Annotated in this window: 42 protein-coding genes, 1 pseudogene, 1 riboswitch and 1 other annotated feature (1 of these 45 running past the window's edge); of the genes and pseudogenes, 38 read left to right on the plus strand and 5 right to left on the minus strand. The window is 42.3% G+C overall.

The genetic code is table 11. The annotated features are described in order from the left end of the window. Nucleotides 1–160 precede the first annotated feature (160 nt). Nucleotides 161–754 (minus strand): restriction endonuclease subunit S, encoded by a 594-nt coding sequence (locus tag DXB73_RS02530; RefSeq protein WP_118690048.1) that lies wholly within the window; start codon nucleotides 752–754, stop codon nucleotides 161–163. 32 nt (nucleotides 755–786) lie between these two features. Between DXB73_RS02530 and DXB73_RS02535 the strand changes: the two genes are divergently transcribed. The 8 genes and pseudogenes from DXB73_RS02535 (at nucleotide 787) to DXB73_RS02565 (ending at nucleotide 13530) form a co-directional block, all read left to right on the plus strand. Next, complete coding sequence (locus DXB73_RS02535) at nucleotides 787–3945, plus strand: type I restriction endonuclease subunit R (protein ID WP_118690049.1); 3159 nt, start codon at nucleotides 787–789, stop codon at nucleotides 3943–3945. Nucleotides 3946–3960: 15 nt separating this feature from the next. Then, nucleotides 3961–6063, plus strand: a complete 2103-nt coding sequence (locus tag DXB73_RS02540; protein WP_118690050.1) for a DUF262 and DUF1524 domain-containing protein — start codon at nucleotides 3961–3963, stop codon at nucleotides 6061–6063. Between the two features lie 240 nt (nucleotides 6064–6303). Continuing rightward, nucleotides 6304–7026 carry a 30S ribosomal protein S2 gene (gene rpsB / locus DXB73_RS02545; protein ID WP_022026253.1) on the plus strand — a complete coding sequence of 241 codons (723 nt, stop codon included), beginning with the start codon at nucleotides 6304–6306 and terminating at the stop codon, nucleotides 7024–7026. 30 nt (nucleotides 7027–7056) lie between these two features. Beyond that, on the plus strand, nucleotides 7057–7986 hold the full coding sequence (gene tsf, locus DXB73_RS02550) for a translation elongation factor Ts (protein WP_118690051.1): 930 nt from the start codon (nucleotides 7057–7059) through the stop codon (nucleotides 7984–7986). A 253-nt stretch (nucleotides 7987–8239) separates the two neighbouring features. Then, a riboswitch (cyclic di-GMP riboswitch) is annotated at nucleotides 8240–8315 on the plus strand. A 219-nt stretch (nucleotides 8316–8534) separates the two neighbouring features. Next, on the plus strand, nucleotides 8535–9593 hold the full coding sequence (locus DXB73_RS02555) for a GGDEF domain-containing protein (protein WP_118690052.1): 1059 nt from the start codon (nucleotides 8535–8537) through the stop codon (nucleotides 9591–9593). Nucleotides 9594–9836: 243 nt separating this feature from the next. After that, nucleotides 9837–10043, plus strand: a pseudogene (locus tag DXB73_RS15130) (aspartate aminotransferase); the annotation flags it as partial. 168 nt (nucleotides 10044–10211) lie between these two features. Further along, complete coding sequence (locus DXB73_RS02560; protein WP_182434067.1) at nucleotides 10212–11426, plus strand: aminotransferase class I/II-fold pyridoxal phosphate-dependent enzyme; 1215 nt, start codon at nucleotides 10212–10214, stop codon at nucleotides 11424–11426. 193 nt (nucleotides 11427–11619) lie between these two features. After that, a complete protein-coding gene (locus DXB73_RS02565) occupies nucleotides 11620–13530 on the plus strand; it encodes a GGDEF domain-containing protein (protein WP_182448177.1) in 1911 nt (636 codons plus the stop codon). Between the two features lie 162 nt (nucleotides 13531–13692). On the opposite strand, the gene dtd is transcribed toward DXB73_RS02565, so the two are convergent. After that, nucleotides 13693–14148 carry a D-aminoacyl-tRNA deacylase gene (gene dtd, locus DXB73_RS02570; RefSeq protein WP_118690054.1) on the minus strand — a complete coding sequence of 152 codons (456 nt, stop codon included), beginning with the start codon at nucleotides 14146–14148 and terminating at the stop codon, nucleotides 13693–13695. Between the two features lie 455 nt (nucleotides 14149–14603). Between dtd and DXB73_RS02575 the strand changes: the two genes are divergently transcribed. The 12 genes from DXB73_RS02575 to DXB73_RS02630 all read left to right on the plus strand — a co-directional run bounded on the left by DXB73_RS02575 (nucleotide 14604) and on the right by DXB73_RS02630 (nucleotide 28685). Next, nucleotides 14604–15434 (plus strand): DUF5685 family protein, encoded by an 831-nt coding sequence (locus tag DXB73_RS02575; protein WP_118690055.1) that lies wholly within the window; start codon nucleotides 14604–14606, stop codon nucleotides 15432–15434. Then, nucleotides 15434–15889 (plus strand): J domain-containing protein, encoded by a 456-nt coding sequence (locus DXB73_RS02580; RefSeq protein ID WP_118506462.1) that lies wholly within the window; start codon nucleotides 15434–15436, stop codon nucleotides 15887–15889. The genes DXB73_RS02575 and DXB73_RS02580 overlap by 1 nt, the downstream gene beginning before the upstream one ends. Further along, entirely contained in the window at nucleotides 15880–16449 is a 570-nt protein-coding gene (locus tag DXB73_RS02585) for a hypothetical protein (protein WP_118690056.1), read from the plus strand. The genes DXB73_RS02580 and DXB73_RS02585 overlap by 10 nt, the downstream gene beginning before the upstream one ends. A gap of 122 nt (nucleotides 16450–16571) precedes the next feature. Beyond that, the gene (locus tag DXB73_RS02590) at nucleotides 16572–17420 is read left to right on the plus strand and encodes a polymer-forming cytoskeletal protein (protein ID WP_182448178.1); all 849 of its coding nucleotides are present in this window, start codon (nucleotides 16572–16574) and stop codon (nucleotides 17418–17420) included. Nucleotides 17421–17434: 14 nt separating this feature from the next. Further along, nucleotides 17435–18139 carry a UMP kinase gene (pyrH, locus tag DXB73_RS02595; RefSeq protein ID WP_022026263.1) on the plus strand — a complete coding sequence of 235 codons (705 nt, stop codon included), beginning with the start codon at nucleotides 17435–17437 and terminating at the stop codon, nucleotides 18137–18139. A gap of 25 nt (nucleotides 18140–18164) precedes the next feature. Beyond that, nucleotides 18165–18719 (plus strand): ribosome recycling factor, encoded by a 555-nt coding sequence (gene frr / locus DXB73_RS02600; RefSeq protein ID WP_118690058.1) that lies wholly within the window; start codon nucleotides 18165–18167, stop codon nucleotides 18717–18719. 138 nt (nucleotides 18720–18857) lie between these two features. Next, entirely contained in the window at nucleotides 18858–19574 is a 717-nt protein-coding gene (locus DXB73_RS02605; RefSeq protein WP_118690059.1) for an isoprenyl transferase, read from the plus strand. Nucleotides 19575–19587: 13 nt separating this feature from the next. Continuing rightward, on the plus strand, nucleotides 19588–20385 hold the full coding sequence (locus tag DXB73_RS02610) for a phosphatidate cytidylyltransferase (protein WP_118690222.1): 798 nt from the start codon (nucleotides 19588–19590) through the stop codon (nucleotides 20383–20385). Between the two features lie 103 nt (nucleotides 20386–20488). Beyond that, nucleotides 20489–21652 (plus strand): 1-deoxy-D-xylulose-5-phosphate reductoisomerase, encoded by a 1164-nt coding sequence (gene dxr, locus DXB73_RS02615; protein ID WP_118506467.1) that lies wholly within the window; start codon nucleotides 20489–20491, stop codon nucleotides 21650–21652. Between the two features lie 46 nt (nucleotides 21653–21698). Next, a complete protein-coding gene (gene rseP / locus DXB73_RS02620) occupies nucleotides 21699–23054 on the plus strand; it encodes an RIP metalloprotease RseP (protein ID WP_118690060.1) in 1356 nt (451 codons plus the stop codon). A gap of 26 nt (nucleotides 23055–23080) precedes the next feature. Continuing rightward, a complete protein-coding gene (gene ispG / locus DXB73_RS02625) occupies nucleotides 23081–24127 on the plus strand; it encodes a flavodoxin-dependent (E)-4-hydroxy-3-methylbut-2-enyl-diphosphate synthase (protein WP_022026269.1) in 1047 nt (348 codons plus the stop codon). 4 nt (nucleotides 24128–24131) lie between these two features. Beyond that, nucleotides 24132–28685 carry a PolC-type DNA polymerase III gene (locus DXB73_RS02630; protein WP_118690061.1) on the plus strand — a complete coding sequence of 1518 codons (4554 nt, stop codon included), beginning with the start codon at nucleotides 24132–24134 and terminating at the stop codon, nucleotides 28683–28685. Between the two features lie 154 nt (nucleotides 28686–28839). On the opposite strand, the gene DXB73_RS02635 is transcribed toward DXB73_RS02630, so the two are convergent. The 3 genes from DXB73_RS02635 to DXB73_RS02645 form a co-directional block, all read right to left on the minus strand. Next, entirely contained in the window at nucleotides 28840–31044 is a 2205-nt protein-coding gene (locus DXB73_RS02635; protein ID WP_118690062.1) for an RNA degradosome polyphosphate kinase, read from the minus strand. A gap of 15 nt (nucleotides 31045–31059) precedes the next feature. Next, complete coding sequence (locus DXB73_RS02640; protein ID WP_022026273.1) at nucleotides 31060–32631, minus strand: HD domain-containing protein; 1572 nt, start codon at nucleotides 32629–32631, stop codon at nucleotides 31060–31062. Between the two features lie 258 nt (nucleotides 32632–32889). Next, nucleotides 32890–33306, minus strand: coding sequence for a helix-turn-helix transcriptional regulator (locus DXB73_RS02645; RefSeq protein ID WP_118690063.1), 417 nt, complete (start codon nucleotides 33304–33306; stop codon nucleotides 32890–32892). 300 nt (nucleotides 33307–33606) lie between these two features. Here DXB73_RS02645 and glmM point away from each other — a divergent pair, with 300 nt between their 5' ends. From glmM to miaB, 18 genes are all read left to right on the plus strand, one after another. Next, nucleotides 33607–34950 (plus strand): phosphoglucosamine mutase, encoded by a 1344-nt coding sequence (gene glmM / locus DXB73_RS02650; protein ID WP_118690064.1) that lies wholly within the window; start codon nucleotides 33607–33609, stop codon nucleotides 34948–34950. Between the two features lie 86 nt (nucleotides 34951–35036). Then, complete coding sequence (gene tig, locus DXB73_RS02655; protein WP_118690065.1) at nucleotides 35037–36323, plus strand: trigger factor; 1287 nt, start codon at nucleotides 35037–35039, stop codon at nucleotides 36321–36323. 135 nt (nucleotides 36324–36458) lie between these two features. Continuing rightward, the gene (clpP, locus tag DXB73_RS02660) at nucleotides 36459–37046 is read left to right on the plus strand and encodes an ATP-dependent Clp endopeptidase proteolytic subunit ClpP (protein WP_118506512.1); all 588 of its coding nucleotides are present in this window, start codon (nucleotides 36459–36461) and stop codon (nucleotides 37044–37046) included. An 87-nt stretch (nucleotides 37047–37133) separates the two neighbouring features. Then, nucleotides 37134–38411 carry an ATP-dependent Clp protease ATP-binding subunit ClpX gene (gene clpX, locus DXB73_RS02665; protein WP_118690066.1) on the plus strand — a complete coding sequence of 426 codons (1278 nt, stop codon included), beginning with the start codon at nucleotides 37134–37136 and terminating at the stop codon, nucleotides 38409–38411. 86 nt (nucleotides 38412–38497) lie between these two features. Beyond that, nucleotides 38498–40819: an endopeptidase La gene (lon, locus tag DXB73_RS02670; protein ID WP_118690067.1), complete on the plus strand. Its 2322-nt coding sequence runs from the start codon at nucleotides 38498–38500 to the stop codon at nucleotides 40817–40819. Between the two features lie 27 nt (nucleotides 40820–40846). Continuing rightward, entirely contained in the window at nucleotides 40847–41455 is a 609-nt protein-coding gene (gene yihA / locus DXB73_RS02675) for a ribosome biogenesis GTP-binding protein YihA/YsxC (protein ID WP_118506475.1), read from the plus strand. Between the two features lie 78 nt (nucleotides 41456–41533). Further along, nucleotides 41534–43219 (plus strand): NlpC/P60 family protein, encoded by a 1686-nt coding sequence (locus DXB73_RS02680; RefSeq protein ID WP_118690068.1) that lies wholly within the window; start codon nucleotides 41534–41536, stop codon nucleotides 43217–43219. Between the two features lie 117 nt (nucleotides 43220–43336). Continuing rightward, nucleotides 43337–44374 carry a D-alanine--D-alanine ligase gene (locus DXB73_RS02685; protein WP_118690069.1) on the plus strand — a complete coding sequence of 346 codons (1038 nt, stop codon included), beginning with the start codon at nucleotides 43337–43339 and terminating at the stop codon, nucleotides 44372–44374. Nucleotides 44375–44382: 8 nt separating this feature from the next. After that, nucleotides 44383–45753, plus strand: a complete 1371-nt coding sequence (gene murF, locus DXB73_RS02690; RefSeq protein WP_118690223.1) for a UDP-N-acetylmuramoyl-tripeptide--D-alanyl-D-alanine ligase — start codon at nucleotides 44383–44385, stop codon at nucleotides 45751–45753. A 15-nt stretch (nucleotides 45754–45768) separates the two neighbouring features. Then, nucleotides 45769–46015, plus strand: a binding site (T-box leader). Nucleotides 46016–46201: 186 nt separating this feature from the next. Further along, on the plus strand, nucleotides 46202–47221 hold the full coding sequence (gene pheS / locus DXB73_RS02695; RefSeq protein WP_022026284.1) for a phenylalanine--tRNA ligase subunit alpha: 1020 nt from the start codon (nucleotides 46202–46204) through the stop codon (nucleotides 47219–47221). Nucleotides 47222–47326: 105 nt separating this feature from the next. Further along, nucleotides 47327–49768 (plus strand): phenylalanine--tRNA ligase subunit beta, encoded by a 2442-nt coding sequence (gene pheT, locus DXB73_RS02700; RefSeq protein WP_118690070.1) that lies wholly within the window; start codon nucleotides 47327–47329, stop codon nucleotides 49766–49768. Nucleotides 49769–49787: 19 nt separating this feature from the next. Next, complete coding sequence (locus DXB73_RS02705; RefSeq protein WP_118690071.1) at nucleotides 49788–50264, plus strand: VanZ family protein; 477 nt, start codon at nucleotides 49788–49790, stop codon at nucleotides 50262–50264. Between the two features lie 31 nt (nucleotides 50265–50295). Then, the gene (locus DXB73_RS02710) at nucleotides 50296–50631 is read left to right on the plus strand and encodes a DUF6142 family protein (RefSeq protein ID WP_118506480.1); all 336 of its coding nucleotides are present in this window, start codon (nucleotides 50296–50298) and stop codon (nucleotides 50629–50631) included. Nucleotides 50632–50679: 48 nt separating this feature from the next. Then, nucleotides 50680–51489 (plus strand): hypothetical protein, encoded by an 810-nt coding sequence (locus DXB73_RS02715; RefSeq protein ID WP_118690072.1) that lies wholly within the window; start codon nucleotides 50680–50682, stop codon nucleotides 51487–51489. A gap of 277 nt (nucleotides 51490–51766) precedes the next feature. Next, entirely contained in the window at nucleotides 51767–53560 is a 1794-nt protein-coding gene (locus DXB73_RS02720; protein ID WP_118690073.1) for an ammonium transporter, read from the plus strand. A gap of 268 nt (nucleotides 53561–53828) precedes the next feature. Continuing rightward, the gene (locus tag DXB73_RS02725; RefSeq protein WP_118690074.1) at nucleotides 53829–54536 is read left to right on the plus strand and encodes a response regulator transcription factor; all 708 of its coding nucleotides are present in this window, start codon (nucleotides 53829–53831) and stop codon (nucleotides 54534–54536) included. A gap of 90 nt (nucleotides 54537–54626) precedes the next feature. Then, nucleotides 54627–57479, plus strand: a complete 2853-nt coding sequence (locus DXB73_RS02730) for a HAMP domain-containing sensor histidine kinase (protein ID WP_182448179.1) — start codon at nucleotides 54627–54629, stop codon at nucleotides 57477–57479. A gap of 131 nt (nucleotides 57480–57610) precedes the next feature. Continuing rightward, nucleotides 57611–57671, plus strand: partial view of a tRNA (N6-isopentenyl adenosine(37)-C2)-methylthiotransferase MiaB gene (gene miaB, locus DXB73_RS02735; protein ID WP_118690076.1) — the start only. The gene runs 1406 nt beyond the window's last position; the window shows 61 of its 1467 coding nt (coding positions 1–61); its start codon is at nucleotides 57611–57613; its stop codon lies beyond the right edge, outside the window.

Below are 57671 nucleotides of genomic sequence, written 5' to 3' on the forward strand. Positions count from 1 at the left end.
TAAACAATAATTTACCGCCTCATCCGTGCAACGCACGGATAGCTGCGATAGCAGCGTAGACAGACATCTTGGCAAACGGATGCTTGCATACGGATGGCAAGGTGTCTGGCAGAGGCGGTAACGAGGAAACTGCGAAGCAGTTTTCGAGTCTATCAGCGGCTTAGAGGTCGATGTCGGATACTTCAAGCTCGCCGGACATAAGACGAGGAAGCAATGTATCTCTAATATTTGCAAGATTTGCCGATTGCTTTTCATTTTCTTGCATTTGAGAATACATAGGGGTTACCGTTTCTTCAAAAATGCTCAGGGTTTCATCATCGGGAACATATAGCGGCATTGCATTTAGAATGTTGGTTGTCATACTTGGCACAGCAGAGCCAGCATTCAACGAAGCAAGGTCTTTGCCTTTTACAAAGTGATACACAAATTTTGCAATATTAGGACGAAGCATTTCGGTGTAGAACATTGTATCCACCGACCAAAATGCACCGTTAACATACATAACATTGTTAAGTGTACCTTTACGAGGGATAAGGACCGATTCGCCAGTATATAGTGGCTTCTCTACATATCGCATTATGCCACCAGAGCCATATACAGGATAACATCCGCCATCAAGTTTCTTATGGTCTTTACCGTATTTTACTGCAACTAAATCAGAAAGCTTTCCTTCTTTCCAATTAGGATTTTGGTTTTCTATAAACATTTGCTGATAAATTGCCTGAGCTTGTTGCTCTAAATTATTGTTTACCATAAAAATATAACGCAAAATACAGGAGGTTGAACATGTCAAATTTATTTACAGAGGATACATATGAACAGGCAATTATTGAATTGTTTGAAAATATGGGCTATGACCACCTCTACGCTCCGGATTTTGATAGAGATTATACCAGTCCGCTTCTGGATTCTATTCTGAGAGATAGTTTGGTTCGTATCAACCGTGGTCTGCCTGTAGAAGCCGTTGATGAGGCATTGGCCAAATTGAAGAATTTCGATACAGGAAGCTTGTTGCAGAAGAATATGATATTTATGGATTATCTGCAAAATGGCATTACGGTTAAGTTCTTTGTGAAGGGCGAGGAGCAATCATCTATTGTACGTTTGATTGATTACGCAAATGCAAAGAATAATTCTTTTTATGTGGTAAATCAGTTTACATTCCTTGAAAACGGAAATAACCGTCGTCCGGATATTATTTTATTTATTAATGGATTGCCTCTTGTTTTGATGGAGCTGAAGAGTCCGGCGAAGGATGAAGTGGGAGCGGAGAATGCATACCATCAGATTCGTAATTATATGCAGGATATTCCATCTATCTTTTATTACAATGCAATCTGTGTAATTAGTGATTTGTCTACGAATAAGGCTGGAACGATTACTTCCGGATTGGATCGCTTTATGGAATGGAAAACAAAAGATGGTAATTACGAAGATACTGCGTATGCGTCCTTTGAAACTTTTTATGAGGGTATGTTCCCAAAGGAACGTTTACTTGATATTTTGAAGAACTTTATTCTTTTCTCAGGCGTTAGCAATAGTCGTTTCAAAGTATTAGCAGGATACCATCAATATTTTGCAGTTCGCAAAGCAATCGAGAAAGCAAAGGTAGCAACTAAGACCGATGGTAAGGGTGGTGTGTTTTGGCATACACAGGGATCTGGTAAGTCATTATCTATGGTTTTTTATGCACATTTATTGCAAGATGCATTAGATAGCCCGACCATTGTAGTTATGACAGACCGTATTGATTTGGATGATCAGCTTTATGCACAGTTCTCACAATGCGCAGATTTTTTGCGTCAGACACCGGTACAGGCAGAGAGCAAGGAACATTTGAAGTCACTTCTTGATGGCAGAAGTGCGAATGGAATCATATTTACTACGATGTTTAAGTTTGAGCGTGGAGAGAAAGCCTTATCGGAACGTAGAAATATTGTTGTTATGGCAGACGAGGCACATCGTGGGCAGTATGGTTTTGATGAGAAAATCGTTATGTCAGAGAATGAAAATGGTGAAAAGGAGGCACATACGGTAATCGGTAATGCCCGTGTTATTCATGATGCATTGCCGAATGCTACATTTATTGGCTTTACTGGTACACCGATTTCAGCTAAGGACAGAAATACTCGTGAAGTGTTTGGTGACTATATCGATGTTTATGATATGACGCAGGCCGTGGAAGATGGCGCTACTCGTCCAGTTTATTATGAAAGCCGTGTTGTTCATCTAAAGTTGGATGAGAATACGCTGGCGTTAATTGATTCCACTTATGATGTCTTGGAACAACAATCCGATGCGCAAACGATCGAGAAGAGCAAAAAGATGCTTGGCCAGATGGAAAGTGTACTTGGAGCGGATTCTACGATTGAATCTCTTTGTGATGATATTGTTGAACATTATGAAAAATATAGAGCAAATCTTTTGACAGGTAAAGCTATGATTGTGGCGTATTCTCGTCCGATTGCAATGAAAATTTACCGCCGTATTTTAAGAATCAGACCTACATGGACAGAGAAAGTAGGTGTGGTTATGACTGGCGGCAACAATGACCCGGAAGATTGGAAAGAGATTATCGGAACCAAAGCGCACAAGGAAGAGCTTGCAAGGAAATTTAAAGATAACAATGATCCAATGAAAATAGCTATTGTTGTAGATATGTGGCTTACCGGATTTGATGTGCCTTCTTTGGCTACTATGTATGTTTACAAGCCAATGCATGGATATAATTTGATGCAGGCCATTGCCCGTGTTAACCGTGTATTCAAGGATAAAGAAGGTGGATTGATTGTCGACTATGTTGGAATTGCATCAGCTCTAAAGACGGCAATGAAAGAATATACGAAGCGCGATCAGTCTAAATACGGTGACATGAACATTGCAAAGATGGCCTATCCGAAGTTTCAGGAAAAGCTACAAGTCTGCAAAGATTTGTTGCATGGCTTTGATTTTAGCGGGTTTGTAGGTGGTTCTCCGCTTACGATGGCTAAGCTCATTACAGGTGGTGTAAACTTTATTCTCGATGCAAGTGTACCAGAAAGAAAAGATTTGTTCTTGAAGGAAGCTATGCTTTTGAAACAGTCGCATTCACTTTGTTCCAGTATGACAACAGAGCAGGAACGGCATGAAGCGGCTTACATGGAGGCTTTGCGATCTACGGTTATTAAGATCACTTATGGTGGTAACGGTGGAAAGAGCCTGTCGCTCACCGAGATTAACGATCAAATCAATGAACTTTTGAAAGCGGCAGTACAGAGTGAAGGCGTCATCAGCTTATTTGACAGCAGCAAGAGTGGTGGTGAAAATTTTAGCTTGTTTGATCCGGCTGTCTTGGATGAAATCTCTAGAATGAAAGAAAAGAATATAGCTGTTGAGATTTTGAAAAAACTTATGGCTGAGCAGGTAGCTCTTTACAAGAGAACTAATGTGGTGCAATCACAAAAATTCTCAGAAAAGATAGCGCAACTGATGAACTCTTATTATAATGGATTAATCACCAATGAAGAAGTTATTAAAGAACTGTTGAAAACTGCGGAGGAAATTGCAAATCTCTACAAGAATGGCCAGAAGCTGGGTCTTTCACAAGAAGAACTTGCATTCTATGATGCTCTTACAAAACCAGAGTATATCAAAGATTTTTACAAGAATGATGAATTGATTGCTCTGACAAGAGAACTTACAGAAATGCTTCGTAAGAATCGTACCATCGATTGGCAGAAAAAAGAAACAGCTAGAGCGCAGATGCGTAAGATGGTTAAAAGACTCCTTAAGAAATATAAGTATCCTCCGGAAGATTATGCTTTTGCAATAAGTACAGTAATTAGTCAGTGTGAGCTTTGGACAGATAATGCGGAACCACGAAAAGAGGAAAAGCTCTATAAATATGTGTCTGAAATAGAACTAAGCAAGGTGGCAGAAGATACAGTTTCTTACGGAGAAAAGTAGTAATGGAGGTGCGACATGGATGCACGTAAAGGCAATATCTATGAGATATTAAATGGAAATAAACAGTTTTTGATTCCAGTTTATCAGAGATTTTACAGCTGGGATATTGATCAGTGTAAACGACTTTGGAACGATATTGTAGAGATGCAGAGAAAAGGTAAAGCGGGTCATTTTGTTGGATCTATTGTTAATATTGCTGAGCAAGCGATGCCAACAGGTGTTCAGAAGTATATGATTATCGATGGGCAGCAGCGAATGACTACGTTAACTCTTCTTCTCCTAGCTTTGCGCGATTATGCAATAAAGAATCCTAATGACACAACAATTAATGCTCGTCGTATAGATAATATGCTTCTAAAAAATGAGTATGAAAATGGTGATGAACGGTATAAGTTACTGCTAACCGAAACAGATAGGGATATTCTTATAAGCCTTGTTGAGAAAAAGCCAATTGCAGAAGGTACTCGATCAAGGTTGATTGAAAATTATAACTTTTTCGATAAGAAGCTAGCCGATAAAGAAATTCAGCCAGCAGAGGTATACGAATCAATTGGAAAATTACAGATTGTTAATATTACGTTAGACCGTACCGTAGATGATGCACAGGCAATTTTTGAAAGCTTGAACTCTACGGGTAAAGAACTTTTAGAATCTGATTTGATTCGTAACTATGTTTTGATGGGACTTGAGCCATCTGAACAAACTTATGTATATGAGCATCTTTGGCGGCCTATGGAACAACTGTTTATTTACGAAACGCAAGGATCTGTAATGGATGCTTTCTTCCGCCATTACTTGACCATGAAGTTTTCTCGTATTCCAAAGCAGGGACGTGTATATGAAGAGTTCAAGTTGTATCACTTGAACTGCGAATTTGGAAGTATTAGAGAACTTTGTCAAGATTTGCTGGAGTATGCAAAATATTATACTAATATTGTATTTAAGCGGAATTCTGACACGGATTTAAGGAGGTTATATGAAGATATTATTGATTTGAGAATGGAAGTATCTTATCCGTTCTTACTGAAGATTCATCATGACTGTACCGAAGGACTAATAACATCAGATGAGTTGAAGGAAATTCTGGAACTTTGTATTAGCTATGTTCTGAGACGTGCAGTTTGCGAAATTCCGACTAATTCGATGAATAAAACATTTGCAACGTTGAAGAATTATATTAAACCAGACGATTACCTGAATTCTGTTAAGGCATTCTTTGTAATGCAGGATACTTATAAAGAATTTCCAGATAACGATAAGTTTGAAGGTGCATTCGTAAACCGTGATATTTATAATATGCGTGCGAGAAATTATATTCTCAGTCGATTGGAAAACTTTGAAAACAAGGCTCCAATTACTATAGAAAATTACACCATTGAACATATTATGCCGCAAAACAAAAACCTTTCTTTGGAGTGGCAAACTAATCTTGGCCCTGAGTGGCAGGAGGTTCAGAAAAAATATTTACATACAATTGGCAATCTTACTTTGACTGCATATAATTCCGAGATGAGTGACAGGCCTTTTTTGGATAAGATGGATATGCTAGGTGGATTTAAAGAAAGCGCACTTAGGATTAATAAATATGTGGTTTTGCAGAATGAATGGAATGAGACACACATCCAAGAGAGAGCAAATGAATTAGCAAAGAAAGCAGAAGTTATTTGGCCATATCCTGCTTTAACAGCTACAGAACTAGCACCATATCAAGCAGAAGAAAAAACAGTGCAGAAGTATTCCTTAGAATCATATGATGTTAATGCCTTTACAAGGATGCTGTTTGAATCTTTGGATAAACGTATTATGAAATTATCTCCAAGGGTGAAGAAGGAATATAAAAAGTTGTATGTTGCTTATAAGCTAGATACCAATTTTGTTGATATTGTATTCCAGAAACAAAGATTGCGCATTTCGATTAATATGAAGTTTTCAGAGCTTAATGATCCTAACGGTATCTGCAAGGATATTTCAGGTTTAGGACGCTGGGGAAATGGTGACGTAGAATTGTTTATGGAGCATCAGGATGAATTAGATCAAATCATGGAAATTGTGAAGCAATCCTATGATGCACAGGCAGAAGGGGGAATAGATTGTGGTTTAGCGATTAACATTCTATAGGACTCAGCCACTTTTGTATAGTGATAGGTGTCACATCAATTGTAACCCTACAACGAAAAATAAAAAAATCAAAGAATCCCCTTGCATAGGGGATTCTTTTGTGTTATTCTATGCTAGTGTGTTTTTGCACGCAATAGAATCAATTAATCACATGTGCGGATTGCGCGAAGGTGCCTGACAGCTCAAGGTCTCGCGTTTGGAAGTACATGGAAGCAAAAAAACCAAATGGAGGTAAACAAAATGAGCGTTATTTCAATGAAACAGTTACTGGAAGCAGGTGTTCACTTCGGACATCAGACAAGAAGATGGAACCCTAAAATGGCAGAGTACATCTACACAGAGCGTAATGGTATCTACATCATCGACTTACAGAAGTCTGTAGGCATGGTTGATACAGCATACAATGCAGTAAAAGATATCGTTGCTAACGGTGGTAACATCCTTTTCGTTGGAACAAAGAAGCAGGCTCAGGACTCTATCAAGGCAGAGGCAGAGCGTTGTGGTATGTTCTATGTAAACGAGAGATGGTTAGGTGGTATGCTTACTAACTTCAAGACGATCCAGACTCGTATCAAGAGATTGAAAGCAATCGAGACAATGGCAGAGGATGGTACTTTTGATGTTCTTCCTAAGAAGGAAGTTATTGGCTTGAAGAAAGAGTGGGATAAGCTTGAGAAGAACCTTGGCGGAATCAAAGATATGAAGAAGATTCCGGACGCTATCTTCATTGTAGATCCTAAGAAGGAGAGAATCTGCGTTCAGGAGGCACATACATTAGGTATTCCTTTGATTGGTATCGCTGATACAAACTGTGATCCGGAAGAACTTGATTATGTAATTCCGGGTAACGATGATGCTATCAGAGCCGTTAAGTTGATCGTATCTACAATGGCTGATGCAGTTATCGAGGCTAATCAGGGTGTTTCTATGGATGACACAGAAGCAGCAGAGGATGCAGAGTAATCTTTAACAGGAAAATGGAGGACGAGTGAAATGGCAATTACAGCTTCACAGGTAAAAGAATTAAGAGAAATGACCGGTGCCGGCATGATGGATTGTAAGAAGGCACTGACAAATACGGATGGAGATATGGATGCAGCAGTAGAATGGCTCCGTGAGAACGGTTTGGCAAAGGCTGCTAAGAAATCCGGACGTATTGCAGCAGAGGGTATGGTTGCAGTTGACGTATCTGAGGATGGCAAGAGCGCATCTATCGTAGAGGTAAACTCTGAGACAGATTTCGTTGCAAAGAATGAGGTTTTCCAGCAGTATGTTAAGGAAGTTGCAGCACAGGCTAAGGTTACATCTGCAGCAAATGTTGAAGCTTTCTTGGCTGAGCCATGGGCAGCAGAGGCAGGACAGACTGTAGAAGAGAAATTAAAAGCTATGATCGCTAAGATCGGCGAGAACATGAACATTCGTCGTTTTGAGAAAGTTACGACAGATGGTTTAGTTGTTTCTTATATCCACGCTGGTGGTAAGATCGGTGTATTAGTAGTGGCCGACACAGACAGCGACAGCGATGCTGTAAAAGAGTGCTTGAAGAATGTAGCAATGCAGATTGCAGCTTTGAATCCAAAGTATGTATCATCTGATGATGTTGATGCAGATTACAAAGAGCATGAGAAACAGGTACTTCTTGCACAGGCTAAGAATGATCCTAAGAATGCAGGTAAGCCGGATGAGATCATTGAGAAGATGATCATTGGTCGTCTCAACAAAGAGCTTAAAGAAGTATGTTTGTTAGAGCAGCCATATGTTAAGGCTGAGAACAAAGAGAATGTTAAGCAGTATGTTGAGGCTGTTGCAACAGCTGAGGGATGCAAGCTTAATGTTACAAAGTTCGTTCGTTTTGAGACTGGTGAAGGTCTTGAGAAGAAGGAAGAGGATTTCGCAGCAGAGGTTGCAGCACAGCTTGGCTAATCATTAGTCAGACCGGAAATGATCTTATTGAACAAGAGATCAATATGGTAAATGATACCCCATGAATGCATAAACGATATGTGTTCATGGGGTTTTTTACAATATAGGAAATTTTTCATTTTCTATATTGTAAAAAAACGCTTTGCAAAGATGCGACTGTCTTGTAGCCTGCGTCACAGGTTCTTATAGAGCGTGAAAGGTAAGAGTAAGCTCTTGACACGATATCATATCGTGGTAAAATAACAATATATTAACAATAATTGGGCAAAGCAGGTGAAAGTCTGTGACGCAAAGCTATAGGGCCTTTGAAATGGCAGCCAGTTGCACAAAGATGGAATTGGTTAAAAAGGGTGCAATGGTAGTGTGAATTGCATCTTTTTTCTTTATAGCGATTAAAGTATCAAAAGATAACTCAAACTTCGCACAGAAAAATGTTTAGTGTTCTATGACATAATAAGCAATATGTGATGATATGATAATATTGGATGTGTATAGTTTGAACTTGTCAGAAGATAATGGCGTAATGTACAAAAGGGGGGAGTGAATTTATGGAAAATATTTTAGTTCAAAAATTAAAAGAATACAGAATGTTGTATATATTCTGCATGTTAGTACATATTGTTCTTGCTGTGGAGTTTAACCGCTTGCAGTTGTACGTGTTATTTGGATTTAATATTTGCAGTGTTATTATGTATTTTATGGGTACGATCTGCATGAGAAGAGAGAGGCATGTTAAATTTTGGCTGATCGCAGCATTTATCGAGATTATAGCACATGCGGTGTTGTGTAATCTTTATTTGGGATATGGATATGGCTTTTGGCTATATGTTGTTGCGCTGATTCCGGTAATCTATTATGTGGGATTTTCGAGTGACAGTTGGCAGAGGGGAGTAGGCAGCTATAATGCACTGACGATCATAGCAACGGTGATCACCGTTATATCGTGCTTTGTGTCCAGAGAAAGTAATTTAGTATCGAGTGCTTTCCATGTTTTGTCAATTCGCGTTCTTGCCATTAATTTGTCGATGTGTATGGCAATGTTAATTTACGAGACGATGTTGTTTGTGTATGCGATCAAAGAGCTGTTTCAAAATCTTCAAAATAAGAATGAAGATCTGCAATTTTTAGCTAGTTACGATGCATTGACCAAGCTTCGCAATCGTCGCAGCATGGGAAAAGTGATGGAGCAGTATGAACAAGATGGAACACCGTATTGCATGATACTAGGAGATATTGATGACTTTAAGCGTATTAATGACACTTATGGTCATACATGTGGGGACATTGTACTGCAAAAGATTGCAGAGATCATACAAACCCTGGTAGAACCATATGGTGTGGCATGTCGATGGGGTGGAGAGGAGATTTTGATTTTGCTACATGGTACGCCGGAGGAGGGATTAAAACTTGCGGAACGTATGCGCGAGACAATCGCACAGACAGCAGTTATGTACAAGGGAATACGAGTAAAGGTGAGTATGACCTTTGGCTTTGGCAGTGGTGCAGAAAGCAGGATGATTGAGAAACTTGTCACAGTAGTAGATGCCAGATTATATATTGGCAAAGAAAATGGAAAAAATCAAGTAGTGTCTAAAAGTTCAATTTAATAACAAAATTGAACTTTTCCCCGCAATGAGTTTAAGAAAAAACAAAGATCTGCATTGCTTTTGAACGTCGGGTGTGCTATTATAGCAACATATTGAAGTTCGAGACAGCAGAAATGACATAAAATTGAACTTTTTTACATATAATGTTCTGCAAATTGAACTCGGTAGATAAATAAAAGATTAGATAGCAGTGTAGCAGTTTCGACTGTGGAATTGCACCTGGAGAAAGGAATGAGAATGTTTATGGAACGGACGTTTGCAGAACGGCTGCAAGACGCTATGAGACAGCGCGGGTTCAAGCAGGTAGATCTTGTACGCGAAGCGGATAAATATGGCGTCAAGCTTGGAAAGAGCCATATGAGTCAATATGTGAGCGGAAAGACAGTGCCGCGAGCGGAAATTCTTCGTTTTCTGGCAAACTGTCTGCAGGTAGACGCAGACTGGCTCTTGACGGGAGAAGGAGACAGCCGGATGGTAGAAGGAAATACCATCCATAATGTGGGTGAGAAAAACACCGCTCGTAAAGCAGAAGACAGAGAGAGTGCAGAAGGAAAAATTGAGGGGAAAGTATCCTGGAAAGGATCAACCCAAAATAGAGTGAAATCAGGAGGAAGTATCATGAGAGAGTTTATGAAGTCATCCAAATTAGATAATGTATTATATGATGTAAGAGGACCGGTTGTTGAGGAAGCAAATCGCATGGAGGATGCCGGGACACAGGTTCTTAAATTAAATATAGGAAATCCTGCACCGTTTGGTTTTCGTGCACCGGATGAGGTGATCTATGATATGCGCAGACAACTTGCAGACTGTGAGGGATATTCGCCGGCAAAAGGAATGTTTTCGGCTCGAAAAGCGATCATGCAGTATGCGCAGTTGAAACATATACCAAATGTTGCTATAGAAGATATTTATACGGGAAATGGTGTTAGTGAACTGATCAATCTCAGCATGTCTGCTTTGCTCGACAGTGGGGATGAAGTGTTGGTGCCATCACCGGATTATCCATTGTGGACAGCGTGTGTGACGCTGGCAGGAGGTACTGCCGTGCATTACTTATGCGATGAGCAGTCAGAATGGTATCCGGATATTGAAGATATCCGCAAAAAGATCAATGACCGCACAAAGGCGATTGTCATTATCAATCCGAACAATCCGACCGGAGCACTCTATCCGAAAGAAGTGCTGCAGCAGATTGTAGATGTAGCGAGAGAACATCAGATCATGATCTTTTCGGATGAGATTTATGACCGTTTGGTGATGGATGACGAAGAGCATGTTTCAATCGCATCACTGGCACCTGATCTGTTCTGCGTGACGTTCAGCGGCTTATCAAAATCGCACATGATTGCCGGTTTCCGTGTAGGCTGGATGGTTTTAAGCGGCAACAAGGCGATGGCAAAAGATTACATTTTGGGCTTAAATATGCTTTCTAATATGCGCTTGTGTTCGAATGTTCCGGCACAGTCCATTGTTCAGACGGCACTTGGCGGCCATCAAAGTGTGCAAAATTACATTGTGCCGGGTGGGCGTATTTATGAGCAGCGAGAGTATATTTATAAGGCGCTCAATGACATCCCGGGAATTACTGCTGTCAAACCAAAGGCTGCCTTTTATATTTTTCCTAAAGTAGATACGAAGAAGTTTAATATTGTGGATGATGAAAAATTTGCATTGGATCTGCTTCGGGATAAGAAGATTTTGATCATTCATGGCGGTGGATTTAACTGGAGTGAGCCGGATCACTTTCGTGTGGTATATCTTCCTCGGATTGAAGTGTTGGAAGAATCCATTCATAAGATGGAAGAATTCTTTAGTTATTACCATCAATAATTATGTGCCTGCAGGGTGATCGTAGCAAATTTTAAACCTTAAAATTTGTAGTAGTTTTTTCAAAAAAAGTGTTGTATAATTAGTCAGATAATATGTGATCTGATATAGGAAATCTATGTACGAAATCATATTCGTATATTCTTTTCTATATTGAGTGATGGGTGGCAGATGCACTATTAGAAATGAGGAAAATATGAAGAAAAAGACGGTTGCCGTTTGTATGGCAAATATTGATGAACAATATAATGATGTCTTTTTACACCGGTTTCGTAAATTTGCGGAAGAAAATGACATTAATCTGCTTTATTTTTATTCGTTCAGTGCGTTTTATTTTATGGATTCGCATGATATCGGAGAGCGGAAAATATATCGTTTGATCAACTATGATATCTTAGATGCACTGGTTATTTTTCCAGTGACTATTTTGGATGATGATATCTTAACCGGGATTGTGAATGATGCAAATCAAAAGGGTATCCCGGTTATAGCAATTGATCGTGAATTAGAGGGATGTATCAGTGTTTGCATTGATGATCTTGAAGCAATTTATAAGATTACATCGCATATGATCGAAGAGCATCATGTGAAGAATATTAATTTTATTGCAGGATGCAAAGGAGAAAGCTGCTCAGAAGCTCGCATTGAAGCGTATAAGAGAGCTCTGCAAGATCATAATTTGGAAGTGGACGAGCGGCGTATTGACTATGGCGATTTTTGGAATGGGCCAACATTAGAGGCTATGCAGCGGTTTGTTGATAGTGGTATTCCTATGCCGGAAGCGGTGGTGTGCGCCAATGATGTTATGGCATTGGCAGTGGAAGAGTTTTTGGAGCAGCGTGGTTTTCAGGTGCCGGAGGATATTATGATCACCGGTTATGATGGCATCCCGGAGGCTGTCAATCATCAGCCGCATATTGCAACGGCAGGGCGTGATATCACAGAAGTGACACGACAGGTGTTTGACATTTTGAAAGAGCTTTTTGACGGCAAGACATTTCCGGACAATTATATTCATAAGATTGATGCAAATCTACAATTGTACGGAAGTTGTGGATGCGAGAGAGAAACGGTCAAGAATCAGAATGCTTTGGTTCATTCGTTGTGCTTATGGCAGGCAGAGATGAAGTATTTTATGATGGATCAGATCCGTATGTCAGCGTCACTTACAAAGGCAACGAACTTTGCTGAAGTGTTTGATGGTATTATGCAGTCAACGGCTAAGTTAAACAACGAATATATCATGATATGCATTGTGGATAATTTCATGGACGAGGAAGAATTTTCCGATATTGTGGAGAATAGTATGGCACAGCATACCGGATATTCCTCGCGAATGAATCGTGTACTATACCGCAAACATGGTGTATGGCAGGGAATGATCGATTATAATACAAATGATCTTTTGCCGGATCTGGATGAGATTTTGGACGACTGTGGAAGTCTTTGCTTCTTTCCGCTGCACATTCATGCGCAGACGGTAGGTTATGCTGTTATTTCGATTGATGAAGATACAGCTGACATTATTCGTTATTATGAGTTTTTCTTGAATGTGTGCAATGCATTAGATATGTCCAAGACACAGCGGAGACAGCAGACGATCATTGAGAACTTAGAGAATAAATATGTCCATGATCCGTTGACAGGTTTGTTTAACAGACGTGGTTTTTATATGAATATCAAATCAGACTTTGAGAAGTGTGTAGAGGAGCAGCAAAAGTTCAAATTGCTTTCGGTTGACTTAAACGGTCTGAAGGTGATCAATGATACGTATGGCCATGCAGATGGTGATATTGCAATATCGACGATTGCGAAGGCTCTGCAGGCATCTGGCGGAATGAATGACTGCTGTGCAAGATTTGGCGGTGACGAGTTTATTGTTGCCGGTCCGGAGAATGATAATGACACCGGAGAGTTGTTGATCGAGAAGGTGCATCGATATCTGGACGAGTTTAATGCATCTTCCGGTAAGCCATATCAAGTAGATGCAAGTATCGGATTGGTTTCTTTGAAACCGGATCGATCAATTTCGCTAGAGGAGATTATTAAAGAAGCAGACGAGAGGATGTATCGCGAGAAAGTAAAATATCATAAACAACGTCAGTAATTGTGTCATTTATTGTTTATGTGTAAGGAAGCTGCAGAGTTTTTGAAATAAAGTGAATGATATAAGAGGTCGTATTCCATGGAATACGACCCCTTTTTGAAAAGCCGAAATATTACCGCTATGAAACCCACACTTATTGTTTTCGGAAGATCCGTAAAATGATTAACACCCGAGTAGTTCCTTTGAATCTAATACAATGGTGAAAGGACCGTTGCCAACCAGCGATACATGCATATGTGCACCAAAAGATCCATGTTGTACGACATCACAGTAATCGTTTGCTTTGGTAAGCATGTATTCATAGAGAGCTTTTGCGTGCTCCGGTTTACCGGCTTCCATGAAGGAAGGGCGATGGCCCTTTTTACAGTTGGCATATAAGGTGAATTGGGAGACGAGAAGCAGTTCTCCACCAACATCGGAGAGTGATAGATTGGTTTTTCCGCTTTCATCGTCAAAAATACGCATTTTGAGTGCCTTATCTAGCAGTTTGTCTGCTATGTCTGTGGTATCTGTGTCACTGATTCCCACAAGGATCAGAAGCCCTTTGCTGATCCTGCCAATGATAGCCTCATCGACGGTTACTTTTGCTTCATCAACACGTTGTATCACTAATTTCATATTTTTTCTGCCTTTCTTTTTTTCTCAAACTGCGCACTTCAAAAATTATCATGTTGTCACATATTGCTTATTATGTCAAAGAATACTAAGTAACGTGACGTAGCGCATCGTAGCGAAAGCGTCCCGTCCAAAAATCGATGATACCTTGCTAGACCGGGACCTCTCAGACAATCCTTCAGGCATGTATCCATCAGAGATGTAACAAAATAAGAAATCACCCAAAAACTCTGCGTTCTGCGGCAATTATCTTAGTTCTCTGCCGACAGAATAAGTTAGCTTATCGGCTGCAAAATACTATATTTATTGCTGACATAATAAGCAATATGCGACCTAACAGAAGCTTTGGATGTGCGAAATTTGAGTTTTTAATATAAATTTAATTTTTCGTTTAACATCATACCATATTTTTATGTTATGATAAACAACGTTAGAAAAAAAGAGAGGATGGAAGTAGCATGTTTGGTTATGTAAGAATCCGTAAACCGGAGCTGTTAGTAAAAGACTATGAGTGTTACAAGGGTTTTTACTGCGGCCTGTGTCATTCATTGCGGGATAACTATGGGCTGCGGGGGCAGGTTACGCTGACGTATGACATGACATTTTTGGTGTTGTTGCTTTCATCAGTGTATGATCTGGCGGTAAAGGAGGAACACAAGCGATGCATTATCCATCCGGCAGGCAAACGACGTGTGATCCGTACGGAAGCAGCAAACTATGCAGCAGATATTAATATGCTTCTGAGCTATTATCATTTTGTGGACGATAAGCAGGATGAACATTCGCTGGCGGCATCATTGGGAGTTCAGATGTATCGTGGGCAGAGCAGACGATTGGAGCAACACTATCCAAGACAGGCAAGAGCAATTGCCGAGGGAATGCAAAGGCTTCATTTATTAGAGCAGGAAGACTGCAGGAATGTTTCTGCTCTGGCAGATTGTTTTGGACGCATGCTTGCAGAAGTATTTGCGTGGAAAGAAGACGGATTGGCAGATTTTTTTCGGGAAACCGGATATTATTTGGGCAAATTTATCTATATTATGGATGCTTTTGAGGATTTGCCGGAAGACACCCATAAGGAGAGATTCAATCCTTATCTGGGGACTGACCGTCGGGAACTATTACCGCAGGTCGAGGAGCAGCTGTTGACAGAGATCGCGGCTGCCGGAGCAGCATTTGAGAAGCTACCGTGCCTGGAGTATAGAGATATTATGCGTAATATTTTATATGCAGGAGTATGGAATCGCTTTGATATGATAAAACAGGAACTGCAGAAGGAGGAACAATAATGGATCCATATAAGGTGCTGGGGATTTCCAGCGATGCAACAGATGAAGAGGTAAAAAAGGCATATCGTGAACTGAGTCGTAAATATCATCCTGATGCAAATGCCAATAATCCGTTGAAGGATCTGGCAGAGGAAAAGTTTAAGGAAGTGCAGGCGGCATATTCGCAGATCATGGATATGCGCGCGAAAGGCTACGCAACAAATGACAGTCAGACGTCTGGCGGCTATAGTGCCGGCTATCAGGGACAAGGCTATCAGGGTCAGGGGTATCAAGGCCAGAACAGTGGACAGGGTTATAATCCATATCAGCGTGGTCAATATCAAAGTTATGGTGGTCAATATGGAAGAGATCCATATGCGGGCAATGAATGTGGAACAGGCAATCTGTGCTGCGATCTTTGGTGTGCGGATACACTTTGTGAATGCATGGGAGGAGATTTGTGTACATGTTTCTAAAGTCTGGCAGGGTTAGTTATGGTGGTATGATCACAGCGGCCATGGTGGTGTTATTGTATTTGTCTTGCGTGTTTGAGAATTGTTCATTATTTTGCCTGGCGGCAGCGGCTTTCTTAGGAGGCGTGACAACTTGGCAGAGAGGGTGGAAGGATGGATTGCTGGTTTCTGCGGCAGCAGGTGTATTAGGTGTAGTGTTGTTGCCAAATAAATGGTATGTGTTGACATATGCGGCATTCGTACTGTATGTTTTCGCGTGGGAGTGCTTGGAACACTTTTTTTCAAAGAAACAAAGGATGCTTGCGTGGATACTAAAAGGAATATTGTATCATGTGCTTTTGATCAGTGCAGTTTGTAGCTATGTTTATGTATTTGGTTTCCAACAGCTTGTACAAGGATTCTTGCTGACGGTTTTGCAGCATTCTAAGATCTTGTTTGGTTTGGCGGCGGTACTTTTGGCAGAGGTGGTTTGGATCGTATTTGACAGGGCATATGCAGTATTTCGTATCAAATGGAGTCAGTGGATGCATAGAGCAGGGGCTGACGGGTCAAGCAGACTATAGACGAACCGGTAAATTCATGATATAATTAAAAAGTATGACTATGGTTATCAGACGGAGTTTGGTGACCGTATATGAGGTATTACAGCATAAAGGGCGCAGCAATGCGCAAAATGGAGGAAAATATGGGAATCTTTAAGGATGACGATGAAAAGACGACAGAGAATGTTTCGTTACCGGAGGATTTGAATTTGGATGATATCGGTGATGATCTAGGTTCATTATTTGATGAGGACAAGGCGGACGATGCAGATATTGCAGATGATAATGTGGATAAGGATCTGTTAAGCCAGATTTTTTCGGATGGTGAGGATGTTTCAGAGAGTGATGATAAGACCTCTGATGGAGAAATGGATGAAGATTTGAGCAAACTCTTAGGTGAGATAGAAGATATTGAGGATGTGGCAAAAGAGTCTGCGGCGAAGGAAGCTGAGAAAAAGACGGCATCAAATCATAAGAAACACAATAAGAAAACGGATAAGGTAAAGGAAAATAAGACAGCACATATGGATGCACCCGGAGAAGTGTCTGATGACACAGTGACGGTGATCAGTCAGGGAACCACCGTTAATGGCGGTATTAATTCGGCCGGGGCTGTTGATGTAATGGGTACGATCAATGGTGACATTACTTCCCGTGGTAAAGTAGCGATCAATGGTACAGTGACAGGTAATGTTTCCGGTGCAGAGATCTATGTTAATACGAAGCGACTGGAAGGATCTTTGGACAGCGAAGGAACTGTGCAGATCAGTGAAGGAACAGTGATCATTGGAAATGTTACCGGAACATCTGCGTATATTGCCGGAGCTGTGAAGGGAACGATCGACGTGCAAGGTGCGGTTGTCTTAGAGGAAGGCGCTGTTGTTAAGGGAGATGTTATTGCAGAGTCTTTGCAGATCAATCAGGGCGCTGTTTTGGACGGATCCTGCTCGTTGGATTATACTGATGTGGATATTGATAAGTTTTTTGCATAGAAATGAGGATAATTATGGCTAAGTATAAGAGAGTATTATTAAAATTAAGTGGTGAAGCTTTGGCCGGTCCGAATAAGACAGGTTTTGATGAGGCTACCTGCTTAGAAGTGGCAAGACAGGTAAAGAGTCTGGTCGAGGATGGTGTACAGGTTGCTATCGTGACCGGTGGCGGTAACTTTTGGAGAGGTCGTACCAGTGAAACGATCGACCGTACCAAGGCAGATCAGATCGGTATGTTAGCTACCGTTATGAACTGTGTATATGTTTCTGATATTTTCCGCTATGTTGGTTTGAAGACAAGTGTTATGACACCGTTTGTCTGCGGAGCGTTTACAGAACTGTTTTCAAAGGATAAAGCTGTGAAGGCGTTGGAAGCGGGAGAGGTTGTATTTTTTGCCGGTGGAACGGGACATCCTTACTTTTCAACAGACACAGCCACGGTGCTTCGTGCAATTGAGATCGAAGCAGATGTGATCTTATCCGGTAAATCCATTGATGGCGTATACGACTGTGATCCGGCCGTACATCCGGAAGCGAAAAAGTTTGATACGATTTCCATTGATGAGGTGGTCAATAAGCGTTTGGGCGTTATTGATCTGGCAGCAGCGGTTCTATGCATGGAGAATCATATGCCGATGATGATCTTTGGATTGAATGAAAAGAACAGTATTATTGACACAGCAATGGGAACAACGGCAGGTACGTTGGTAGAAGCATAGAGAATAAGAAAGGTATGGTGTAAACATGAGTGTATCATTAGGACAATTTGAAGAGAAAATGAATAAATCAATTGAAAGTCTTGCAAACGAGTATACGACGATCCGAGCAGGCCGCGCTAATCCGCATGTGTTGGATCGTATTTCGGTGGATTATTATGGACAGCCGACAAACTTACAGTCTGTTGCCAATATTTCCGTATCTGAGGCACGTACATTGGTGATCCAGCCTTGGGAGACAAGTTTGATCAAGGAGATTGAAAAAGCAATCTTAGTTTCTGATCTGGGACTTACGCCAAATAATGACGGTAAAGTGATCCGTTTGACTTTCCCGGAACTGACGGAGGAACGTCGTAAGGATTTGACAAAGGATGTCAAGAAAAAGGGCGAGGATGCCAAGGTAGCGATCCGTAATATCCGCAGAGATGCGAACGATTATATCAAAAAAGAGCAGAAAGCAAATGAAATTTCTGAGGATGAGCAGAAGGATGCGGAGGCAGAAGTACAGAAACTGACAGATCAGTTTGTTAAGAAAATTGATGAAATGGTTGAGTCAAAATCTAAAGAGATCATGACAGTATAGTATAACATAGTTTTGAGAGATTTTCTCAAAACATGGATCATAGGGATGGACGGAATGGGTCTATCCCTACTTTTCAATAAAGGAATATGGCGTCTGCTCCCGGGATGGGTGCAGTTGCGCATAGAAATGAGGATATAGATGAGTGATGAGAAGAGAGCCGTACCCAGACATGTAGCGATCATTTTGGATGGCAACGGAAGATGGGCTAAAAAGCGTTTCCTTCCAAGGAACGCAGGTCATGCAGCTGGCAGCAAAAACGTAGAAAAGATTTGTGCGGCAGCATGGGATATGGGCATTGAATACGTGACGATGTATGCATTTTCAACGGAGAATTGGTCCAGACCCAAAGAGGAAGTCGATGCTTTGATGAAGTTGTTATATAGTTACTTAAAGGATTGCCTGAAAACCAGTGAGAAGAACAACATGCAGGTACGCGTGATAGGAGATATTACGAAACTGGCACCGGATCTGCAGGATCAGATCCGTGAGTTGGAAGAGTTTTCGGCAAAAAATACCGGGTTGCATTTTCAGGTTGCCTTAAACTATGGCAGCAGAGATGAAATTCGGCGTGCGGTGACCAAGATGGGGAAAGATGTTAAAGACGGCATTTTGAATCCGATAGATATTACCGAGGACACGATTTCAGGATATTTGGATACAAAGGGAATACCGGATCCGGATCTTATGATACGAACCAGCGGTGAACAGAGGCTTTCTAATTATCTGTTGTGGCAGATGGCTTATACCGAGTTTTATTTTACAGATTGTTTGTGGCCTGATTTTAATAAAAAAGAACTGGAAAAGGCAGTAGAATATTATCAACAAAGGGACCGGCGTTTCGGTGGTGTCAAATAGAAAGGGAGCAGATATGTTTAAGACTAGACTACTGAGTGGAATTGTATTGATGATCATTACGATCGCATTGATGATCTTTGGCGGTTTGCCGTTGTTTTGGGTAATAACATTGATCACTGTGATCGGCCTGTTTGAACTTTATCGTGCCGTTAAAATGGAAAAGACAGTACCGGCGTTGATCGGATATGCCGCGAGTATTGGCCTGGATCTGTTGTTGGCGGCACAAAAAACGGACTATGTTATTATGTTATTGATCGGTGCGCTGATGCTTATGATGGCTTGTTATGTGATCGCTTACCCAAAATATTGCAGTGAACAGATCATTATGGTATTTTTTGGATTGATCTATGTGACAATGATGTTGTCGTATGTATTTCAGGTACGTATGCTTGAGGGAGGTCAACTGATAGTATGGCTGATCTTTATCGGAGCATGGGGCTCAGACACCTGTGCATACTGTGTCGGTAAATTGATCGGAAAGCATAAAATGCCATCTAAATTGAGTCCAAATAAGACCATTGAAGGATGCGTGGGGGGGATTATTGGTGCAGCTTTGATCGGCTTTTTGTTTGCACTGGCTTTTTACCGCACCCAGACCGCATTGTGGTGGCAGTTTGCAGTGGTTGGTGCAGTATCCTCTGTTATTTCACAGATTGGCGATCTGACAGCATCTGCGATCAAGAGAAATCACGACATTAAAGATTATGGGACATTGATCCCAGGTCATGGCGGTATTTTAGACCGTTTTGACAGTATTATTTTTACAGCGCCTATCGTATATTATTTAGTGACGATGTTTCATTCGCTGTAGGATTATAATAGGGTATTAAGTGTATTTTTGACTATGCATTATTTGTGATGCGGATAGTTTTACGAATGCAGGAGAAACTTTGAAATGGAGGGGTTATTTAACCATGAAACAGATAGCAGTACTTGGTTCTACAGGATCGATCGGAACACAGACATTAGAGGTTGTCAGAGCAAATGAAGATATGCAGATCGTAACGCTTGCAGCAGGGTCTAATATTGATCTGTTGGAAAAACAGATTGTAGAATTTACGCCGAAGCTGGTGTGCGTGTATTTGGAAGACAAGGCAAAAGAATTACAGGAGCGTTTGCATTTACGTAAAGATGCTGCGGCAGATACCGAGATCGTTACGGGAATGGATGGACTGATCGCCTGTGCAACCTATTCCGAAGCAACCATAGTTGTTGCAGCAGTAGTCGGCATGATCGGGATTCGTCCTGTGATCGAGGCGATCAAGTCAGGGAAAGACATTGCCTTTGCCAACAAAGAAACATTGGTGACGGCCGGTCACATCATTATGCCTTTGGTGGAGAAGCATGGCGTTAAGCTATTGCCGGTGGACAGTGAACATGCAGCTATTTTTCAGTGCCTGCAGGGCGAGGAACATGGCTCTTTACATAAAATTTTGCTTACGGCATCCGGTGGACCGTTCCGAGGTAAAAAGAAAGAGGAATTAGAACATATCCGCGTGGAAGATGCGCTCCGTCATCCGAACTGGAGCATGGGACGCAAGATTACGATAGATTCTGCAACGATGGTCAATAAGGGTTTGGAAGTGATCGAAGCCCGTCATCTGTTTGATGTGGATTTTGATCGTATACAAGTCGTTTTGCAGCCACAGAGTGTGATACACTCTATGGTGGAATTTGAAGATGGAGCGGTAATGGCGCAGCTTGGAACGCCGGATATGAAACTGCCGATCCAGTATGCCTTGACATATCCACATCGCCGTTATCTACAGGGCGAGCGGTTAGATTTTTGGAAATTGCAGGAGATCACGTTTGAGCAGCCGGATATGGACACTTTTGAAGGATTAGCTCTAGCATATGAGGCAGGACGTACAGGAGGCAGTCTTCCAACGGTATTAAATGCTGCGAATGAAATGGCGGTAGCACTGTTTTTACAGCATAAGATCGGTTATTTGGATATAGCACGTTTGATCGCTTGGAGTATGGAGCATCATCATGTGATCAAAGATCCGTCATTGGAGGAAATTTTGGCGGTAGAGAAAGACGTATATCGTTTGCTGAAAGAGAAGATCAAAGCATAAAGAAAGGATAGATGTCATCGGAAACGATGGCAGATTGGAGAAAACTATGAACATAATTGCAGCATTGTTGATATTCACAGTCATTGTGGTGATTCATGAATTGGGGCACTTTCTACTTGCGAAAAAACACGGTGTCGGAGTACCTGAATTTTCCGTGGGAATGGGTCCGAGAATTATTACGTTTGCAAAGACAAAGAAAGGGCCGGTTTGTCGATTTTTCTGTTCGCAAAAGAAGTTTGATGCCTACGAAGACTGGCAGGATGTAACTAAATATTCTTGGAAACTTTTACCAATCGGTGGATCCTGTGCTATGGTAGGGGAAGACGAGGACAATGATGCGGCAGATTCTTTTAATACAAAGGGTGTGTGGGCACGCTTCTCTATCGTATTTGCAGGTCCCTTCTTTAACTTTATTCTGGCATTTGTATTTTCGGTTATCATTCTGGCCAATAACGGAATAGATATTCCGCGTGTTCTTGCAGCGTATGACAATCAGCCGGCAAGTGAGGCTGGAATCAAAAAAGGTGATGTGATCCGCCGGATCAATGGCAAAAAAATTACGATCGGCCGTGAAATTGACACGTACTTGATGTTACATCCTTTGAGTGGAGAAGAGGTAAAGGTAGAGATCGAGCGTGACGGCAAAGAAAAGACAATCATGGTAGATCCGAATTATACCGCATATTTGTTTGGCTTTTCCTACAAACAGCAGAACACGGCAGATACGAAAATCTCAGATGTGAGCAAAGATTCGCCGTTTCAAAAGGCAGGCGTTAAGGCGGGGGATGAGATCTTGTCTGTAAATGGACGTACTGTGGATAATGGCGAAGAACTTGGCAAAGTCATGGAAGAAGAGAAAAAAGAAGGAGAAGCGATTTCATTTGTGATCCGCAGAGGCAGCGAAGAGAAAACGTATGAGATCGCACCAAAATCTTACAAGACCAAAACACTGGGAATATATGCTTCTGATTATCAGAAGGGTAATGCAGGACAGATTTTGCAGTATAGTTTGATCGAAGTAAAATATTGGATCGAGACAACGGTTGCCAGCTTAGGCCAGCTTGTGACCGGCAAAATGTCGATGAAGGAAGTATCCGGTCCGGTTGGTATTGTAGATACTGTCGGAACCATGATCAATGAGACGTCTAAGATCGGTTTGAAAGAAATGTGGCTGAGCATTTTGTATATGGCAGTATTGCTAAGTGCTAACTTAGGCGTTATGAACCTGCTGCCATTACCGGCGCTGGATGGCGGACGTCTGGTCTTTATTTTGATAGAAGCTGTGCGTGGTAAGCCGGTAGACCGCGAAAAGGAAGGCTATATACATTTCGCAGGTTTCGTATTACTAATGCTATTTATGGTATTTGTATTATACAATGACGTGATTAAGATCATTCATTAATACGGGAGAAGGATAGGTGAGGATAGATGCGTGAACAGACAAAAGTGATTCAGATAGGTGATCGTAAGATCGGTGGTGGCAATCCGGTAGCAATTCAGTCGATGACGAATACCAAGACAGAGGATGTGGCAGCAACGGTTGCACAGATTCATGCGCTGGAGGAGGCCGGCTGTGATATTATCCGTTGTGCAGTACCAACAATGCAGGCGGCAGAAAGTTTGAAAGAGATTCATAAGCAGATCCATATTCCGCTGGTCGCAGACATTCATTTTGACTATCGTCTGGCATTGGCGGCAATTGAAAATGGGGCAGATAAGATTCGTATCAATCCTGGCAACATTGGTGATGAGGAGCGTGTACGTGCTGTTGTGAATGCTGCTAAGGAGCGTGGGATCCCGATCCGTGTCGGCGTCAATAGTGGCTCTCTTGAAAAAGATATTATTGCAGAATACGGTCATGTGACGGCGGAGGGGTTGGTAAAGAGTGCATTACAGAAAGTTGCGATGATCGAAAATATGGGCTATGACAATTTGGTCATCAGTATTAAATCCTCGGATGTATTAATGAGTATCAAAGCACATGAGTTAATGGATAAACAGAGTCGTTATCCGCTGCACGTTGGAATTACGGAGTCGGGAACGGTTCACTCCGGGAACATTAAATCAGCAATCGGTATCGGAACGATTCTGTATGAGGGTATTGGAGATACGATACGTGTGTCTCTCACTGGTGATCCGGTCGAAGAGGTACGCTCGGCAAAACTTATTTTGCGGACACTTGGGTTGCGTAAAGGGGGCGTAACGGTTGTTTCTTGCCCAACTTGTGGACGAACTCAGATTGATTTGATCGGTCTTGCAACGAAAGTGGAAAATATGGTCAAGGATCTTGACAAAGATATAAAAGTAGCTGTAATGGGCTGCGTTGTAAATGGTCCCGGAGAGGCGAGAGAGGCTGATATCGGAATTGCCGGGGGCAAAGGTGAGGGTCTTTTGATCAAAAAAGGCGAAGTGATCCGTAAAGTTCCGGAAGATCAATTACTCTTAGCATTGCAGCAGGAACTTGATAGGATGTGATCGAATGGAAAAGTTACTACAGGAAACGTTTGCTGATCTTCGTTTGACGGCAAGGCAGCAGTCTGTTTTTGAGGAAGTATATGTAGAACGTCTGTGTCTGTTGCGGGAGCAAAAAAGAGTGGAGGTTCATATTGTCAGTGAACATATTATTCCATACCGTGAGATTGCACTGTTAGAGTACGCATTGAATCAGTTGTTTGATAAAGCAGGATTTACCGTACAGGTAACAGATCGGTTTCGACTGTCAGAACAGTATACGCCTGAGAATTTTTGGCAGGAATACCAGGACAGCATTTTGATGATCTTGAAAGAAAGCAATGTTCTGGAATTTAACATGTTTTATAGTGGAGAGTGTCATCTCGAAGGGGAGACACTCTATTTGTGCTGTGATGATGATATATTGTTTCGTGCCAGAGAGACAGAGGTGATCAAGAAAGTTCAAGATCTTTTTTCAAGAAAAGCCGGATTTTCGATCACATTAAAGATCAGTTACCGTGAACCGCAGATCCAAGAAGAGGAAGAGATCAGCTATCGCGATGTGATACAACATAAGAATCAGGTGCAGTCGGCGGAGGCATTCGGTACGGAGAAAGTACAAGGGTTCGAGCGTGGTTCCGGAACAAAAAACATGGGTGCACAAGGAAAAACCGCAGGAAGATCACAGGATCCGGGGACAGTCTCCGGACAGAAAGCACCTACAGAGACTGTCGTCAAGACCGCTGCGGAACCGGTTGTGGAGAAAAAGAACGATTCCGCAGAGAAGAAAGCCGGAGGAGAGAAAAAGACGTTTCGAGGCAGTCCTTACAGCCGAAAAGGTGGAAGAGGTTCGTTTCATGGCAATGTGGACGAAGAATGTTTCTATGGACGTAACTGTGATGGCAATATGGTCAAGATTGCAGATATCCAGGAGGATCCGGGTGAGGTTGTGATCGAGGGAATGATATTGTCTTCGGAAGAGAGGGAGCTTAAAAGTGGTAAGATCCTGTTAATGTTTAATATTACAGATTTTACCGATACGATTCAGGCGAAGATCTTTTTGGAGCCGGAAGTATTAGAATCCATTGGCGGAGAACTCAAAAACGGTAAATTTATAAAACTGAAAGGAATCCCGATTTTTGATACCTTTAGCCGCGAGATCACGATCAGTTCAGTACGTGGCATCAAACCGGGCAAAGATACCAGAGAAAAACGGATGGATATCTATGAGGGCCCAAAACGAGTGGAATTACATGCACATACACAAATGAGTGAGATGGACTCAGTAGTTCCGGTACGTGAATTTGTGAAGCGCGCAAAAGAGTGGGGACACCCTGCAGTGGCGATCACAGACCACGGTGTTGTACAGTCATTCCCGGATGCAGATCATGAAGTGGATCGTGACGATGCATTTAAGGTGTTGTATGGTGTCGAAGCATATTTGGTCGATGATCTGATCGAAGCGGTTCAAAATGATGAAGGACAAGCGTTTGATGATACGTATGTTGTGTTTGACTTGGAGACGACAGGAATTGGTCCTAAAAGCAACGAAATCATAGAAATTGGTGCTGTAAAGGTCGAAAATCGGACGATCACCGATCGTTTTAGTACCTTTATCAATCCGCACCGACCGATTCCATATCATATCACGAAATTGACATCCATTGATGACTCTATGGTTTGTGATGCGGATGGGATCGAAACTGTTCTTCCACAATTTTTGGAGTTCTGTGAAGGGGCAGTCATGGTGGCACATAACGCCGGATTTGATATGGGATTTATTAGCCAGAAATCATCAGATCTCGGGCTTGACTGCAAATTTACGATTGTGGATACGGTGTCTGTTGCGCGAGCACTTTTACCGGAACTTAAAAATTACAAATTACATACTGTGGCAAAGCAGCTTAATGTTTCTCTGGAACATCATCATAGAGCGGTGGACGATGCAGAGGCAACGGCAGAAATCTTTTTGCATATGATCAAGCGGTTGGAGGACAAGGAGATCAAGAATCTGACACAGTTAAACGAGGCTTGTATTCCGAATGAGGAGTCGATTCGTAAGATGCCATCGTATCATGCTGTTATCTTAGCCAAAAATGAAACCGGCCGCGTGAATCTGTATCGTTTGGTGTCAGAGTCTCATTTGAAATACTTTAACAGACGACCGAAATTGCCCAAGAGTCTGTTTATGAAGTGGCGTGAGGGCCTTTTGATCGGTTCAGCTTGTGAGGCGGGTGAGTTGTTCCGTGCACTTGTTGAAGAAAAGCCGGAGGAAGAGATTGACCGTTTAGTCCGCTTTTATGATTATTTGGAGATCCAGCCGATCGGGAACAATGAATTCATGGTTCGTGACGAAGATAAATATCCGCAGATACAGGATGATAACGATCTGAAGGAGCTTAACCGTCGGATCGTTTCTCTTGGAGAGGCTTATAATAAGCTGGTTGTGGCAACCTGCGATGTGCATTTTCTGAATCCGGAAGATGAAGTGTATCGCCGTATTATTATGTCCGGTAAGGGGTTTGCGGATGCGGATCAGCAGGCACCGCTATATTATCGAACAACAGAGGAAATGCTTGCGGAATTTCAATATCTTGGATCCAAAAAGGCAGAGGAAATTGTCATTACGAACACCAATCTGATCGCTGATATGGTGGATAAGATTTATCCGTGCAGTCCGCGAAAATGTCCGCCGTATATTGAAAATTCTGATCAGGATCTGCGTAATATCTGCTATAACAGAGCACATGAGATCTATGGCCCTGATCTTCCTCCGGTCGTCGAAGAGCGTTTAGAGAGAGAGTTAAAATCGATCATTGGTAACGGATATGCCGTGATGTATATTATCGCACAGAAGTTGGTGTGGAAGTCTAACGAAGATGGATACCTGGTTGGTTCCCGAGGCTCAGTCGGATCATCCTTTGCGGCAACGATGTCCGGAATTACGGAAATCAATCCGTTGCCGGCACATTATTATTGTTCAACCTGCCATCATTATGACTTTGATGATCCGGTGATCAAGGAAAATGCGGGAACTTCTGCGTGCGATCTTCCGGATAAGATCTGTCCGAATTGTGGGACAGTAATGAACAAAGAAGGTCATGATATTCCGTTTGAAACATTCTTGGGATTTAAGGGAGACAAAGAGCCTGATATCGACCTGAACTTCTCAAATGAGTATCAGAGTAATGCACACGATTATACGGAGGTTATTTTTGGTGCAGGTCAGACTTTTCGTGCCGGAACGGTTGGTACAATGGCGGAAAAGACTGCATATGGCTACGTTAAGAAATATTGTGAAGAACATGAGATCACAAAGCGCAGTGCGGAAATGGAACGTATTGCGAAAGGCTGCGTAGGTGTAAGACGTACCACAGGACAGCATCCGGGCGGTATCGTTGTGTTGCCGATCGGAGAAGAGATCTACACCTTTACGCCGGTACAACATCCGGCCAATGATATGACAACAAAGATCATAACGACACATTTCGATTATCATAAGATTGATGCAAACTTGTTGAAACTGGATATTTTAGGACATTTGGATCCTACAATGATCCGTATGTTAGAGGATCTTACGGGTAAAGATGCCTCGGAGATCCCGATGAATGATCCGGATGTGCTTTCTCTTTTTGCCTCGACAGAGGCGTTAGGTATTACGCCGGAAGATATTGGCGGATGTACGCTTGGATGTCTGGGTGTACCGGAGTTTGGAACTAACTTTGTTATGGGCATGCTGTTAGATGCTAAGCCAAAAAACTTTTCGGATCTTGTCCGTATTTCAGGACTGTCACATGGTACCGATGTATGGCTTGGCAATGCACAGTATTATATTAAAAACGGTGACTGTACGTTGTCTACGGCGATCTGTACCCGTGATGATATTATGATCTATTTGATCAGTATGGGCGTGGAAAATGAACGTTCCTTTAAGATCATGGAGAGTGTACGTAAGGGAAAAGGTTTGACACCGGACATGGAAGAAGATATGCGTGCCTGCAATGTGCCGGACTGGTACATCGAATCCTGCAAAAAGATCAAATATATGTTCCCAAAAGCGCATGCGGCAGCTTATGTTATGATGGGATTGCGTGTCGCATGGTTTAAGGTGCACGAGCCGTTGGCGTATTATGCGTCATATTTTAGTATTCGCGCGACAGCCTTTGATTATGAGATCATGTGTCAGGGCAGAGAGCGGTTAGAGTATTACATTAATGATTATAACAGACGCAAAAATGAGTTGTCTGACAAAGAAAAGAGTACGTTAGATGATATGCATCTTGTACAGGAAATGTATGCGCGAGGATTTGGTTTTTGCAAGATTGATATTTATCGATCCAAAGCAACCAGATTTCAGATCGTGGATGGGAAATTAATGCCTGCTTTTTCATCGATCGACGGACTGGGAGATAAAGCAGCAGAGTTGATCGAGGATGAGGCGAGCAAAGGGGAATTTTTGTCGCAAGAAGACTTTAAGACCCGGTGCAAGGTCAGCGCAAATACAGTAGAGACGATGGATAGGCTTGGATTATTCGGGGATCTGCCACATTCAAATCAGATCTCGCTGATGGACTTTCTGTGATAAGAATTAACAGCAAAAAAATAAAATGCGCGTTATCATGTATCATATCGCATAATATTCATGATCGTTTTCGTGAAAAAGGGGCGGTGCATTAAGCACCGCTCGAGCGCGAAAGAGTCGCAAGCGACTCTTTGTTCTGGTATTAGATTTTATTTTACTCTTCCGGAACAGAATGGAGAGGTTCAAACGTATGCGTATTTTTATTTTGCTTTTTACGTTCTTTTTGCGCACGCTTTGCTTCTTCACAGAAGTATTTCTGTGAGTTGAGTTTAGCGTGTCCGCCCTTTGCAGCACGTCGATAGGTTCCGTTTTTCTGTAAAATTCTTGCTTTTTCGTTATCCGCCAGTTGAATGTCCAAAATATGGATCACTTCAGCTTTTAATGCGTCATCTTCTACCGGAAATAAAATCTCCACACGTTTATCCAGGTTACGAGGCATCCAGTCTGCACTTCCCATATAGACTTCCTCGAAACCGTTGTTGTAGAAATGGAAGATTCGGCTGTGCTCCAAAAAGTCACCGACGATCGAACGTACCGTAATGTTCTCGCTGATACCCGGCATTCCGGTCTTGAGGCAACAGATACCGCGTACAACTAATTCAATCTTAACACCGGCGGCAGCAGCTTCATACAAGGAGCTGATAATACCGGCATCGCATAGAGAATTCATTTTGGCGCGAATAAATGCTTTTTTACCCTTTTTGGCAAATTCTTTTTCTCGGTTGATCAATTGAGTAAAGCGGTCACGCAGGCGGATCGGTGCAATTGCTAATTTGTTCCAAAATGCCGGTTCCGAATAACCGGACAGCATATTAAAGACGGCGGTGGCATCTTCACCGATCGCTTTACGGCATGTAAGAAGACCCATATCGGTATATAATTTTGCTGTGCTATCGTTGTAGTTACCGGTACCGAGGTGGACATAACGTCGAATGCCATCTTCTTCTTTACGGACAACTAACGTGATCTTGCTGTGCGTCTTCAGACCAACAAGACCGTAAATGACATGACAGCCGGCCTGCTCCAGTTTACGTGCCCAGATAATATTGTTTTCTTCATCAAACCGTGCTTTTAACTCGACAAGCACGGTTACCTGTTTGCCGTTTTCGGCAGCAGCAGCAAGAGATGCGATGATCGGAGAGTGGCTGCTGACGCGGTACAAGGTCTGTTTGATCGCAAGAACGTTTGGATCTTTCGAAGCTTGTTTGACAAAATCAACAACCGGGTCAAAAGTCTCATATGGATGATGTAGAAGAACATCATGGTCACGGATCTGATCAAACAGATGATCTTCACCATTTAGCCATTTAGCAGGCTGTGGTGTATATTTTGGAGTGCGTAGCTTATCATATCCTTCCAATCCGGATAATTTCATAAGAAATGTTAAATCCAAAGGACCGTTGATCTTAAAAATATCTTCCTCTTTGATCTTTAACTCCTGACGCAGTTTTTTGAGCAGACGTTTGTCCATGCCATCTTCAACTTCCAAACGGATTGCCTGCCCCCATTGACGTTTTTTGAGCTGTCGTTCGATCTCGATCAGAAGATCAGCAGCTTCATCTTCTTCAATGCTAAGGTCCGCATTACGCATGATACGATATGGAAATACCGATTCAATCTCATAATTGACAAACAGTTTTCCAATATTTTTTTCAATGATCTGCTCTAACAAAATAAAGGTTTTTTCACCTTTTTGCTCGGATGGGATCTCGACAAAACGAGGCAGTACAGAAGGAACCTGAACCGTTGCAAAATCGGTATCATTGGAATCAGCTCCTTTCTTTTTGTTGCCATGTGACAGATAAAGATCGCGGAATTGTCCGCCTGCAGCTTTGTCTTTTTTCATGCGGAGAATAGCGCCGATATTTAATGTTTTGTTACGGATCAGCGGAAATGGTCTGGATGAATCCACTGCCATAGGAGTAAGTACCGGGTATACTTCATCGGTAAAATAACGGTCTACATATTTGGACTGTTTCTCACTAAGATTTTCATAGTGGGATAAGACGTGTACGCCTTCTTTTTCTAGGGCCGGGATCAGAGAACGATTAAAAATATCATACTGATCTTTAACGAACAAATGTGTACGTTCGTTGATCGCAGCTAACTGTTCTGCAGGGGTCATGCCGGAGATGTCTTTTTTGTTGTATTTTACCTGTACCATGTCTTTGAGAGAGGCAACACGTATCATAAAAAACTCATCTAAGTTGGACGACGTAATGCTCAAAAATTTAAGACGATCAAATAAGGGAAGAGAGGAATCTTTGGCCTCTTCCAGTACGCGGCGGTTAAATAACAGCCAGCTTAATTCACGGTTATAAAAATATTCCGGTTTGGAATAAGGTGATTTTGTACTCATGATAGAGTCTCCTTTCTATAGACACTTTTTTTGGCGGAGGACAGGGCGAATACCGAAGGCCTCTTCAAAAAATGGTGATTTCTGTATAAACATACCATGTTCCAATGTGATGTCATACAATGTCTGACCGGTGATGGTAAGATCATATCCGCGTTTGCGGACCGTAAAATTGGTGAATTTCTGTTGATGGCTTCGATCCATAGCATCGGCAAGACAGAGTATTGCATTTAGTTTTGCAATTTTGATATATTCTTCACGGCTGAATTCATTTTTAATCTCGCTGTATTCCGGAAAGTCGCCGGTTGTATATCGGATCACATAGGCAACGATCATACGTTCCTGATGGGATAATCCGATGATCTCTGTGGAAGTAACAATTTTGTAGGAGTTTTCACCGATGTCATTTAAGTTGAGAAAACTGCCACAATTGTGAAGTATCGCTGCTATCTGAAGAAGTAAACGATCCTTCTTGGTCAGGTGATTGGCTTTGCGCAGAGCATCAAACAGCTTTAAGGCAGCAATCTCTACCTGATGAATGTGTTCTGTATCGCAGCAAAAGCGTTCTGCCAGTTTGCGTGATACGGAGATGATATCATCCGAGAAAGGATGAGCCGGAACAATATGTTCTTTGCATTCGGCAAAATCAGCTGCCATGCCATCGCAGATCGTTATGCCGGACAACCACATAAACTCGGCATCTGTCTCTTCAAAAATATTGTGATAGATCATGGCAGTCGGCAAAAGCAGCTCTGCCTTGTCTTCAGAAATTGACAGTTCGCGGGCAAGATCATCCGGTGCCTGCGTGGAAATGGCATGATACAGTTCTTCGTATTCCTGACGGTTGACGGAATCTTTTTTGTTACCCTTTGAATCGACCGGCTGCAAATTGCCAAAATGGTGCGTGACCAGATATTTTACAAACGTTTGCAGCTGGTTGCCGACAGCAATAATATTTCGGACATTACAATCTTGCAAATACAGTTTAGAAAACGTATGCAGACTGTTAGAAATATATTCATGAACCAGATTCTGATAATTGATCACATCGCCTTGCATTGTTTGTAAAAACTCTTGGATACGCAGAGAACCTAACAAAATATTATGGGTCGTGATCAGGTTGTTTTTGTCGAATAATGATAATTGGATACTGCCACCGCCGACATCGACCAAAAGCGTACCCTTTTGGATCAGCTTGTGGAATGAGTTGGGCTGCAATGCGATGGCTTTATAGCATAGATAGCGCTGTTCGGAGTTGCTGAGAATCTTGATCTGAAAGCCTGTGCGCTGTTTCACCTGATCTAATACGATCAGATTATTATCGGCTTCCCGGAGAGCACTGGTTGCAATGATCATATAATCCTTGATGCGGTACTCCATCATCTTTTCCTTAAAGCCGAGTAAAATATTACAGAGCTTATCAATCGTGTGATAGCTGATATGTCTTGTGGAAAATGTCTCATATCCAAGACGCGCTGTGTGATGCAGATATTCCAATTCATGTACACCGTGTTTTTTGGAAATCTCGTAAATACGCATTGCGGTTTCATGACTACCGACATCAATTGCCGCAAAAACAGTTATTGCCATGAGAATATACCTCCTGTTCATGTAATGATAATAGTTTAAATCATTTTGTATAAAAAAACCATATATAACTGTCGAATTATGTTATTTTTACAAATAATTTACACAAATTTCCCATGCCTTATAACTGATATGACTGTATTTTGCTTCCCATACCTTAATATCTCATATAATTACATATTCAAACTTCCCATACCAGAAGTTATTGCAAAACCACATATTGCTTATTATATCAGCAATAAATAAAACATATTGCGGCTATTATTTTGTGGGAATAAATCGATTCGCTTTTGTTTTCGTCTGCCGGGATGGATATTCGGTGACATTCTTGACCATCTGATAGACATGCTGGATCTCTTCGGAATTTAACTTTTGCAATAGTGGAATAAAATAGGCGAAGGATTGATACGTATTATCATCAGTATAGAAAAAGGTAAAGGGATCGACGTGAAGATAATCGCAGATGTTAAAGAAGCCTTCCAATGCCGGATAATTTTTACCGGATTCAATGGAATTAATGTAGTTTTTGTTTAATCCAAGATCCAAGCTCATTTGGCGTGCGCTGATTCCGGCCGCTTCGCGAAGTTTTGCAAGACGCAGTCCAAAACTGTGTTTGTTCCACTTTAAAGAAAACAATGTTGTATCACAAATATCATTTGTAGCTTTGTAAATATTCATACGTGCCCCTTCCTATTAGATAAAATATTTGATATCATCATAACAGGTTTTATTTTGGAAAACGCCATGTAGAAACAGGCGTTTAGGGGTATATGCCATAATGAAAGTGGCATAAAAAAAGGAGCAATTGAGGAATATAAGCCGCATTGGAAACAGAACATTGATTTTGAAAAGCACATATGGTAGAATTGTAATGTTGTGTAAAGCACCGGTTGCTTATTAGGAGAATAGGACATAGAAGAGACAGCATAAGGCAGCGGGTAGAGTTGAAAGAGTGAAGAGTCAGAATGGAGGAGTAACGTGAAATATTTTGGAACCGATGGATTTCGTGGAGAAGCAAATGTTAATTTAAATGTAATGCATGCATATAAAGTAGGTCGTTTTTTAGGATGGTATTATGGAAAAGAGCACAAGGCGCGTGTGGTGATCGGTAAAGATACCAGACGTTCCAGTTATATGTTTGAAGATGCTCTTTGTGCAGGTCTTACAGCGAGTGGTGCGGATGTGTATCTTCTGCATGTAACGCCAACCCCAAGTGTGTCTTATGTTGTGCGAACAGAAAAGTTTGACTGCGGTATTATGATATCTGCCAGCCATAATCCGTATTATGATAACGGATTAAAGGTGATCAATGGTAAGGGACATAAGATGGAGGCTGAGGTTGAAGAAAAGATTGAGGCATATATTGACAGCGAAGTAGATGACATTCCTATGGCAACCAGAGAGAATATCGGATGCACGATCGATTATGCAATCGGAAGACATCGTTACATCGGTTATTTAATGTCTTTGGCAACTCGTTCTTTTAAGAATATAAAAGTTGGATTAGATTGCGCTAACGGTTCTTCTTATTCCGTGGCAAAAGGTGTTTTTGATGCATTGGGAGCGCAGACATTTGCGATCGGCATGAATCCGGATGGAACAAACATCAATGATAACTGTGGATCGACGCATATTGATAATCTGCAGAAGTTTGTGGTCGAGAACAATCTTGATGTTGGATTTGCGTATGATGGAGATGCAGACCGTTGCCTTGCGGTAGATGACAAGGGTCAGGTGATCGATGGAGATGCAATCTTATATCTGTGTGGTTGTTACCTGAAGGATAAGGGAGAATTAAATAACAATACGGTTGTTACGACGATCATGTCTAATATGGGACTTTACAAGGCGTTTGACAAAGTTGGTATTTCCTATGAAAAGACATCCGTTGGCGATAAATATGTCAATGCCAATATGATGCAGTTTGGTCATTCCCTGGGCGGTGAGCAGTCCGGACATATTATATTTAGTAAATATGCGGTTACCGGAGACGGTGTGCTTACTTCTTTGATGCTGATGGAAGTTATGTTGGAAAAGAAAGAAAAATTATCCGAATTGCGAAAGGGACTTGTGATCTATCCGCAGGTATTGAAAAATATTCGCGTTAATGACAAGCCGGCAGCAAGAGCTGATGAAGATGTGATCGAAGCCGTGAAAAAAGTCGAGCAGGCGCTAGGCGAGAATGGTCGTATTTTGCTGCGCGAGAGCGGCACTGAACCGGTTATCCGTGTTATGGTGGAAGCAGAGACACAGGAGCTTTGCGAGCGGTATGTTGATGATGTGATCGCAGTACTGAAAGCTAAAGGACATGAGGCAAAATAATTAATTTTGAAAAAGCCTTGATTTTCGGAGAAAGTTCATGCTATAGTATAGCAATGTGATATTTTTATAAGGAGGAATTTACAAGAATGAGTGTACAGGTAGAAAAGTTGGAGAAGAGCATGGCTAAGCTGACAATTACAGTTGAGGCTGCAAAGTTTGATGCAGCAGTTGATTCAGCTTATCAGAAAAATAAAGGTAAGATTGCTCTGCCGGGATTCCGTAAAGGAAAGGCTCCAAGAGCAATGATCGAGAAAATGTACGGCACGGGAGTATTTTATGAGGATGCAGCCAATGAGTTGATCCCGGAAGCATATGAGACAGCAGCTAAGGAAAGTGAGCTTGAGATCGTTGCACAGCCTGAAATTGAAGTAACACAGATGGAAAAGGGAACGGATTTCATCTTTACAGCTACCGTAGCAATAAAGCCGGAAGTTACTTTGGGTGACTACAAGGGTATTGAGGTAGAGAAGAAAGAGGCAGAAGTAAGTGAGGAAGAGATCACAGCAGAGATCGATAAGGCAAGAGAAGCTAACTCCAGACTGATTACGATCGAGGATCGTGCTACAGAGGACGGAGATACTGTTATCATCGACTTTGATGGTTATGTAGATGGCAAGCAGTTTGAAGGCGGTTATGCAGAGGATTATACGTTAGTTCTTGGATCACATTCTTTCATTGATAATTTCGAGGATCAGTTGGTTGGCAAGAATCTCGGTGAGGATGTTGAAGTAAACGTAACATTCCCAGAAGAGTATCATGTAGACGAGCTTAAGGGTAAGCCTGCATTGTTCAAGGTAAAGATCAAAGAAATCCAGAAGAAAGAGCTTCCTGAACTGGATGATGATTTTGCACAGGATGTATCTGATTTTGATACATTGGATGAGTACAAGGCTGACGTTGAGAAGAAAATCTTAGAGAACAAAGAGAATCAGATCAAACGTGAGCAGGAAGATCAGATCATTGAGAAGATCATTGAGAATGCACAGATGGAGATTCCACAGCAGATGATCACTGCACAGACACGTCAGATGACACAGGAGTTCGCACAGCGTCTTCAGTCTCAGGGATTGTCTTTGGAGCAGTATATGCAGTTTACAGGTCTTACTCCACAGAAGATGATGGAAGATTTAGAGCCACAGGCTTTGAAGCGTATCCAGAGTCGCTTGGTATTAGAGGCAGTTGTTGTTGCAGAGAACATCGAGGCTTCTGATGAAGAGATCGATAAAGAGTTAGAGAATATGGCTTCTATGTATCAGATGGAGATCGACAAGTTAAAAGAGTTAATCGGCGATGATGAGAAGAAACAGATCGGAATGGATCTGGCAGTGCAGAAAGCAGTGGAATTTGTTGTAAAGGAAGCTGTTGAGAAATAATACAAACAGAAGTTAACGCCATCCGCATCAGGAAGCTGTTTCAGCTGCCTGATGGGCTGGCGTTTTTGTTAAGTCTAAGAGAGTATGTCCTGCAGCTTAGTATTTGCGGGTACATGGAAAGGCATGGTGAGCACAATGAGTTATAGTATTCCTTATGTTATTGAAAAAACGAGTGGCGGAGAGCGTTCGTATGATATTTATTCCAGATTGTTGCAGGACCGCATTATTATTTTATCCAACGAGGTAAATGATGATATTGCGAGTTTGGTAGTATCTCAGCTGTTGTTTTTGGAATCTCAGGATCCAAACAAAGATATCAGCCTTTATATCAACAGTCCGGGAGGATCTGTTAGTGCAGGATTTGCCATCTATGATACAATGAATTATGTAAAATGTGATGTTTCTACAATTTGTATGGGCCTTGCGGCAAGCATGGGTGCATTTTTGTTAGCAGGAGGAGCTAAAGGAAAACGACTTGCCCTTCCAAATGCGGAGATTATGATCCATCAGCCATCCGGCGGCGCCAAAGGTCAGGAAACAGAGATTCGTATCGTCGCAGAACAGATCTTAAAGACAAGAAGTCGTTTGAATGAAATTTTGGCAGAAAATACCGGTAAGCCATTAGAAGTTATCCAGGCTGATACAGAGCGTGATAACTATATGACGGCTGCAGAAGCAAAAGAGTATGGTTTGATCGATGAGATCGTGACTAACCGTAAATAACAGACTGTATTCACTGTTACGATCGTGAAATAGAGATCTGTATAAAGTTATTGTAAGAGTGGGGGAATATCAGGCAGGGAGGTAGTCATGTCAGGAAAAAAAGATGATATATTAAAATGTTCTTTTTGTGGAAAGACACAGGATCAGGTGACGCGTCTGATCGCAGGACCGGGTGTGTATATTTGTGACCAGTGTGTAGAACTTTGCTCAGAGATCATGGAAGATGAGATGACACAGAAGGCAGAGCAGGTCGACAATGATACTGAGATCAATTTGCTTAAGCCAAAAGAGATCAAGGATTTTTTGGATGAGTATGTAGTTGGACAGGATGACGCAAAGAGAGCTCTTTCCGTAGCAGTTTATAACCATTATAAACGTGTGTTGTCTGCAAAAGATATGGATGTTGAGATTCAAAAGAGTAATATTATCATGGTGGGACCTACAGGTTCCGGTAAGACTTTTTTGGCACAGACATTAGCAAAGATATTAAACGTTCCGTTTGCCATTGCAGATGCAACTGCACTGACGGAGGCAGGATATGTCGGAGAAGATGTTGAAAATATTCTGTTAAAGATCATTCAGGCAGCGGATTATGATATGGATCGTGCGGAGCATGGTATTATTTATATCGATGAGATTGACAAGATCACCCGTAAGGGCGAGAATGTTTCGATCACTCGTGATGTTTCCGGTGAAGGTGTACAGCAGGCACTGCTCAAGATCTTAGAGGGAACGGTAGCCAGTGTACCACCGCAGGGTGGAAGAAAACATCCTCATCAGGAGTTCTTCCAGTTAGACACATCCAATATTCTATTTATTTGTGGTGGAGCGTTCGATGGTTTGGAGAAGATCATAGAGGGACGTATCGGTCAGAAATCCATTGGATTTAATGCTGAGATCGCAGATAAGCGTGATGAGACAATTGGAGATCTGTTCCGACAGGTATTGCCGGAAGATTTTGTGAAGTTTGGTTTGATCCCTGAGATCATTGGTCGTCTTCCGGTTACGGTAGCATTAGATCTTTTGGATGAGAAAGCACTGGAAAAGATTTTGGTAGAGCCTAAAAATGCGATCACAAAACAGTATCAAAAACTGTTTGAACTGGATGGCGTGAAATTGTCGTTTGAACCGGAAGCGATCCAGGCTGTTGCAAAACAGTCGTCAGAACGCAAGACCGGCGCAAGAGGACTGCGTGCGATCATGGAAAATGTAATGCAGAATGTGATGTATGAGGTTCCATCCGTGGATGACATTAAAGAATGTGTTATTACAGAGCAGTCAGTTTTAGGTGAGGAAGAACCAAAGTTGATCACAAAAGAGGACGAAGTTAAGCAGTTGACAGTGGATAAAGATGCAACTGCATAAACAAACTTTGTACTTTTTACGAATGTTGCAGGGGTAACGTAAGATGCGTTGCCCCTTTTGTGGATAAGATACAAGGAGAGAATGGAATGAATAATCAAAAAATTCCAATGATCATCCTGTCAGAGTGTGTTGTATTTCCGGGAAGTTCTGTGTATTTGAATTTGTATGACAGTCGCTCAGAAAATGCGGTATCACAAGCTATTGGACCGGGTGGAAAACTGGTTGGAGTCACAAGGATGCCGGCAGAAACGGCAGACGATGATCATTCAAAATTATATTCGGTGGGAACGTTATTGGAAGTCAAACAGATGAATACGCCGAGAAAAGGACATCCACAGGCTGTTGTACGTGGCGTTTGCCGTGTTATGATTGAAGAAGTCCATCGGGAATCGGATTGTTATTATTGTGAATATAGTGAATTTCAAGAAATAGAGTCAGAGGAAGATTCCCAGACGATCCTTGCGATGGGCAGCATTCTCAATGCCCTGCAAAGAAAATATGCGGAATTTAGAGAAGATGTTCCTGCTACAGTATGGGATGCTATTGCTGATGAGAAGGACCGCGGGGCTTATGTCGATCAACTTAGCGGATTGTTAGAAAGTGATTATACACAAAAACAAAAGCTTTTGGAGGAGCCATCCATTGACGAACGCGAAAAGCGGCTTGCTGTCTACATGACGCAGGAGATCAATCTGTTTATTGAACAGGAGAAGATTCAAAAAAAGATCAGAGAAAATATAGATAAGAAGCAGATGGAGATGTATCTGCGAGAGCAGATCGATGCTATTCATGAGGAACTTGGTGATGATGACGTAGGCTCTCAGGCAGCTAAATATCTTCATAAATTAGAGAAACTAAAGGCTCCTAAGCGTGTTAAAAAGGCGATTCGTGAAGAAATTATGCGTTATCAGCGTTTTGCCAAAAATCCATCGGAAAGTGAAATGATCCGTGATTATCTGGATAATCTGTTTGCGTTTCCATGGAAGAAAAAGTCTGAGGAGAGCTTAGATCTTGCGTATGCAGCACAGGTGTTGGATGAGGATCATTATGGTCTTACTAAAGTAAAAGAACGTATTTTGGAATGTTTGGCGGTAAAGGCAATGAAGAAAGATGCAGTGAGTCCGATCCTTTGTCTGGTCGGTCCTCCGGGAACCGGTAAAACATCGATCGCCCGTTCAGTCGCAAGGGCATTGGGACGCAGTTATGTTCGCATTTGTCTTGGCGGTGTCAATGACGAGGCGGAGATACGTGGACACAGAAGAACGTATGTCGCATCTATGCCGGGACGGATCGTAAAGGCGTTTTGTCAGGCAAAAACCAATAATCCATTGGTTTTGCTGGACGAAATCGATAAGATCGGAAAAGATTATAAAGGGGATCCGTCCGCAGCGTTGTTAGAGGTGTTAGATCCTGAACAAAATAAGCATTTTTCGGATCATTATATGGAAATACCGATCAATTTGTCTCATGCGATGTTTTGGTGTACTGCTAATTCATTGGAGTTAATTCCGCTGCCGCTTCGTGACCGTATGGAGATCATTCAACTGTCCGGATATACGGACAATGAAAAATTTCATATCGCCAAAGAATTTTTGTGGAAAAAACAGAAAAATGCCAATGGTTTGACAAATTCACAGATTACAATAACGGATAAGGCAATTCGTATGATTATTGCTCGTTACACCAGAGAGGCAGGAGTGCGTGATCTGGAGCGCAAACTTATATTGTTGTGCCAGAAGGCAGCGAAAAGCATTGCAACAGGTGAGAAAGATAAGGTTCGTATATCGGAACGCAATCTGAAAGAGTATCTTGGCAAAGAAGTGCATACCATCCGGATGGCGAATAAGAGAGCGCAAGTCGGTATTGTACGCGGATTGGCATGGACGGCTGTTGGTGGAGAGACGTTAGAGGTCGAAGTTGGTATTATGCCCGGAAACGGTAAGCTGCTGCTTACCGGCAAGTTAGGGGATGTCATGAAGGAATCAGCACAGATCGCATTAACGTATGTGCGAAGCCAGACCGCAAAGCTGGTGAAAGACTCTTATTATGCAGAACATGATATTCATATTCATGTACCGGAAGGCGCCGTGCCGAAGGATGGGCCATCTGCAGGTGTTACAATGGCAACGGCATTATATTCTGCGGTGACAGGATGGAAAGTCAGAGCCGATATAGCAATGACGGGAGAAATCAGCTTACGTGGATCAGTGCTTGCTATTGGTGGTCTTAAGGAGAAAATGCTTGCGGCGAAAGCAGCCGGGATCGCTCAGGTGTTCATTCCGAAAGATAATGAGAGTGATCTCGTGGAATTTTCGGAGGACATTTTAGAAGGGATCACGGTTACTCCGGTGTCTTCGGTAAAGGAAATATGGAAGCAGAGTATAGAAACTGCCTCCGGCGAAGCATAAGAACATGGAAAGGCATGGGATAATAGAATGAAAGTAACGAGTGTTAATTTAGAGACAGTTTGTGGTATTACAAGTAAATTGCCGGAAAATGACAAATTGGAAGTCGCTTTTGCCGGGCGTTCCAATGTAGGAAAGTCTTCCTTGATCAATGCACTGATGAATCGTAAATCTTATGCACGTACTTCGCAGCAGCCGGGTAAAACACAGACGATCAACTTTTATAATATTAATGAATTGTTGTATTTTGTTGATCTGCCGGGATATGGTTATGCGAAAGTGTCACAGGATACAGTCAAAAAGTGGGGGAAGATGATTGACGGATATCTGCACCAGTCAAAGGTGCTGCGTCTGGTCTTTTTGCTGGTGGATATACGGCATAAACCTAATCAAAATGATATACAGATGTATGAATGGTGTGTCAATTATGGATTTAATCCGATCATTATTGCAACTAAATCGGATAAGATCAAGCGTTCACAATTGCAAAAACAGATCAAGCAGATCAAAGATGCACTGCAGGTAGTAGATGGAACGCCGGTTATTCCGTTTTCTGCGTTGAATAAAAGCGGACGGGATGAGATCTGGGAATACATTGATATGATGTATGAAGGATTTCAGGCAGAGCGATCACAATAGGGGAATCGATGTCTGATACCAGTGATAATTTAGGGCAGACGGATTATTTACAAGGTGAATTAAATGTAAGGAGGAAACATGGAGGCAACAAAGAAAACACAAGGGAAATGGCAGATCATGTGTCTGGTACTGCTGCTTGCAGGAATGATTTTTGGAATCAGCAGAGATGCGGCTGCTTTAGAACGTATTTTTACCGAAAATGAGCAAAGTGTTTATGTGGGAGATCAATTTGATCTGATGAATCTGGTAGAACCGGATATGAAAGCAGGAACAACATTTCACTTGACAGAAACATCAACGGAAACGGCGTCAGTGACAAAAACCGGAATTTTGACTTGTTTGAAAGAGGGAACGGTGACGGTTGAGGCGGAGCGCAAAAATGACGATGATACATCATATAAAGATACGATCGAGATTAATGTGATCGCACCGGAACAGGTCAAACTTGCTTATGGACAGAGTGTTTCTAAGCCGATGCAGGAATATTTGCTGCAGATGGGTTATACGTTGTCGGCAGATAGAAATAGTGTCACAATTAGTGAAGACGGCTCTCTGCAGGCAGTGGGGTTTCGCCCTTCCGTGATCTACGCGGACAATGGACGTGGCAGCTGTTTTGCAATAGCAGAAGTAACGATTGAGACACCGAGTTATTCACAAGAGTATGTTACACGTGCTGTTGGCAGCAAGGCAACCGCTGTCGGTGTTGACGGTTTTTCCTTTATCGGAAGTGGCAGTGAAAAGATCACTTATGCAACCGAAGATAATAAAGTGGCTGTTTGGACAACGCAGGGAATACAGGCTGTAGCTAAGGGGCAGACGACACTGAAAGCGACGCTCACTGCATATAACAAGGACACGATAACACTTACGATGCCGGTATATGTGACAACACCAACGGTATCCGGTAAGACAGTGATCTTGGCATCCGGCTGTGTGAAGAAGCCTTCGATCAGCGGAACAATCGCACAAAGTAAGATTACCTGGGATCCTGAAAAACAGGGTGCGGCATATTTTACAGAGCAAGGTGATATTTTTGCAAATTATAAGGGATCGAAAAAACTAACATTGAATATCGATGGATTAGATTTTTCTATTTTGGTTCGTGTCAGTAATCCTACCTATGCGGATTTCAACATTATCATGTACAAAGGAATGGGAAAGACGCTGAAGCTTAAAGGACTTGTGCCAGGAAGTAAGGTTAGCTTTTCCTCTAACAATAAGAAAAAGGTAACGATTACATCCAGAGGCAAAATGAAAGCGAAGAAGATCAGTCATACAAATATTACAGTAAAGGCGGATGGACGCACGTTTAAGATCTGGGTTGAGATTTCCAGTAAACGGGGTTATCGGGCATCCAAGAAAGCGATTGCGATCTCTAAGACGAAGACGACATACAGTCAGGCACGTAGAATGTCTAAGAGTTTTTACGACTGCAGTTCGTTAGTTTCTCGAGTATATCGTAAATATGATGTATATTTTGGATCGAAAAGCGGCTGGTCACCGGTTGCCGCAGATATTGGAAAATGGTGCACCAGAAATCATAAAGTTATTGCAAAAAAAGCGGTTTCTTATAAAAAACTGCTTCCGGGGGACTTGATCTTTTTCTCCGGCTGGCGTAATGGAAGATACAAGAATATCACGCATATTGAGATATATACCGGCGGCGCAAAGGATGTGTCTGCAAGCAGCCGTTACGGGAAAGTGGTTCATTATGGATATGGTAAAGGAGATTCCGTGGTGTTGGTAGCACGTCCTACAAAATAGGAAATTGTTTGTTAAAAGCAGGAGGGGCAATGCATTAGCGTTGCCCTTTTGCATGTAGTGTGCTAAGATAGAGTGGCGTAAATAATTAGCATGTAAAACAAAAATGGAGGCACAGTTATGAACATCATCGTATTGGCTGGAGGACTTAGTACAGAAAGAGACGTATCGTTTAGCACCGGAGAAGACGTGTGCAAAGCGCTGCGTGAAAGGGGACATCAGGCAGCAATGCTGGATGTTTTTTTAGGATATGAAGGAGATGTTTCAGAGGATTTTTTTGTAAGAAATGACGCGATCCGCTCGGACGATAAAAAGATCAAGTCCATTGACCCGGATCTGGATCAGATCAAGCAGATGCGTGGAGATTCCGAGGATGGTTTCTTTGGACCGAATGTTCTGGCACTTTGCCGAAAGGCAGATATTGTATATATGGCGTTGCATGGCGCAGATGGTGAAAATGGTAAAGTACAGGCAGCGTTCGATCTGCTTGGCATTCGTTACACAGGTTCCGGCTGCGTAGGCAGTGCGGTTGCCATGGATAAAGGATTGTCCAAAAAGATCTTTTTGGAGGCAGGGATCCCAACGCCGAAAGGATTTTCCGTTCGCAAAGGACAGAGTGGCGATCTGCCGGAAGATATGGCATATCCGATCGTTGTGAAACCATGTTGTGGTGGTTCCAGTGTTGGTGTCAGTATGGTACAGAGTGCTGAGGAATATGAGACCGCGCTTCAGACTGCATTTCGCTATGAAGATGAAGTCGTTGTGGAGGAGTGTATCAAAGGAAGAGAGTTTTCTGCCGGCGTGCTTGGTGAAGAGAGTCTGCCGATCATAGAGATCATTCCGAAAGCAGGATTTTATGATTACGAAACGAAATATCAGCCGGGAATGGCAATGGACGTATGTCCTGCGGAATTATCAGAAGAAAAAACAAAAGAGATGCAGAATTTTGCAAAGAGAGTATATGATGAGTTGAAGTTAGAGGTGTATGGACGTATCGATTTTCTGATGGACGTAGACGGAAATCTGTTCTGTCTGGAAGCAAATACACTGCCGGGAATGACGCCGACTAGTCTGCTGCCACAGGAAGCTGCAGCGATTGGTATGGATTATGGAACGTTGTGTGAGAAGATTATCTCGCTGGCTATGGAGAAGAAATGAGGTTTCGTATGTTGACAATGACACCTAAAAAAATTGCGGAAATATGCGGTGGTACCTATTATGGGGATCGGGATTTGGCTACAAAGGAGATCACCGGAGTTGTGACGGATAACCGGCAGGTGACAGAAGGTGGAATGTTTGTGGCGATCAAAGGGGCAAAGGTGGATGGAAACCGTTTCGTTCCGGCTGCCTATGAAAGCGGGGCACTTTGCTGCATGTCAGAAGATGAGCCTGGTGAGCAGAAAAAGGCTTATATTCAGGTCAAAGACTGCCTGCAGGCGATCAAAGATATGGCAGCGTATTACAGGACAATATGTACCTTGCCTATAGTAGGAATTACCGGAAGTGTTGGAAAGACTACGACCAAAGAGATGTTAGCGTCTGTGCTCTCAACACACTTTAACATATTAAAGACATTAGGTAATTTTAATAACGAATTGGGAATGCCGCTTACATTACTTCGCCTGCGTGAGGAACACGAGGCTGCCATCGTGGAAATGGGAATCAGTGATTTTGGAGAAATGAGCCGCATGACAGCGATTGCCAGACCGGATATGTGTGTGATCACCAATATCGGCTGCTGTCATCTGGAACAATTGGGTGACAGAGATGGCGTGTTAAAAGCCAAAACCGAGATATTTCAAGGAATGAAAGAAGGCGGCACTGTTTTTTTGAACGGTGACGACGATAAATTGATCACGGTAACGCAGGTACATGGAAAACGACCGGTATTTTTCGGATTGAATGACAACAACGATGTACATCCGTTGAAAATCACATCTAAGGGATTATCCGGTACGGATGTGACCGTGCAGACCTCTAGGGGAACGCTTCAGATCACCATTCCGGTTCCGGGACGTCATATGATCACCAATGCGCTTGCTGCAGTAGCAGTAGGTCAGCAGATGGGGTTGTCGGACGAGGAGATCGTTCAGGGGATTGCAGCGTTTCGTCCGGTCGATGGTCATGGCAGTGTGTTTGTAACGGAACACTTTACGATCATGGATGACTGTTATAATGCTAATCCGGTATCCATGCAGGCAGGGGTTCGCCTGTTATCTGAAGTGCCGGAACGTAAAGTCGCCATTCTTGGTGATATGTTTGAGCTTGGAGCAGAGGAAGAAAAGCTGCATTACGAAACGGGAAGATATGTGGCTGGATGCGGTCTGGATCAGATCATATGCATTGGAACGCTGGCAAAACAATATCTTGCCGGAATTACGGATGTCGATCCTTCTGCCAATGTAATCTGGTTTGCGACACTGGAGGAGGCGATGGCGAAATTGCCCGATCTGCTGAAAGAACAGGATGCCATTTTGGTAAAAGCTTCTCATGGTATGCATTTTGAAAAGATTGTTGCGTATTTTAGAGAAATGTGATAAAATTTGGATTTGAGAAAAGTGATGATCGTGTTTAGTAGTTTGCTATGATTCGATGAAGAGAGAGGATGTCCCCGGCTGTAAGCATCCTGTGCGTTCCCATAGTAAATGAATTTCTCACGGGAGCTGCAGCTTTGAAGATTTTTTGTGTAGAGGCTGACGTTTGCACACGTTACGTGTAATGAAGAGTTTATGTGAAGTAGAGAAGATATTCTCTTTCCATAAAAAGCAGGGTGGTACCGCGGAGAGATCCGTCCCTGACGTAGGATGACTGCGACAGGGCAATGCTTATATTTTTGAGAAGAAGCAGGAAAGTTCTGGCAGCAGAGGTTTCTTGCTTGTTTTTCTTTAACGGCAGGGAATTTACTGTTTGGACTTACGACAGCGTCAGCAGTCTGGTGCGGCACAAACCGCGCAAACATTTCAACATAAGAAAGGAACTGATATGATGAAAGAAAAGTTGACCAAAATTTTAGAGGATGCACTGGGCCAGATCGACCGCACAGAGCAGTTGGAGCATTTGAATGATGTGAAAGTGGCATTCTTAGGCAAGAAGGGTGAATTAACTTCAGTGCTAAAATCAATGAAAGACGTTGCGCCGGAGGATCGTCCAAAGGTCGGACAGCTTGTCAATGAGGCGCGCGCTAAGATCGAGACGAGATTGGAAGAAAAACGGGCCGCTTTTGAAAAAGCAATTCAGGAAGAAAAGATTAAGAGCGAGACAATTGATGTAACATTACCGGGCACAATGTTGCCAAAGGGCCATCGTCATCCGAATACGATCACCTTAAAAGAAGTAGAGGATATTTTTGTTGGTATGGGATATGAAGTAGTAGAAGGGCCTGAGGTTGAGTATGATTACTATAACTTTGAAGCACTTAATATTCCGGCAAATCACCCGGCAAAAGACGAGCAGGATACGTTTTATATTACAAAAGATATTTTACTTCGTTCCCAGACATCTTCGGTACAGGTGCATGAAATGGAAAAGGGCAAACTGCCGATCCGCATGATCGCACCGGGACGAGTATTTCGTTCGGATGAAGTAGATGCAACCCATTCACCGACTTTCCATCAGATTGAAGGTCTTGTCATTGATAAAAATATCACGTTTGCGGATCTGAAAGGAACGCTGCAGGAGTTTGCAAAGCGTTTGTTTGGTGAAGAGACCAAAGTAAAGTTCCGCCCGCATCATTTTCAGTTTACAGAGCCTAGCGCAGAGATGGATGTTACCTGTTTTAAGTGTGGCGGTAAGGGCTGCCGTTTCTGCAAGGGTTCCGGTTGGGTTGAGATCTTAGGCTGTGGTATGGTTCATCCACATGTATTGGAAATGAGCGGAATTGATCCGGAAGAGTATACCGGTTTTGCCTTCGGTGTCGGTTTGGAGCGTATCGCATTGTTCAAGTATGAGATTGACGATATGAGACTGCTTTATGAGAACGACACACGTTTCTTGAAACAGTTTTAAATAGGACATAAGATTAGGAAGATGTTCACAGGAAACAGACAACGAGAATGAAGAATGCAGCGGTCGGAGTATTTACGATAGAGACTGCGGAAAAGAGGTAAATAAATGGATACATCATTATCATGGATAAAAGCATATGTGCCGGATCTTGATTGTACGGCACAGGAATATACAGATGCAATGACATTGTCAGGAACAAAGGTAGAGGGATTCACAGAGTTTGATAAGAATCTCGACAAGATCATTGTTGGCAAGATCAATAAGATCGAAAAACATCCGGATGCGGATAAGCTTGTGATTTGTCAGGTACAGATAAATGAAGAGGGTGAAGAAGTTCAGATCGTAACCGGAGCAGCAAATGTCAAAGAAGGTGATAAGGTTCCGGTCGTATTGGACGGCGGACATGTTGCAAGTTCACACAAAGATGGGGAAAACGAGAATGGTTTTAAGATCAAAAAGGGAAAACTGCGTGGCGTAGAATCATTCGGAATGATGTGTTCGATCGAAGAGTTAGGATCTACGACGGACATGTATCCGGATGCAGCCAAAGACGGAATTTATATTTTAAGCGACAATCCGGAGTACAAAGATGCACCGATTGGATCAGATGCAATAGAACTGCTTGGATTACACGATGTGACTTTTGAATATGAGATCACATCTAATCGTGTAGACTGCTTCGGTGTTCTCGGTATTGCACGTGAAGTAGCAGCTACGTTTGGTAAAAAATTTGTTCCTCCGGTTGTAACGAAAACAGGAAACGATGAAGATGTGAATGATTATATCTCCGTTGATGTACAAAGTCCGGAATTGTGTCCACGTTATGTTGCCAGAGTTGTCAAAAACATCAAATTGGCACCATCACCTGAGTGGATGCAGAGAAGACTGGCGTCTGTTGGTATTCGTCCGATCAATAATATTGTTGATATTACCAACTATGTTATGGAAGAGTTTGCGCAGCCAATGCACGCATATGATCTGGATACGATCGAGGATCACAAGATCGTAGTCCGTAAGGCAAACGCCGGTGAGCCGTTTAAGACATTAGATGGACAGGAGCGCACCTTAGATGACAGTATGTTAATGATCTGTGATGGTAAGAAACCGATCGGTCTTGCCGGTATTATGGGTGGTGAAAATTCCATGATCACAGATGATGTAAAGACAATGTTGTTTGAGGCTGCTACATTCGATGGGACGAACATCCGTCTGTCCGGAAAGAAGCTTGGTATGCGTACCGATGCGCAGGCAAAATTTGAAAAGGGACTGGATCCGAACAATGCAATGGATGCAATGGATCGTGCCTGCCAGTTGATCGAAGAACTGGGCGCCGGTGAAGTGGTTGGCGGTGCAGTGGACTTTTATCCGGTAAAGAAAGAGCCGCTCTGCATTGCGTATGATCCGGCTAAGATCAACGCACTTCTTGGAACGGATATTTCAGAAGAAGATATGATTCGTTACTTTGAAACGATCGATCTTCCGGTAGACCGCGAGAAGAGAGAAGTAATTGTACCGACCTGGCGTCAGGATCTGGAGCGTATGGCAGATCTTGCAGAGGAAGTTGCAAGATTTTACGGTTATGATAACATCCCGATGACGCTGCCAAGCGGTGCTGCAACGTCCGGTGGATTATCTCAGAAATTACAGCACGAAGATATGGTTCGTGAAGTAGTTGAAAATTACGGCTTCTGCGAGGGTATGACATTTTCGTTTGAAAGCCCGAAAGTATATGATAAACTGAATCTTTCCGAGGATGATGTGCTTCGCAAGAGTATTCAAATCACGAATCCTTTGGGCGAGGATTACAGTGTAATGCGTACTTCCGCACTTGGTGGAATGTTAACTTCTCTGGCTACGAACTTTAAGCGGCGTAATCAGGAAGTGCGCTTATATGAGCTTGCCAATGTTTACCTTCCAAAGCAGCTTCCGCTTACTGAACTGCCGGATGAGAGAATGCAGCTCACGCTCGGTATGTATGGTAAGGTTGATTTCTTTGATATGAAGGGTGTCGTACAGGCTGTGTTAGAGCGTATGGGGATTAAGACGGCTGCTGTGAAGTACGATCCAAATGCCGGGAAGAGTTTCCTGCATCCGGGCAGACAGGCAGTTGTTACCTGTGGTGGACAGAGTGTTGCTTATTTGGGAGAAGTGCATCCGGAAGTTCAGAAAAACTTCGGTATCGGTACACGTGCTTATATAGCAGTTGTTGATATGAAGGTTGTCAGCAGTTTGGCTGATTTTGATGTTAAGTATGAAGGTGTTGCCAAGTTCCCGGCAATGACACGCGATATTAGTTTAACAATGAGCAAAGATGTTTTGGCAGGCGAAGTGGAGGAGATCATCCGCATTCGTGGAGGTAAATTGTTAGAGTCTTGCGAATTGTTTGATATTTATGAGGGAGAGCAGTTGACGAGAGGATATAAATCTTTGGCTTATAAGATTGTATTTAGAGCGTCAGACCGTACGTTGACTGATGATGAAGTCAACAAGTGTATGGATAAGATTATGAATGGACTGGGCGAGAAGAGTGTAGTACTTCGTCAATAGTCGCAGAAAGGGATATGATGTGAGAAAAGAGCATAAGCAGAGGATTCGAATAATATCGTGGATATTATTTGGCATATATCTGATCATGATGGTATATTTTTTGTTTTTCAGTGAGCAGATGGGACGTGTACCACGGGATACGTACCAATACAATTTGCAGCCGTTTGCTGAGATTAAGCGGTATCTGTATTATGCCGGCAGAGTGGGGACAGTACTGGTGCTGCTAAATCTGCTAGGCAATATCATATGTTTCATTCCATATGGATTTGTAATACCGGTACTGTCTGTGCGATGCCGCAGTTTTGGAAAGATCCTTCTGCTAAGTTTTTTGGCATCATTACTGGTAGAGAGTATACAATTAGTGTCCAAGTTAGGATCGTTTGATGTAGATGACATTATGCTGAATACACTAGGAGGCATATTGGGATATGTATTGTTTCGATGCTGCAATGCGATACTTCATATTTGGAACAAAAAACGAAACTCACCAAGTTAGCGGGTTATCTTGGGGTATGGAGGATTAGTACATGGCGAGAAAAAAGAAGGAAAGAGAATCTTCTCTACATTTGACAGACAAGCATCATCCGTTATTAGGCATTGTTGCTACGTTGTTGGCGGTTTTGTCGGCAGGGATGTTTGGCGCTGCCTGCGTTGCTGCAAGCGGGAGTAATGGTCATGCAGGTTTGTTAGTCGGATTCGTTGGAATCTGTAGTTTGGTCGTGGCAGGTGTTGGTTTCGTGCTGGCATGGATCAGTCTTCATCAGGAAGATATCCGTCCGCATTTTCCAACAATTGCATCTATATGTAATGGGCTGTTAGTTATCTTTTATCTGATGCTCTATATATGGGGGACCATCGTTTGATCTATGTTTGCATCAAACGTTTTATTGTAGAAAGGAGAACCATTACGTATGGCAGTTCATTTTTCTGATGAGGAAAAAGAAAAACTGAAACAAGACAAAGCATCTATTTATGAGGATCATACCGATGAGGCGATCAAAGAGGAGATTAAAAATCTATCTTGGAAAGGTAAGTTGAAGCAGTTTCAGCATTATTATCTCAAGGGAGTGATCATAGCGGTCGTGATCATAGCGATGATCGGACTGCAGGTATATGATGCGGTCACAAAGGCAGATGTCCTGCTGTTTATCTGTGTGCAGGGAGATGTTATTGATGATGATAATGTAGAAAAGATCCAAAAGGCATTGAACGAGTATTTAGGATATCAAGATGGCAAGGAAACCGTTCGCCTGTCTTTAGATGGAGATGATCAGCAGATCCAGACATTTCTGTATTCCGGCACGGCAGATCTTTTGATCTGTTCGGAGGAGAATTTAGAAAAATGGGGGCATGCCGGCTATTTTTATTCGGAAAACGGCAAGGATGGTGCAAAAGGCAATGAAGAGGTTGCGTTTTATTCGGAATATCCGGAAAAATATCGTCGATACACGCAGTATATTTCCGGAGAGGATGTACGCAGTAATACCACGGACAAGAATATGAAGGCATCCGATAAAACGCAGTATTTTACCGGTTTATCGCTCAAGGACAGCGAAAAATATAAGCAGCTTGGTGGTATGCTGCCGGATCCGGTCATTGCAATGAGCAATGAGTCAAAACATCCGGAAGATGCGGAGAAGATCATTCGCTATTTGATGGATAACTCCCTAAAGTGGAATCTCAAGATCAAAACGGCGTCAGATGGGCAGAATACGAAGTAGTCAAAATTCTAGATTCATTTTTGAAAAAATTTAGAAATTTTTCACAAATTGATAAAAAAATGAAAATAAAGGTTGACGAAAATTTATTTTCTGCTATAATTTCAGTTATGACAAAGGTGTCACGAAGAGAATTCGTGGCACCTTTTTTCGTTTCATTGATAATTTTTTGGTGAAACGGGCAAGGTCAACATTTGATGTCCTAATTAACGTCCGGACAACGTATTCATTTATGAATTGGGATCATATGAAAAACTACAACAAAAAGGAGGATATCGTTATGTCAAAAGAAGTGATTACTTATATTAACGAGAATCTATATGGTATTTGGTTTTTGATCGGTGCCGCATTAGTATTTTGGATGCAGGCCGGATTCGCAATGGTTGAGACAGGTTTTACAAGAGCAAAAAATGCAGGTAACATCATCATGAAAAACCTGATGGACTTCTGTATTGGAACCGTGACATTCATTTTGATCGGTGCATCATTGCTCTTGGGCGAGGATTTTCTGGGATTTATCGGAAAACCCGGCTTGGATATTTTTACAGCTTACAAGGATTTTAATTACTCCGCATTTGTATTTAACTTAGTATTCTGTGCCACAACGGCAACGATCGTTTCCGGTGCAATGGCAGAGCGTACCAAGTTCTTATCTTACTGTGTATACTCTGCAGTAATCTCTGCTTTTATCTATCCGATCGAGGCACATTGGATCTGGGGCGGCGGTTGGCTGTCTCAGTTAGGATTCCATGATTTTGCGGGATCTTGTGCGATCCATATGGTTGGTGGTATCTCAGCGCTGATCGGTGCTAAAATACTTGGACCTCGTATTGGAAAGTACAGTGTACGTACCGGCAAGCCGCATGCTATTCCGGGACATAATATTCCGATCGGTGCACTTGGTGTATTCATCCTGTGGTTAGGCTGGTATGGATTTAACGGTGCAGCAGCAACGTCATTAAGAGATTTAGGATCTATCTTCCTTACAACAACAATTTCTCCTGCAATTGCTACGGTAGTATGTATGATCTTTACTTGGATCAAATATGGCAGCCCGGATGTTTCTATGTGTTTGAATGCTTCTCTTGCAGGTTTGGTTGCGATCACTGCACCTTGTGATGTAACAGATGCAGCAGGTGCAGTAGTGATCGGTGCTGTAGCCGGATTGTTGGTAGTGTTTGGTGTATGGTTGTTAGATTATAAGTTGAAGATTGATGATCCGGTAGGTGCCGTAGCAGTACATATGATGAACGGTATCTGGGGTACATTTGCAACAGGTTTATTTGCAACTAAGTCAGCACCGGGCTTCCAGATTGCATTAGATAGCGGTGCGATCAAATCACAGGGTCTTTTCTATGGCGGTGGATTTGGCCAGCTTGGATTACAGTGTTTGGGTATCCTTTCTGTAGCAGCTTGGACGGCAGTAACAATTTCTATTGCTTTCTTAGTGATCAAAGCAACTCTTGGTCTTCGTGTTACACCGGAAGAAGAGCTTCGTGGTCTGGATGTTACAGAGCATGGCATGCCATCTTCCTATGCAGACTTTATGCCAGCCGGCGATATGTTCTACTCTAGAGGAACATCCGCTGAGATGTTGAAGGGTGAGGTTCCGATCGACAAGGCAGTGGAGGTTGTCAAGGTGACAGGCCGCGAGCCGGTTATTCCGCCGACAGCGACAGCCCCTGTCAGAAGTGCACAGGCAAAGGATTCCGATGCTCCAAAGATCACCAAGATCTCTATCGTATGTCAGCAGAGCAAGTTCGAGGATCTGAAGCTTGCCATGAACAATATTGGTGTCAGCGGTATTACCGTAACACAGGTTCTTGGATGTGGTACACAGAAGGGTATTACGACAAGATATCGTGGTGCAGAATTGGATGTTATCCTGTTGCCTAAGATGAAAGTTGAAGTTATCGTCAGTGCCGTTCCGGTAGAAGATGTTATCGAAGCAGCCAGAAAGGCTCTTTACACCGGCAACATTGGCGATGGTAAGATCTTTGTATACGATGTTGAAAATGTCGTAAAGGTTCGTACCGGTGAGGCTGGATTTGATGCTTTGCAGGGCGAAAATTAATAGGATCTCATAAAAAGTTTTTCTCTAATATAATATATTGCAATAAAAAGGAGCTGTGCGCCGGGCGTACAGCTCCTTTTCGGCTGAACAGGAAATTGTTGTTATCTGGTATGATGCATTGTAAAACACAGGCTTTTCTCTTTTTGATCAGAATCTTAATAATTCTTAATAAACAAATGACAGGTTTTATTGTATAATGTCTTTAGCAAATTATTTGCATTTCAATAGAGTCTCAAGGATTGGGCCGGAAAGGTATGGTTAGGGAAGAATGAAGAGAATATTAGTATGTGATGACGATCATGAAATTGTGCAGGCAATCTGCGTGTATTTAACAGATGCCGGATTTGAAATTGTGCGGGCATATAGCGGTAAAGAAGCGTTACAGTGTGTGTTAGATCCTGATCAGCAGATCGATCTGATCATTATGGATGTGATGATGCCGGAAGTAAATGGAATTGAAGCGACGAAGAAGATACGCGAATTATATAATATACCGATCATTATGTTGTCGGCAAAATCAGAAGATGAAGATAAGATCACAGGATTAAAGATCGGTGCGGATGATTACATGACAAAGCCGTTTAATCCGGAAGAGTTGGTGGCACGTGTGGAATCTCAGCTTCGACGGATCGAGATGATACGCGAGGGCAAGAATAAGCGCAGTAATGTGATTCGGATCGGTGGATTAGAGGTAGATGAATCAGAGTCAGATGTTACGGTAGACGGTCGAAAGGTGCGTTTGACACCGATAGAGCATCGGATCCTTCTGTTTTTGGTACGCAATGCTGGAACGACCTACTCATCGACAGAATTATATGAAAATATTTGGGGAGAGATTCCGGTCGACACCAAAAATATTGTGGCTGTTCATATTCGTCATATACGTGAAAAGATTGAGATCGATCCCAAGAATCCACGTTATGTCAAAGTAGTGTGGGGACGTGGTTATAAGATTCAATCACAGACAGAGAATTGATCACTGGTAATACGGTAGAAGGCTGTAGTGTCCTGGCACACGACGACCTGCAGTATGATTTACAATTTGTGTGCAGAAATGAGGTTCTATATGGGAAAATGGCGCGAGTCCCTAGCAGTACATATTATATTGCCACTTTTACTAGCGGTGGCGATCGGATTTTCGACGGTAGCCGGCATGATCATAGAGGGAACGAAAGAATATGCGAATGAAGGCGGTCAAAAGCAAGAAGATTTTTATGTTTCGCAAAAACAGGTCGAGCAGATGATGGATGGTTATCTGCGATTGTATGAGCAATATATGCAGATTGGAAGCGTTATAGCACCGGATGGCATGATCGATTATGATACGGTTTTGCTGACCTCTTTATCTTCTGGAGAGCATAAACAATATACATTAAAAGAATTGTTACGACGGGCAAACAGTACCGGGCTTCATGCGAGCAGACTGCGTTCTTTTATGTCCGATTTTCAGGACAAGTGCGCCTCCGGAGTCAGTTATCCGATCGAGACACAGTATGCGCTGTCTGCAAGAGATAAGGTCATTGTTGATGATGGACAAGTCTACCAGTTTACGAATCATTCCGGAGTGGGCGTAAGAGAAAAGCAGATTGCGGATGCACTGAAATATGAGTCCAACATGGTGTTGGTAAATAGTCTGACCAAAGATTATGGAAAGCAGTATCAGAAAGATCTGGATATTGAGATTGGACATTTGAATACGATGCCAATACAGTTTCATGCCAGCAGTGTCTATGAAAAATATATTATTACCTATTATGAAAAATATGCGAAATGGTATTTTATTAATAAATTATTGAGATACGCCAAAGATGATCAGGGAAAATGGTCCAAAGAATATCTGGATTTTTACGAGCAATATGAAGCGTATACGGAAACAGAGGAAAAACGGTATAGCAAAAAAGAGTGTCAGAAACTGCTGGAACAGGAGATGGAAGACACGTATGCTCACATTCCGGACAACAAAATGCCATGGTCAATGCACCGTATTCCGAGAACTATGGAAACGGCGACAGATTACGCAGTGTTTTTGGTAGAAACCTATCAGGAATTGCACTATATCTTTTCGGGGACCAATTTTGCATATGGCTATCAGGATTCTGCCGGTATGCTGTTGACGAATAATGAGAATTGGTGGAATCAAGTCGAACGCATGGTTACGGCAGGCAAAGTGGATAAGGCGACGGATAAGAGTAATGTGCTGTTTGCTTATTATAATAACAGAGACTATAACGGACAGAGTAATCTGCCGGAGGATACGTTTGAAATGTCCGGTAATATTCAGGAAAAGATCATGCAGATCGCACAAGAATATCAAGGTCGGTCTTATAGCATTGCCGTTGGATTGGATTTAAATGCAGTTCGTAATAAAACGGTGGCGGATGTTTTTGAAACACAATATATCTGGTCTGACAAGCAGGCGTATTATGCACAGGTCGGGCACAGTCTGTTAATGCCTGCTCTTGTTTTGACGCTGATTTTATTATTTGCTATGTGTTTATGTACAGGGCATCGGGCAGGATATAAGGAGATCGTATTACACAGTGTGGACAAGGTCTGGTTGGAATTGTTGGCTCTATGTGTCCTATTTTTGGTACAGATATATCACTGGATGCTGCAAATGTGGAACGGCTCTATGGCAAGGCTGGATTTTTTGATTGCGGCCATTCTCTTTTGGGCAATGAATTGTCTGGCTGCAGAAATTTTTTTGAGTTTATTAAAACGAATGAAAGCGGGAAACTTTTTGGAGGGAAGTATTCTGTTTCTGTTTGTCCGTGAGATCATATTTGGAAAGCTGCATTTGGGACAGTTTCCGGGATTTGCCAAAAGATTGTTTTATGAATTGCCGATCGGACAGAGATATTTGACCTTGTTTTTACTGGAAGGATTGGCGCAGGGAGTATTGATTGTATATGTATTCCAATTTGTACAGAAATACCGAGGAGTAAAGACAGTCCTTATGGAGCGGAAAGGGATACTATGCCTTGTGGCTTATTTGGTGTTGCTGCTTCTCTTACTTGCAACACAGATTCATAATCTGCGCACGGAGCGGGCGGATCGCATTTTGCTGCGGGAGGTAGAGCAGATGTCAGAAGGAGATTTTTCAATGCACATCGTGGCACCAAGTGGAGCTTCTTACCGACAGACCAAACTGGTACAGTATTTGAATCGTGTTGGCATGCGCGTGGATGAGGCGGTTGAAAAAAGTGTGCGCAGCGAACGAATGAAAACAGAACTGATTGCCAATGTGTCACATGATATTAAGACGCCGCTTACTTCTATTATAAATTATGTGGATCTGTTAGGCAGACAGAATCTTACCAATGAAACGGCGAAGGAATATATTGCAATCTTAGATCGCAAAAGTAAGCGCTTAAAAACATTGATCGAAGACTTGATCGAGGCATCAAAGGCATCCAGTGGTGCGATCGAATTAGAGATGGATGTCATTGATTTTGGCGAAATTGTAACGCAGACGAATGGTGAGTTCGAAGATCTGTTCCAAGAAAATAAATTGGAACTGGAGTGCGATATTCCAAATCAGGAGCTGCTCTTTTTGGGAGACGGAAGAAGGGCATACCGTATTTTGGAAAATCTGTATATGAATACAAAAAAATATGCCATGCCGGGTACGCGTGTGTATGTTGCACTGCAGGAGCAGGAAGAAGGAATCGTGTTCTCTATGAAAAATGTGTCGGCGGCCAAGCTAAATATTACACCGGAAGAGCTTACGGAACGTTTCGTGCGTGGAGACAGTTCGCGTTCTACAGAGGGCAGCGGTCTGGGGCTTTCTATCGCAAAGAGCCTGACGGAGCTGATGCAGGGGACGTTTCAGATCTTTTTGGATGGCGATCTGTTTCATGTGGAAGTTATGTTTCCGCATTATCAGGAGCAGCAGGAGGAAATGGAAAAGGAAGTATAATATTATCACTGCGCCGGGATCGATATCATTCTTCATGAAATAGAAGCGGTTCTTAGCGGCTTTGACGGACAATGTAATATATGGTATAGTAAAATGATTAGAGAATTTTTCAAGATAGGAGCAGCTAACTTATGGAACACTATACCAATATAAATGCTATGGTGCAGGCGGCAGACCTTACATTACCGCCAC

Source organism: Clostridium sp. OM05-6BH (genome assembly GCF_003481635.1).
Classification (GTDB): domain Bacteria; phylum Bacillota; class Clostridia; order Lachnospirales; family Lachnospiraceae; genus Butyribacter.

Bases quoted from the DNA above. Each gene is read 5' to 3' on its own strand.
- DXB73_RS02530 (WP_118690048.1), bottom strand. From the start codon at position 754: ATGGTAAACAATAATTTAGAGCAACAAGCTCAGGCAATTTATCAGCAA.
- DXB73_RS02535 (WP_118690049.1), top strand. From the start codon at position 787: ATGTCAAATTTATTTACAGAGGATACATATGAACAGGCAATTATTGAA.
- DXB73_RS02540 (WP_118690050.1), top strand. From the start codon at position 3,961: ATGGATGCACGTAAAGGCAATATCTATGAGATATTAAATGGAAATAAA.
- rpsB (WP_022026253.1), top strand. From the start codon at position 6,304: ATGAGCGTTATTTCAATGAAACAGTTACTGGAAGCAGGTGTTCACTTC.
- tsf (WP_118690051.1), top strand. From the start codon at position 7,057: ATGGCAATTACAGCTTCACAGGTAAAAGAATTAAGAGAAATGACCGGT.
- DXB73_RS02555 (WP_118690052.1), top strand. From the start codon at position 8,535: ATGGAAAATATTTTAGTTCAAAAATTAAAAGAATACAGAATGTTGTAT.
- DXB73_RS02560 (WP_182434067.1), top strand. From the start codon at position 10,212: ATGAGAGAGTTTATGAAGTCATCCAAATTAGATAATGTATTATATGAT.
- DXB73_RS02565 (WP_182448177.1), top strand. From the start codon at position 11,620: ATGAAGAAAAAGACGGTTGCCGTTTGTATGGCAAATATTGATGAACAA.
- dtd (WP_118690054.1), bottom strand. From the start codon at position 14,148: ATGAAATTAGTGATACAACGTGTTGATGAAGCAAAAGTAACCGTCGAT.
- DXB73_RS02575 (WP_118690055.1), top strand. From the start codon at position 14,604: ATGTTTGGTTATGTAAGAATCCGTAAACCGGAGCTGTTAGTAAAAGAC.
- DXB73_RS02580 (WP_118506462.1), top strand. From the start codon at position 15,434: ATGGATCCATATAAGGTGCTGGGGATTTCCAGCGATGCAACAGATGAA.
- DXB73_RS02585 (WP_118690056.1), top strand. From the start codon at position 15,880: ATGTTTCTAAAGTCTGGCAGGGTTAGTTATGGTGGTATGATCACAGCG.
- DXB73_RS02590 (WP_182448178.1), top strand. From the start codon at position 16,572: ATGGGAATCTTTAAGGATGACGATGAAAAGACGACAGAGAATGTTTCG.
- pyrH (WP_022026263.1), top strand. From the start codon at position 17,435: ATGGCTAAGTATAAGAGAGTATTATTAAAATTAAGTGGTGAAGCTTTG.
- frr (WP_118690058.1), top strand. From the start codon at position 18,165: ATGAGTGTATCATTAGGACAATTTGAAGAGAAAATGAATAAATCAATT.
- DXB73_RS02605 (WP_118690059.1), top strand. From the start codon at position 18,858: ATGAGTGATGAGAAGAGAGCCGTACCCAGACATGTAGCGATCATTTTG.
- DXB73_RS02610 (WP_118690222.1), top strand. From the start codon at position 19,588: ATGTTTAAGACTAGACTACTGAGTGGAATTGTATTGATGATCATTACG.
- dxr (WP_118506467.1), top strand. From the start codon at position 20,489: ATGAAACAGATAGCAGTACTTGGTTCTACAGGATCGATCGGAACACAG.
- rseP (WP_118690060.1), top strand. From the start codon at position 21,699: ATGAACATAATTGCAGCATTGTTGATATTCACAGTCATTGTGGTGATT.
- ispG (WP_022026269.1), top strand. From the start codon at position 23,081: ATGCGTGAACAGACAAAAGTGATTCAGATAGGTGATCGTAAGATCGGT.
- DXB73_RS02630 (WP_118690061.1), top strand. From the start codon at position 24,132: ATGGAAAAGTTACTACAGGAAACGTTTGCTGATCTTCGTTTGACGGCA.
- DXB73_RS02635 (WP_118690062.1), bottom strand. From the start codon at position 31,044: ATGAGTACAAAATCACCTTATTCCAAACCGGAATATTTTTATAACCGT.
- DXB73_RS02640 (WP_022026273.1), bottom strand. From the start codon at position 32,631: ATGGCAATAACTGTTTTTGCGGCAATTGATGTCGGTAGTCATGAAACC.
- DXB73_RS02645 (WP_118690063.1), bottom strand. From the start codon at position 33,306: ATGAATATTTACAAAGCTACAAATGATATTTGTGATACAACATTGTTT.
- tig (WP_118690065.1), top strand. From the start codon at position 35,037: ATGAGTGTACAGGTAGAAAAGTTGGAGAAGAGCATGGCTAAGCTGACA.
- clpP (WP_118506512.1), top strand. From the start codon at position 36,459: ATGAGTTATAGTATTCCTTATGTTATTGAAAAAACGAGTGGCGGAGAG.
- clpX (WP_118690066.1), top strand. From the start codon at position 37,134: ATGTCAGGAAAAAAAGATGATATATTAAAATGTTCTTTTTGTGGAAAG.
- lon (WP_118690067.1), top strand. From the start codon at position 38,498: ATGAATAATCAAAAAATTCCAATGATCATCCTGTCAGAGTGTGTTGTA.
- yihA (WP_118506475.1), top strand. From the start codon at position 40,847: ATGAAAGTAACGAGTGTTAATTTAGAGACAGTTTGTGGTATTACAAGT.
- DXB73_RS02680 (WP_118690068.1), top strand. From the start codon at position 41,534: ATGGAGGCAACAAAGAAAACACAAGGGAAATGGCAGATCATGTGTCTG.
- DXB73_RS02685 (WP_118690069.1), top strand. From the start codon at position 43,337: ATGAACATCATCGTATTGGCTGGAGGACTTAGTACAGAAAGAGACGTA.
- murF (WP_118690223.1), top strand. From the start codon at position 44,383: ATGTTGACAATGACACCTAAAAAAATTGCGGAAATATGCGGTGGTACC.
- pheS (WP_022026284.1), top strand. From the start codon at position 46,202: ATGAAAGAAAAGTTGACCAAAATTTTAGAGGATGCACTGGGCCAGATC.
- pheT (WP_118690070.1), top strand. From the start codon at position 47,327: ATGGATACATCATTATCATGGATAAAAGCATATGTGCCGGATCTTGAT.
- DXB73_RS02710 (WP_118506480.1), top strand. From the start codon at position 50,296: ATGGCGAGAAAAAAGAAGGAAAGAGAATCTTCTCTACATTTGACAGAC.
- DXB73_RS02715 (WP_118690072.1), top strand. From the start codon at position 50,680: ATGGCAGTTCATTTTTCTGATGAGGAAAAAGAAAAACTGAAACAAGAC.
- DXB73_RS02720 (WP_118690073.1), top strand. From the start codon at position 51,767: ATGTCAAAAGAAGTGATTACTTATATTAACGAGAATCTATATGGTATT.
- DXB73_RS02725 (WP_118690074.1), top strand. From the start codon at position 53,829: ATGAAGAGAATATTAGTATGTGATGACGATCATGAAATTGTGCAGGCA.
- DXB73_RS02730 (WP_182448179.1), top strand. From the start codon at position 54,627: ATGGGAAAATGGCGCGAGTCCCTAGCAGTACATATTATATTGCCACTT.